This is a genomic window from Ureaplasma diversum (assembly GCF_000941095.1).
Lineage (GTDB): Bacteria > Bacillota_I > Bacilli_A > Mycoplasmatales > Mycoplasmoidaceae > Ureaplasma > Ureaplasma diversum.
The window spans coordinates 331504-389174 of the sequence record NZ_CP009770.1; the positions used below are offsets into that span (position 1 = coordinate 331504).

44 protein-coding genes and 1 pseudogene (1 of these 45 running past the window's edge) are annotated in these 57671 nt (G+C 28.4%); 20 read left to right on the plus strand and 25 right to left on the minus strand.

What is annotated here, in order from left to right; genetic code table 4:
- The 7 genes from JM47_RS01340 to JM47_RS01370 all read right to left on the minus strand — a co-directional run.
- Positions 1 to 300, minus strand: partial view of an ABC transporter substrate-binding protein gene (locus JM47_RS01340; RefSeq protein WP_208895188.1) — the 5' portion only. Its footprint begins 2664 nt before the window's first position; only the first 300 of its 2964 coding nucleotides appear in the window; its start codon is at positions 298 to 300; its stop codon lies off the left edge, out of view.
- Between the two features lie 18 nt (positions 301 to 318).
- On the minus strand, positions 319 to 6162 hold the full coding sequence (locus JM47_RS01345; RefSeq protein WP_208895189.1) for a PDxFFG protein: 5844 nt from the start codon (positions 6160 to 6162) through the stop codon (positions 319 to 321).
- Positions 6143 to 7447: an ABC transporter ATP-binding protein gene (locus JM47_RS01350; RefSeq protein ID WP_208895278.1), complete on the minus strand. Its 1305-nt coding sequence runs from the start codon at positions 7445 to 7447 to the stop codon at positions 6143 to 6145. Before JM47_RS01350 ends, JM47_RS01345 begins: the two co-directional genes overlap by 20 nt.
- A gap of 299 nt (positions 7448 to 7746) precedes the next feature.
- Positions 7747 to 8979 carry an ABC transporter ATP-binding protein gene (locus JM47_RS01355; protein WP_208895190.1) on the minus strand — a complete coding sequence of 411 codons (1233 nt, stop codon included), beginning with the start codon at positions 8977 to 8979 and terminating at the stop codon, positions 7747 to 7749.
- A 9-nt stretch (positions 8980 to 8988) separates the two neighbouring features.
- On the minus strand, positions 8989 to 9993 hold the full coding sequence (locus tag JM47_RS01360) for an ABC transporter permease (protein WP_038103262.1): 1005 nt from the start codon (positions 9991 to 9993) through the stop codon (positions 8989 to 8991).
- 2 nt (positions 9994 to 9995) lie between these two features.
- On the minus strand, positions 9996 to 11060 hold the full coding sequence (locus tag JM47_RS01365; RefSeq protein WP_038103264.1) for an ABC transporter permease: 1065 nt from the start codon (positions 11058 to 11060) through the stop codon (positions 9996 to 9998).
- 128 nt (positions 11061 to 11188) lie between these two features.
- On the minus strand, positions 11189 to 11707 hold the full coding sequence (locus JM47_RS01370) for a ferritin-like domain-containing protein (RefSeq protein WP_208895191.1): 519 nt from the start codon (positions 11705 to 11707) through the stop codon (positions 11189 to 11191).
- A gap of 325 nt (positions 11708 to 12032) precedes the next feature.
- Here JM47_RS01370 and mip point away from each other — a divergent pair, with 325 nt between their 5' ends.
- The 3 genes from mip to JM47_RS01385 all read left to right on the plus strand — a co-directional run bounded on the left by mip (position 12033) and on the right by JM47_RS01385 (position 16564).
- Positions 12033 to 14252 carry an Ig-specific serine endopeptidase MIP gene (mip, locus tag JM47_RS01375; protein WP_208895192.1) on the plus strand — a complete coding sequence of 740 codons (2220 nt, stop codon included), beginning with the start codon at positions 12033 to 12035 and terminating at the stop codon, positions 14250 to 14252.
- A gap of 138 nt (positions 14253 to 14390) precedes the next feature.
- Entirely contained in the window at positions 14391 to 15332 is a 942-nt protein-coding gene (locus JM47_RS01380) for a U32 family peptidase (protein ID WP_208895193.1), read from the plus strand.
- A 5-nt stretch (positions 15333 to 15337) separates the two neighbouring features.
- Positions 15338 to 16564: a U32 family peptidase C-terminal domain-containing protein gene (locus JM47_RS01385; protein ID WP_208895194.1), complete on the plus strand. Its 1227-nt coding sequence runs from the start codon at positions 15338 to 15340 to the stop codon at positions 16562 to 16564.
- 144 nt (positions 16565 to 16708) lie between these two features.
- Here the strand turns inward: JM47_RS01385 and JM47_RS01390 are convergent, their stop codons facing one another.
- Positions 16709 to 17908 carry a restriction endonuclease subunit S gene (locus tag JM47_RS01390; protein ID WP_208895195.1) on the minus strand — a complete coding sequence of 400 codons (1200 nt, stop codon included), beginning with the start codon at positions 17906 to 17908 and terminating at the stop codon, positions 16709 to 16711.
- 383 nt (positions 17909 to 18291) lie between these two features.
- Between JM47_RS01390 and JM47_RS01395 the strand changes: the two genes are divergently transcribed.
- From JM47_RS01395 to JM47_RS04050, 3 genes and pseudogenes are all read left to right on the plus strand, one after another.
- Positions 18292 to 18681, plus strand: coding sequence for a hypothetical protein (locus JM47_RS01395; RefSeq protein ID WP_222702335.1), 390 nt, complete (start codon positions 18292 to 18294; stop codon positions 18679 to 18681).
- A gap of 53 nt (positions 18682 to 18734) precedes the next feature.
- The gene (locus JM47_RS01400; protein WP_318023472.1) at positions 18735 to 20153 is read left to right on the plus strand and encodes an IS3 family transposase; all 1419 of its coding nucleotides are present in this window, start codon (positions 18735 to 18737) and stop codon (positions 20151 to 20153) included.
- A gap of 23 nt (positions 20154 to 20176) precedes the next feature.
- Positions 20177 to 20434 (plus strand): annotated as a pseudogene (locus JM47_RS04050) (transposase); the annotation flags it as partial.
- A 303-nt stretch (positions 20435 to 20737) separates the two neighbouring features.
- Here JM47_RS04050 and JM47_RS01405 read toward each other — a convergent pair.
- Positions 20738 to 21466 (minus strand): uL10 family ribosomal protein, encoded by a 729-nt coding sequence (locus JM47_RS01405; protein ID WP_038101745.1) that lies wholly within the window; start codon positions 21464 to 21466, stop codon positions 20738 to 20740.
- A gap of 171 nt (positions 21467 to 21637) precedes the next feature.
- Between JM47_RS01405 and lepA the strand changes: the two genes are divergently transcribed.
- The 10 genes from lepA to JM47_RS01455 all read left to right on the plus strand — a co-directional run bounded on the left by lepA (position 21638) and on the right by JM47_RS01455 (position 38540).
- A complete protein-coding gene (gene lepA / locus JM47_RS01410) occupies positions 21638 to 23437 on the plus strand; it encodes a translation elongation factor 4 (protein ID WP_038101742.1) in 1800 nt (599 codons plus the stop codon).
- A gap of 3 nt (positions 23438 to 23440) precedes the next feature.
- The gene (locus JM47_RS01415; protein ID WP_208895197.1) at positions 23441 to 24910 is read left to right on the plus strand and encodes an MFS transporter; all 1470 of its coding nucleotides are present in this window, start codon (positions 23441 to 23443) and stop codon (positions 24908 to 24910) included.
- 169 nt (positions 24911 to 25079) lie between these two features.
- Entirely contained in the window at positions 25080 to 25673 is a 594-nt protein-coding gene (locus JM47_RS01420; RefSeq protein WP_208895198.1) for a hypothetical protein, read from the plus strand.
- A 627-nt stretch (positions 25674 to 26300) separates the two neighbouring features.
- Positions 26301 to 28811 carry a DNA cytosine methyltransferase gene (locus JM47_RS01425; RefSeq protein WP_208895199.1) on the plus strand — a complete coding sequence of 837 codons (2511 nt, stop codon included), beginning with the start codon at positions 26301 to 26303 and terminating at the stop codon, positions 28809 to 28811.
- Positions 28812 to 28818: 7 nt separating this feature from the next.
- Positions 28819 to 30069, plus strand: a complete 1251-nt coding sequence (locus tag JM47_RS01430) for a restriction endonuclease (RefSeq protein ID WP_208895200.1) — start codon at positions 28819 to 28821, stop codon at positions 30067 to 30069.
- Between the two features lie 247 nt (positions 30070 to 30316).
- Complete coding sequence (locus JM47_RS01435) at positions 30317 to 33514, plus strand: MIP family Ig-specific serine endopeptidase (RefSeq protein ID WP_208895201.1); 3198 nt, start codon at positions 30317 to 30319, stop codon at positions 33512 to 33514.
- A gap of 260 nt (positions 33515 to 33774) precedes the next feature.
- Complete coding sequence (locus JM47_RS01440; RefSeq protein WP_208895202.1) at positions 33775 to 35136, plus strand: GA module-containing protein; 1362 nt, start codon at positions 33775 to 33777, stop codon at positions 35134 to 35136.
- A 284-nt stretch (positions 35137 to 35420) separates the two neighbouring features.
- The gene (locus tag JM47_RS01445) at positions 35421 to 37004 is read left to right on the plus strand and encodes a hypothetical protein (RefSeq protein WP_208895203.1); all 1584 of its coding nucleotides are present in this window, start codon (positions 35421 to 35423) and stop codon (positions 37002 to 37004) included.
- A gap of 361 nt (positions 37005 to 37365) precedes the next feature.
- A complete protein-coding gene (locus JM47_RS01450; RefSeq protein WP_208895204.1) occupies positions 37366 to 37545 on the plus strand; it encodes a hypothetical protein in 180 nt (59 codons plus the stop codon).
- Positions 37546 to 37682: 137 nt separating this feature from the next.
- On the plus strand, positions 37683 to 38540 hold the full coding sequence (locus JM47_RS01455) for a hypothetical protein (RefSeq protein WP_208895205.1): 858 nt from the start codon (positions 37683 to 37685) through the stop codon (positions 38538 to 38540).
- A gap of 532 nt (positions 38541 to 39072) precedes the next feature.
- On the opposite strand, the gene JM47_RS01460 is transcribed toward JM47_RS01455, so the two are convergent.
- The 8 genes from JM47_RS01460 to JM47_RS01495 all read right to left on the minus strand — a co-directional run bounded on the left by JM47_RS01460 (position 39073) and on the right by JM47_RS01495 (position 47468).
- Positions 39073 to 40008, minus strand: coding sequence for an ABC transporter permease (locus tag JM47_RS01460; protein ID WP_038103129.1), 936 nt, complete (start codon positions 40006 to 40008; stop codon positions 39073 to 39075).
- A 2-nt stretch (positions 40009 to 40010) separates the two neighbouring features.
- Positions 40011 to 42257 carry an ABC transporter permease subunit gene (locus JM47_RS01465; RefSeq protein ID WP_208895206.1) on the minus strand — a complete coding sequence of 749 codons (2247 nt, stop codon included), beginning with the start codon at positions 42255 to 42257 and terminating at the stop codon, positions 40011 to 40013.
- Complete coding sequence (locus JM47_RS01470; protein WP_244870388.1) at positions 42244 to 43839, minus strand: ABC transporter ATP-binding protein; 1596 nt, start codon at positions 43837 to 43839, stop codon at positions 42244 to 42246. Before JM47_RS01470 ends, JM47_RS01465 begins: the two co-directional genes overlap by 14 nt.
- A 76-nt stretch (positions 43840 to 43915) precedes the next feature.
- Complete coding sequence (locus JM47_RS01475; RefSeq protein WP_208895207.1) at positions 43916 to 45469, minus strand: BMP family ABC transporter substrate-binding protein; 1554 nt, start codon at positions 45467 to 45469, stop codon at positions 43916 to 43918.
- A gap of 187 nt (positions 45470 to 45656) precedes the next feature.
- Positions 45657 to 45872, minus strand: a complete 216-nt coding sequence (locus JM47_RS01480) for a hypothetical protein (protein ID WP_038101911.1) — start codon at positions 45870 to 45872, stop codon at positions 45657 to 45659.
- A gap of 29 nt (positions 45873 to 45901) precedes the next feature.
- On the minus strand, positions 45902 to 46273 hold the full coding sequence (locus JM47_RS01485; RefSeq protein WP_038101914.1) for a hypothetical protein: 372 nt from the start codon (positions 46271 to 46273) through the stop codon (positions 45902 to 45904).
- A gap of 2 nt (positions 46274 to 46275) precedes the next feature.
- Positions 46276 to 47085, minus strand: a complete 810-nt coding sequence (locus tag JM47_RS01490) for an NAD(+)/NADH kinase (RefSeq protein WP_208895208.1) — start codon at positions 47083 to 47085, stop codon at positions 46276 to 46278.
- Entirely contained in the window at positions 47076 to 47468 is a 393-nt protein-coding gene (locus tag JM47_RS01495) for a Spx/MgsR family RNA polymerase-binding regulatory protein (protein WP_038103134.1), read from the minus strand. Before JM47_RS01495 ends, JM47_RS01490 begins: the two co-directional genes overlap by 10 nt.
- 176 nt (positions 47469 to 47644) lie before the next feature.
- Here JM47_RS01495 and trpS point away from each other — a divergent pair, with 176 nt between their 5' ends.
- Together trpS and JM47_RS01505 are read left to right on the plus strand one after the other, a co-directional pair.
- Positions 47645 to 48646, plus strand: a complete 1002-nt coding sequence (gene trpS, locus JM47_RS01500; RefSeq protein ID WP_208895209.1) for a tryptophan--tRNA ligase — start codon at positions 47645 to 47647, stop codon at positions 48644 to 48646.
- Between the two features lie 16 nt (positions 48647 to 48662).
- The gene (locus JM47_RS01505; protein ID WP_038103139.1) at positions 48663 to 49553 is read left to right on the plus strand and encodes a Cof-type HAD-IIB family hydrolase; all 891 of its coding nucleotides are present in this window, start codon (positions 48663 to 48665) and stop codon (positions 49551 to 49553) included.
- 64 nt (positions 49554 to 49617) lie between these two features.
- Here JM47_RS01505 and JM47_RS01510 read toward each other — a convergent pair whose 3' ends face one another.
- On the minus strand, positions 49618 to 49881 hold the full coding sequence (locus JM47_RS01510) for a DUF2188 domain-containing protein (RefSeq protein ID WP_081847828.1): 264 nt from the start codon (positions 49879 to 49881) through the stop codon (positions 49618 to 49620).
- A gap of 139 nt (positions 49882 to 50020) precedes the next feature.
- On the opposite strand from JM47_RS01510, the gene JM47_RS01515 reads away from it, so the two are divergent.
- The gene (locus JM47_RS01515; protein ID WP_208895210.1) at positions 50021 to 51994 is read left to right on the plus strand and encodes a bifunctional metallophosphatase/5'-nucleotidase; all 1974 of its coding nucleotides are present in this window, start codon (positions 50021 to 50023) and stop codon (positions 51992 to 51994) included.
- A 73-nt stretch (positions 51995 to 52067) separates the two neighbouring features.
- Here JM47_RS01515 and JM47_RS01520 read toward each other — a convergent pair whose 3' ends face one another.
- Together JM47_RS01520 and JM47_RS01525 are read right to left on the minus strand one after the other, a co-directional pair.
- Entirely contained in the window at positions 52068 to 52925 is an 858-nt protein-coding gene (locus tag JM47_RS01520; protein WP_208895211.1) for a hypothetical protein, read from the minus strand.
- 140 nt (positions 52926 to 53065) lie between these two features.
- Entirely contained in the window at positions 53066 to 53473 is a 408-nt protein-coding gene (locus tag JM47_RS01525) for a restriction endonuclease subunit S (protein ID WP_208895212.1), read from the minus strand.
- A gap of 403 nt (positions 53474 to 53876) precedes the next feature.
- Between JM47_RS01525 and JM47_RS01530 the strand changes: the two genes are divergently transcribed.
- Positions 53877 to 54224 carry a hypothetical protein gene (locus JM47_RS01530; protein ID WP_208895213.1) on the plus strand — a complete coding sequence of 116 codons (348 nt, stop codon included), beginning with the start codon at positions 53877 to 53879 and terminating at the stop codon, positions 54222 to 54224.
- A 56-nt stretch (positions 54225 to 54280) separates the two neighbouring features.
- Here JM47_RS01530 and JM47_RS01535 read toward each other — a convergent pair whose 3' ends face one another.
- The 5 genes from JM47_RS01535 to JM47_RS01555 are packed head-to-tail and all read right to left on the minus strand — an operon-like array spanning position 54281 to position 57563.
- Positions 54281 to 54724: a GNAT family N-acetyltransferase gene (locus JM47_RS01535; RefSeq protein ID WP_208895214.1), complete on the minus strand. Its 444-nt coding sequence runs from the start codon at positions 54722 to 54724 to the stop codon at positions 54281 to 54283.
- Positions 54702 to 55283, minus strand: a complete 582-nt coding sequence (gene tsaB, locus JM47_RS01540) for a tRNA (adenosine(37)-N6)-threonylcarbamoyltransferase complex dimerization subunit type 1 TsaB (protein WP_208895215.1) — start codon at positions 55281 to 55283, stop codon at positions 54702 to 54704. Before tsaB ends, JM47_RS01535 begins: the two co-directional genes overlap by 23 nt.
- Entirely contained in the window at positions 55270 to 56172 is a 903-nt protein-coding gene (locus JM47_RS01545; RefSeq protein WP_208895216.1) for an RluA family pseudouridine synthase, read from the minus strand. Before JM47_RS01545 ends, tsaB begins: the two co-directional genes overlap by 14 nt.
- A 2-nt stretch (positions 56173 to 56174) precedes the next feature.
- The gene (locus JM47_RS01550; protein ID WP_208895217.1) at positions 56175 to 57014 is read right to left on the minus strand and encodes a lipoprotein signal peptidase; all 840 of its coding nucleotides are present in this window, start codon (positions 57012 to 57014) and stop codon (positions 56175 to 56177) included.
- Positions 57015 to 57017: 3 nt separating this feature from the next.
- The gene (locus JM47_RS01555; protein ID WP_208895218.1) at positions 57018 to 57563 is read right to left on the minus strand and encodes an inorganic diphosphatase; all 546 of its coding nucleotides are present in this window, start codon (positions 57561 to 57563) and stop codon (positions 57018 to 57020) included.
- Positions 57564 to 57671 lie beyond the last annotated feature (108 nt).

A 57671-nucleotide genomic window follows, 5' to 3' on the forward strand; every position in this document is an offset into this window, starting at 1 on the left:
ATTAAATGAACTAATTGATGGGTCAACAGTATAAATACCAGCTCGTGCAATTGGTAACCCTTGTAAGATTTCTTTAATATCTGGTGGAGGTGCTTGTTTGAAGACAGATTCTACAAGAGATGAAATAACTTTTTTATTATCACTATATTTAATGTAATTAAGTGATGTAAGTGGGTTTGATGATAGTACTAAATCATATAAAGCAGTACTTGTGGTTTTAGTTGAAGCTGCAGTGATAACTGGAACACAAACAAGTGGAAAAGCAATGGCAACACATAGCCATTTAAGACGTTTTTTCATAGTTTATCCTCCTTTTTATTATTGAGCATTAAATTGTGGACTAATTGAGATCACTGTTTTTTCTTGATTATCTATTTGTTGTTTAGTAATCTTAACTGGTGCTTGAGCAACAGTTTTACCATTTTCAGCTAATCCATTAATATCCCCAAGTGTTAATCCATCAACTCTATTTTTATTAGCATCAACAAAATACATTTCATAGTCATTATTAACTGATAAAAGGGTGTTTGCATACTTTGCCATAAATGCGTAATCACTCATTCAAGCTCCATATCCTTCATCAGCTAAAGTTTTTTTAGATTTAATATCTGCTTGTTTAGTTAAATAAAATAAGTTATTGTAGTTTTGTGGATTTTTAGTTGTATCTTTGTGAACCTTTAGATATTTAATTTCATTAGTTTTTAAATCTCTAAAAGCAATTTGATCGATTTTATCAAGTAAAGATAGTTTTGCATATCCTCAGAAGGTTAGTGCATCTTTTTGACGATCTCTTCAGATTCCTGTAATCGTTCTTGCTCCAATTCCTTTTGATCTTAATAAGTAAATTCAGAATGCTCTTGCTCGATCTTTAACTTTAGTTTTATTATCAAGTTCAAGAATTGAGATCTTATCATCAATTACTGATTTACCTTGATCATCATAAAGCCCTCAATTTAATTCATCCCGTAGTCAACGGTCTTTAAAGAATCCGTTATTAAAGGTATTAAGTTTACCAATGTAGTTTGAATTAAAAGCACGTCAAGATCGATAACTATCATTTCCAGCTGATAATGAAATACCAAGCTGACCAACTAAATTAGTTCGATATTCATTCTTTAATCTATTAACTAATCCTTCTAAGTTTTTATCATATGTAAACTTAAAGGCTTCGTATTCTTCTCGATCTATATTAAAGTCTTTATTTGTATTTAATTGATTAATTTGTGCTTCTATTTGTTTAATTTTAGTTTCTGAAGCACTAATTAATTGATTATATTCATCAACCTTTGGTTGATAAACACCATCTTTATAACCTGATTCTTTTTTAAGAGCTTCATATTGTTTAATTAACTCGTTATTTTTAGCAATCTCAGATTCTAAGAATACTAATCGGTTATTAATTGATCTTATTGTTCGTTCAATGTATTTAATTGATCGGTATGGTTGTGAGTCAATATAAACAATCCCTGAATCTGGATCTGATTCTAATAATTCTTTAGTTTTTTGATAGTAGTAGTCAAATAATGGACTTTTTTGAGCTTGGTTGTTTAGAATTTGTTGTTTGAAATCATTAATGAACGCTCTTGAACGATCATTTTCACGAACAATTGCACTTAACTGTTCTTTAATTGATGATAGGTTTCGTTCGTTCTCTTCATTTTCAATTTTAGCTAATAATAACCCATACATTTCTTGTTGATTAACATTACCCTTTAAAGCTCTTAAATCTTTAACTTTATCAGGTAACATATAATTCTTTTGTTCAGATCTATATTTAGCTATTTTTTCTAATTCAGCAGTTCTTTGAGCTCTTAGATCAGTTAAGGTTTTAATGTTTTGCGATCATTTAGCTTGATAATTAGTTTCAATTTCTTTGAAATTGTTAACTAATTCTAAATATTCTTGGTTATTAGCTAATACTTCTTTATCAAAGTCACGATTAATGATTCGTTCAATTCTTTCTTTAGAGAAATCATTAATGATTGCTCGTGAATGATTTAGTATATCTGCAAAATCAATTAAACCAGTTTTCCATTGTTCAGTTTTTGAACCATCTAATACATATTCAAGTCCGGTATTAGCTTCATTAACATTTGTTAAGTAGTTAACTAAATTACCAAAGTCTTTAGTGTTAGGCACATATGTGATTTGGACATAATCACGTGTTAAGTTTTCTGGGAAGTTATATACATAATCACCAAAAATATCATTAATTGATGTTTCAGCACGTGAAGAGTTGTAATCTACAACATCTTGTGTTGGTCCTGGTTTTTTATAATTAAATTTAACAATACCATTATCTTGCCCTAAACTATCAAAGTTTAGTTGATATGTATCATAGTTTAATCAACCATAATTAGCTAATAAGTAATAAAGATCTTGTAATCTTAAAGATTTAAGATCTAAATTATTATCATTATAGAACTTTTTAATAACATCATAAAGTTCAGCTGCTGTATATTCAAACTTCTTCTTGTCTGGATTCTTATTTTTGTAATTAGATAAATCAAGCTCTGCTGCTCCAATTCTCTTTTCAAAAATACTTAATAGATTAGAGAAGTTGTCTTCAATTGAAGAGTTAACGTAATAGAAATCTAATTGTTGATCTTTAAATCGAGCCATTACCATGTTAGCTACTTGTTGTTCAGTAGCTACAAGTGCTTTTAGTTCATTAGCTGCTTGCTCACTAATTTGACGACTAGATACTGCATTAAGATATCGTTGTTTAAATAAATCTAAATTAAATTTAGTTTTAACATAATCAATATCTCAGTTTCAAACTGTTTTATTATTGACTTCAGTTGGTTTAAGTTTAGTAAAATCAAGTGAATGGAATGCTAAGAAGTCTTCAACTGCATAGAAGTTTAAGACTTTGATTGTTTGATTATTATCATCAACATAATCAATTAAATATTGGTCATTAAAAGCATCAAATAAATTAGCACTAAAATCTGAACGTAAAGTGTTTGGTTTCATTGCCATTGAATAGTATTCTTTACGACGGTTTGTTTCATCGATTGGAGTAGTGAATGCTTTTTTATTCTCATCTAAGAATCAATATTTATTATTCGGATTAGGTGTGTTTCTAGTTTGAACTAATTGGTTAAATAAACGACGGTGTGGTGGTTCAAATAACATTTTCACACCCATAATATTAAAGAATGTATTTTTCCCTAAATCATCTAAGTTAGATAATGGTTGAGCTGGGTTAACAATATATTGAGTATAGTTATCAAATTCTTTCTTTTCGTTTTGAACTCTTAGTACTGTTAGATCATTTTTAAGATCATTACCAAAGGCACTAGTTGATAATAAAGCATTATTATTTCTTTTAGATTGTTGAAGAATATTAACTACTTGTGCTCTAAAGTTTGTAACTGGTGTATTCTTTTGTTCTGAAGCTAATAAGTCTGCATAATAACCAACTCTGTTTGTTTGACTATTAACATTATTAGTATTAAATTGTTTTTTATCTCTGTTTTCAATAAATTCTTTTCAAACTTTTAAGTTTTGAATAAAGTTTCCATTCGTATCAAATAAAGTTTGATCAGTATGTCGGTTTTGAGCAACAATTGATAGTTTTGGATCAATTCCAAGAGAAGTTACACTAAATCCTCTATTGTTTCATCCAGAGTTAAAATAGTTAACATCTACTAATTTTAAGATGTCGTTTTGAATTTGAATAACTCGTTTTTCTACATACTCTTTTTCTTGTTCAGTTAAATTTTTATTTAATTGAACATTAATGATTGGTTGATTAAACTTATCATGAATTAAAACTTTATTAATTCGTTTACCATCTAAACTATATTCAACAACTTTAGGTTTGTTATCATCATCAAATTGGATCGGTCTTCCCATTCCATCTTTAAAGACATTTTTAATGTTGTCTACACTTGCTGTTTTAAATTCATATGAACCATCTGGTTTAAAAACCATATATTTAGCTTTACCAATGATAAGGGGGTTTAGTGTACCACTTTCTGTATCATATGAGTTCATAATAAATAAATCAGAGATTCGTACACCCCGTTTTTCTGCTGCTTCTTTAAGAGTAGAGAAGTCTTGTACAAAACGACGTCTTTTGTTTTCAATAACCCCTTGTAAATTAGTTTTATCAACAGATCCTCAAACATCATCAAGGGTTTCATCAATTTTCTTGTTGTTTTGATCAACCCAATTAAATCGTGTATAACTACCATTTTTATTAGGTTTTTGATTAACATCAACTTTTGTAAAATCAATTGTACTTCTAGCTTTTAAATAGTTTCTTAAAACATCAGTATGGAAGTAAGATAAAATATTTGCTCCACCAAGTAAAGATAATCCCCCTACTAAACTAGGTGAAGTATCACTTGATACATTTTGAGCATTTTCAAGTGTTAAGTGGTGTCCATATTCATGTGCTCCTACATAACGCAAGAAGTCAAATGAGATCCCTTTAAAGTTAGGATCTGATAAATACATCATAGCAATAAAAGGAATCCGATCATTTGGATCAAGCCCTTTATATTTCCCATTAACAACTTGATAAGTTAACTCCCCATCATCATTGATTACTTTTTTAATATGATAACCATTGATTTCTTTAAGAACTGTTGGTCGATATCTATGAACAGCTTCTAGTAGATTTTGGTAAGCTTCATTATAGATTTCAAAGTATTCAATTGTTTTATTATTAGCATCTTTTTCTTCACTAATAAGTTTAATTGTATATGGTTTAACTACATTCTTATAACCAAGTGCTTGTTTAAAAGATTTAAAGCTTTCAAATAATTCATTTGATTCATCAAGAGCATCAAAGTTAACAACATGAATAACTTCATTTGGATCTAAGTTTTTAGGTTGGACAAAATCAATTGTCATCTTTTTATTAGCAACACTAAATGAACTGAAATTATATAGTTTTAATTTTGATGCATCAAAATTAGGAACACTATCTCTTGCTTGAATTGCTGTTTCAAAGAACTTAGGATATTTACTTTCAATATCATAAACAAAGATTTGTTTGTTTAAATATTGATTAATGTTATAGAAGTCTTTAAAGCTAACAAATGAAGCTTTAGTAACAGCTTCTAGTTGATCTAAAGCAAATAAAGTGATTGGTTTAAAATCAGTTTCATTAATTGTTGAACTAAACCCAGTATCAAAGAAGATATTGATTCCAGACGGTTCATTATTAGTTAAACTACTTCTAGTTTGAATATTTGTAATTCGTGAAGGAATTACTTTTGAGAATTCAACATTAAATCGTTCATTTTCAGGTAAAGTACTAACTAGTTTTAATAATTTGTTATATGCATCAACTTGTTTTTGTGCATGAATTGGAATTACAAAAGCACCTAATTGATAAGTAAATAGTTTCTTATCTTTTAGTAAGTGAGCAAAAGAAAGGTTTCTAAAACTTAGTTTGCTAGATTGTTCAGTATTATCATTAGCACGAATATTCATATATTTAACATTATCTAAATATCGTTGAACTTCTTGCTTTGTAATTACTTTTTTATTTAATGGATAAGTTAATGAATCATCATACTGACTTCTTCCCCCAGATGTAGAGAAAATTGGCATTGATCCAAAGAATGAGTCTGGGTAGAATTTAATTTCAGTTAATTCTTTTTGACTATTAGCGTGTGCACCTAAAGTAATTGATGAACCTGCAATTGAAACCCCACGAACAATTGAGAAAGTTTTTAAACTTAAAATATCAGCCCCTCAGGCTACATTTTTAATGAATCAATCTGCAAACCGAATAAATTCATCCATTTCAACAGCTTCAGGATATTCATTAACAAACTTAAATGAACCATATTGCACAACAAGATTAGGTAGCTTGTTTTTTTCATTAAAGATTAAATCTAAAAAAGCATGGTATTGATAATCTTTGTTCTTATAAACAATTGTGTATTTCCCATTTTTAAGTTGAACTGAAGCAAGTGCTTCATCTGGATTTAAATGGTAAAAATAGATTTGTGGGTTGTTTAAATCAATTGCATTATTTAGTTGACTAACTGGTGTCTGATTGATCGTTCCATAAATCTCTTTACTTTTTTTAGTTGCACCATATAAAGCTGCAAACACAATTCCAGTTGCAATAGCAAAAGAAGCTAAAGTAATTACAGTTTTGCGTCATAGCTTTAAACTAGTTTTTTTCTTGCTCATTACTTGCTCCTTTTTCATTTAATCATTGTTCTAATTCAGCTGGCGTTGCTAATACAAAGTGTTTGTTTTCTAACTCAATTCAGTCTGGCTGATTATCAACTGAATAATCATGCATATTTGGATCATAAACTCGTCCGATCAATGAACCTTTATTTGAATCAATTGATGGAACAGCATCTAATAAAGATTTAGTATATGGGTGAACTGGATTATTAATAATTTCACTTGTTGGTCCAATTTCAAGTAAAGTCCCTTTATTCATAACCGCAATTCGATCTGAAATATATTCAACCATACGAAGGTCGTGTGCAATAAAAACAATAGTTAAGTTAAACTTTTCTTTTAAATCATTGAAGATATTTACAACTTGAGCTTGAATAGATACATCTAATGCACTAATCGGTTCATCAGCTACTAATAGTTTTGGTCTTAATACAATTGATCGAGCAATTCCGATCCGTTGTTGTTGTCCCCCTGAGAACTCTAATGGGAATCGTTTAAGAATTGATTCATCCATCCCTACTTGTTTTAGAATACTCATAATTAATTTATGATTAATTTGATCTCTAAAGATGTTGTTAATCACATTAGCTCGATTCATCTTAAATAAATAAAGTTGATCAACTAAAGCTTGATCAGCTTGATTATTAATTAAATAAGCTAAGAAAGCATCATAATATTGTTCATTATGATAATCATTTTCTTTAATATCATTAATTAATAAATCAAAGTTAATTACTTGATTTTCTAAATTAGAACTTTTAATAAATTGGTTATAAATCTTATTGAAGACAAATTCATCGTATTGTAATAAATACAATGGTAAAACATCTTTAAGGTTGTTTAACCCTTCTTTTAGTACATCTTCAATGTTTTTGTGTGGGTTAAGTGAGTTAGTTGGGTTTTGGAAGATCATTTGCACTTTATCAATCATAAACTTACTAACAGTTTTATAATCTTTTAGTTGTTTACCAAACTTCATAAAACTGCTTTTTTGTTTTGGTAAAAGTTTATTATCGATTTTAATTTGACCAAATGAATAATCTACTAAACCAACAAGGGCTTTACCAATTGTTGATTTTCCAGATCCTGATTCACCAACTAATCCTAATACTTCTCCATCATAAACATTTAAATTAAAGTCTTTAACTGCACGAAAGGCTTTTTTACCAGATCCATAAGTTACATCTAAATTATTGATTTCAACTAATCGTTTTTTATCGTATGCATTAAGCATTTTAATGGTTTGATCTGAGATCGTTCGAATCTGTCGTTTAGGAAACATTCCATACACTAATTCTTCATCAGTGTAATAGTTATCTTCAAATACAAGTGGTTCTATTACTTCTTCTTGGATTTCTTTTGGATTAAGAATTGATCAATCATCAACTAATTTATATGTTTCTTTAAAACTTTTAAGTTTTGTCTCTAATGTAGCTAGATCATTTTCATTATAGTTAGTAACATTTCGCTCATTAATTAAATCATCAACATAATCAAATAAAAAAGTATCAAACTCAAAAGTCTTTTTATCAGTTTGTTTTACTTGCTTAATTTTCTTTAGCAAATCTTTTCATTGCATGATTAATTTCCTTTATTTTGTTGTTGATATGTTGCGTGTTTTAAAGCGATTAGTTCTGGTTTTTTGATCTCTGGAGCATTTGGATTTAGAAGTGAAGATTTAACCCGATGGGTTGGTGAGATTTGATAGAATGGTGATTCTTCTAAAAAATCAATTCCTAGTGCATAATCATTACGCGGTGCGAACGCTTCACCAACAATGTTGTTTAAATTAGATGGAATTGAACCACGAATTGAATATAATCGTTTACCTTTATTCACATCAGGCATTGATAAGATTAATCCTCAAGTGTATGGGTGTTGGGGATTGTTGATGATTTCATCTCTTGTTCCTTCTTCGACAATCTGACCAGCATACATAATTGAGATGTAGTCTGCAATACTTGCAACAACCCCTAGATCATGAGTAATAAAGATAATTGTGATTTTTAATTCTTCTTGAAGTTGACGAATAACATCTAAAACTAATGCTTGAACGGTTGGGTCAAGAGCTGTTGTTGGTTCATCCATTACAATGATCTTTGGTTGTAATGAAATAATAGCTGCAATTACAATCCGTTGAATCATTCCCCCTGACATTTCATGAGGATATAGTTTCATAACTTCATGTGGAGCATTAATCTTTGTTTTTTCTAAATAATAAATTGCTTTTTGATAAGCTTCTTTTTTAGTTTTAGCAATTCCGTTTAATAACATCCCTTCCATAATTTGTTTACCAACTTTAAGGATAGGGTTTAAGGTTGACATTGGGTTTTGGAAAACTGCAGATATTACTTTTCCTAAATAGTTTGAGTTTTCTCAATCTCGAAAAGTAAATTGTTCAACGTTGTGATTAAAAATTTTAATTTGTCCTTGATCAATAACTGCATTATTACCAGTTAATCCATAAAGTAATGAAGTAAGAACAGATTTTCCAGATCCAGATTCACCAATAATTGCATGAACCTTCCCTTCATAAAATTCAATATCTACTCCTCTTAATACTTTATTTTTTGCTTTTGGATCAGCAGGGTTAGTAAATGAAAGGTGCAAATCTTTAATCTCAGCAACAATTTTTAATTTCTCACCATAAACATCTTTATATAAAACATCTGCTTCAAACTTTTCAAAATCAAAATGTTTTTGTTTATTGTTAAATGGTAATGAGTTTATAAAATCTTCTCATTTATGAACAAAATAAGTTTTAATTCTTGATCAAATTGTGCTTTTGTTGTTTTGATTTGTTTTTGTACTCATAGCCTATACCTACCGTTGTCTACGCAATGAATCCTGTACAGATGAACCAATTAATTGCACACAAGTTGTAATCATAATCAAGAAAGTTGATGGGATAATCACATAACGTGGCTTAGCTAAAAAGATCTTAGAACCATCAGTTAACATATTACCTAAGGTTGCAGTATTAGGAATAGATAAACCAATGAAAGATAATCCTGATTCAGATAGAATTACCCCTGGAATAGTAAAGATTAATTGAGTTACTAAAATCGGAATAATAACAGGAATGTAATTTCATAAAATTTTGATCGTTTTAGTACCAAGTACACGAGAAGCTGAAACCCATTCAAAGTTTCTTGCTCTTTTAATTTGAGCACGAATCTGATTAGCCATACCAGTTCATGATGTAATTGATAAAGCAAAAGCTAATACTCAGAATGATGGGTTTAGAGCAATCGATACTAAAATTAAAATTAAGATTGATGGAACAACATTAATAACTTTAATAATTGGTTGCATCACTGCATCAAATTTCGGGAATTGACCCATTAATATTCCCATTGATAAACCAACTACAACTTCAATAAAAACAACAACAATTGATAATAAAATTGAATATCTTAACCCTCATCAAAGTAGTGCTCAAACATCCCGACCTAATGCATCAGTACCTAGCACATATCCTTCTTGATAAAAGTATAGAAAACGCTTTTCTAGATTAATGTTTGTTGGATCACTTGTTGTTAATGGAATGATCAAAGCTAAGATTACTAAAATAAGAAGTAATAAGAAACCAACAACACCAGAGAAGTTCTTAGAATATCGATAAACAAATTCTTGGAATGGTTGGTGTTTATTTTTAAGTGTATTAAATTCTGATTGTTTAAAAGCAGCTCCAATTAATTCTCATTTCTTGTATTGAAATGGTTGAAGTCATGGATTTGGAGCACTTTTTAATTCTTCATTTGACATTTCAACTTTACGAGCTTTAATTTTGTTCGCTCAGTTGTTAATAAAATCCCTAAACGCCATAATTATCGCCCTCTTCTACGTACTCGTGGGTCAATTGCTTCATATAAAATATCACGGAATGTAAATGATAAAATGGTTAATAATGAGAACATCACCACTAAGAATAAGATTACATTATAATCTTTTGATGTAATTGCTGAAATCAACGCTCCCCCTGATCCTGCAATTTGGAAAATTTGTTCAACGAACAATGATCCAATAAATGAACCAAAAATAACAGCTGGGAAGAATGTTGCAATTGGGAAAAGAGAAGGTTTTAGAGCGTGTCTTCAAACAAACACACGGCGTTTCATCCCTTTAAGTGATGCAAACTTAGCATGCATTGAATTAAGCTCACGGTTCATCTCAGTTCTAATGTATTTAATATAAACAATAATTGAACCTAATGATAAAGCAAGTCCAGGTAGAATATAGGTTGCAAAGTTTTTAATATCAAAAGTATAAGGAATGTTTAATTCCCGACCAATTAAAACTAATAATAAAGCAAAAACTAATGATGGAATAGAAGAGAAAACAGATACAACAATTGTTGATACTTGATCTAATAATCCACCTGGGTTCTTACCAACTCATACCCCAATTGGAATTCCAATAAACACAGTTAAGAAAACAGAGAAGATTCCAATTACAAATGAGATAAAGAAACGATGTCAAATAAAATCATTAATTGGCACATCGGGTTGAACTGTAAAACTGATTCCAAAATCACCCCTTAGGATGTTTTTTAGATAAAGTAAATAACGCTCACCAATTGGTAAGTTCAATCCGTACTTAGCTTCAATTGCTTTTCGTGCAGCTTCTGATGCCCCTGGGTTTGAGAAAGAAGAACCAGGAATTGAATTAATCAAGAAGAATGTAATGGTGATCACAACTCAAGCAATTGCAATGAATTCAAGCATAATCTTGATTATTTTTCAAAGTATTTTTCAATAAACAGAATCAAAAAATGCTAAGAATCAATTCTTCTTAGAAGTATTAGCTCTTGTTATAGTTTTAAAATCTACATAATTATTGAACAATTTATAATTTTTGTTCTTATAATTAACGGAGTTTGAACTTGCTTTCATTAATATCAGTCCTAATTGTTATTTATGCTAAAGCATATAATAAAAAATCGCTACAATTAGTAGCAATATTTTATATTATACATTACTTTAGTTTAATAATATTATTAAATTGTGCTAAAGGGTTATGATTAACCCCAGATTTCGTGTTCAGATTCTTCTTTTTCAACCATTTCTTTAATAGTTTCTTCAATTATTAATTTATCACTTGAACTATTAAATAATTTAACAACGTCATCAACTTCTGTTAAATCTTTTAAACCATCACGAACATATCATTGGATAAAGTAGAATGATTCATAATCATCTTCAGCTAAAGCTAATTTAGCAATTGCTTTAACATGATCTCTAACTTCATTTTCACGAGCATATACTTCTTGAATTAAAGCTTTAGCATCTGATGGAATTGATTTAACTGCAACTGATACATCAGTTTTAAGTTTCATACCATTTCGTTTAAAGTAATCAGAAATATATTCTTTGTGAACACCAAGTTTGTCTTCGCTTAAATGTTGAATGAATTTTCCTAAATAAGGCATATCAAATTCATCATCTGCAACATGAGCATAATGAGCATAAACCAATCCTAATTCAACGTTAAGTTTGTAATGTTGATTTAAAGCATCATTAATTTTATTTGATTTTTGCATAATGTTATTTCTCTCCCTATATAACATTACAAATTATAACACTTTCAAATAACTAAAATCTAGTAATTAATATAACTCTAAAATAACACTTTAATCCCGTTTTATTTGTATTAAAAATTACATCTTAATAAGTTAAAAAGGTTATTTTTAAGAGTTATTTTAACTCTTTTAAGATATAGTTTTTAGTTAATAAAATAGATGTTAAAACTAGTTATTTAATTATTAATATTAAATAGATGATTAATAAATAAATATAAAAAAGTATAATATAATAATTTATAAATATCAATATAATAAAGGCATTTGTTGCTTTAGAGGATCTATTATGAAAAAATCACTTTTTAAAAAAGAGTTAGCTATAACATTAGGATTAGCTTCTGTTGCAATTATTACTCCTATTATTGCTATTGCTTGTAATAATGAAACAAAAGGTGGTGACAAACAAAAGGATTCACCTAAAGTTAATGAGCAACCAAATACTGAAGCTACTAAAACTACTAAACAAAAAAATGAGACTAAGCTTCAGTCTGCAGTTCAACCTGTTTTCTTTAAAAGAGATAAAGACTCGCACTATGTACTATCTTTAAACATTCCTAATGTACATGGGAAATTTGTGTTAGTTAAAATTCAAGCTGAAAATGAAGATCAAGCAATTTCATCTAAACGAAATATGGTTGTATCAAATAAGGTTGATATACCTTTTGAAGGTTTAAAAGAAAAAACTAAATATAAGATTGTATCAATTGATGCATATGATACAAACACATCAACTCAAGCTACATCATTACCAGTTCCAAGCGAATATACTAATAAGTTCTTTGAAACTAAACCAATTTATGCAACTAATTTTGTGAATCAAGAAGAGTTCAGTGCTTTTGAAAATAAAACACTACAACAAAAAGGGCATGAAGCCTTCCAAAACCTTGATAAATTCAATTCAGAACAATGATACGAATTTGAGAACGACTTCTATTTAAGCATTTTATATAATCACTATTCTGTAAATGGAACTAGAAACTTTAATCCATTACAAGACTATGATAACGGACTTAAAGTAACTGATCAACAAAAACAATTCTTTGATAACAAAGCTAAAGAACTATCACAAGAAACTTATGACAAAGCTGCACTAAAAGGTTTTACTTTACCAATTTATAAAGAAAATGGTAATGAAGTCCTTGGATTATCAACTAAAGAAGGTAATCCATCTTTACAACATAGCTCACTTGCTTCAAATGTAACTAGAGCTACTGGAACACCAAGAATTCTTCCTGGACAAAAATACAAGGATATAGCATTGCAAACTATTTCTGTTAATTTCTTTAGACCGATTCAAGGACAAACTAGAACAGTTTCAGGAACTATGTGAATCTTAGATTATGTACCAACTACTAACGGAACATATCCAACAAAATGATATTTTGCAACTAATGCTCACGTAGCTAAAGAGTTATTGACAGATCTTGTTGGTATTAGTTTCACATTCTTAAAACCAGAAGCTAAATTACAAAAAACTCAAAAGTTAATTAAATTAGATGAGGATTATACAATTCTAAATATTCCAACAACAAATGAACAAAAGTTTATAAACACAGTTTATGTTGCAACTGACTTCTTAAATTCAAAACCAAGCGATTTCTTAACACCTGCTCAAGCTGATAAATACAAAGATACTGATGAATTTATTGACTTTGCTGTTTTTGAAGTTGACTTTGAAGAAATAATGAAAATAAAAGAATCATTCATTCAACAGGGCGGACAAACTGAAGATAAAAAAGAAAAAATTGAAAGTCCTGCAGAATTAGCTAAAAAAGTAACTAATGAATATGCAACTAATAAAGAAAATCACATCAAGTTCTTAAAAACATCTTATCTTCAAGATTTTAATAAAATTGACGGTCCAATTTTAGATAACACTAAATGAAAAGATTCTTTATACACTGTTGGTTATCCTGTTGCAGGTGCTCAAGAAATTGATAAAACAACTGAACGAGCAGGAAATGCTCTATGAACAAACTCATTCTACATCTTATTACAAGATCATCAAAGAAATGATCAAACTTATCAAAATTTAGGTAATCTATTATCTAAACATTTAGGTTATCGTTCATTTATTAATAAAGCTGGTATTATTGATGGATTTATTGGAATCCCTAAAGTAGATGGTTTACCACTTATATATAACAACAAACACTACTGAAATATGGCTCTTGAATATTCATTATTCAACTTTGCTGCAGGTGGTGGTTCTTCTGGTTCATCAGTTAGAAACCAAAAAAATGAAATTGTTGGTATTGTTCACTTAGGTAACACAAATGCTTTAGTTGCAGTTGCTGCTGCTCTTCGTTCTGAGGGTTATAACTACAACGGATTATATGGCAAATACAACTTACCACAATATGATTTAATCTTTGGTGGGGGTAAAGATCAAAAATCTTCTTACCGTCAAGCCCTTGTAGCTAAATACGGCGAAAACTTCAAAACTAATATCTTTAAAGAAAGTGTTAAATCAGTTCCTGAAGATTTCAAATTCAAACAATCTTAATAATATTATTAAAACTCAATCAAACTAAAGTTGCTAAATGCAACTTTTTTTATTCTCTAATTATCTAACTTAGATTGTTTTATAGTGTATTAATTGATAAAATTATAAATTAGGAACTAGAAATAGAAAGTTTGTAATATGAAATTAGTATTTACCCCAACTAGTTATCAGAATGCTTTAGATTTAATTGCTTTAAAAGTAGATTATATAGCAGTAGGTAGTAATCAATTTGCTACTAGAAATTGTTTTGATTGTGATCTAGAAACTCTTAAACAATTAATAGCTAATAAACAAGAAACCAAAATCATTGTTAATGTTAATGCTTGATTCTTTGATGCTGATTTAGATGCTTTAGAAGCTTATTTAAAAGAGTTAAATAAGCAAGATATTGAATTTGTTATTTTTAGTGATTATGCAGTAGCTGAGTTAGTTTATGAAAACAAACTTAACTTAGTTTTACACTACAACTCAGAAACAACAGTAACATCAGCTGCTCAATTTGATTGATTCACTGAAAACAACATCTTAAGTGTTTCATTAGCTAGAGAATTGTTCTTTGGTGAACTTAAAGCAATTAGTATGAATAATACAGCTAAACTAAAATTAATGATCCAAGGTCATGGATTATTGTTTATTATGCATTCAAGATGAAACTTACTTTCTAATTTTGATGCTTATTTACAACAATTTGATCAACAAGAAAAACTAATTGATCAAGAATTTATTTATATTAAAGAATCATTACGTAAATACCCTAATATTCTTAAACAAGATCATTTTGGAACTCATATGATGTCAGGATATGAGTTATGTACTATTAACATCTTAGATAAAATCTTAACTTTAAATTTAGATTACTTATATATTGATGCTTATTTACATAATGATCAATATAGTTTAACAGTAACTCAACTATATTTAGAAGCTATGGAATTAATTAATACTAATAGTTATGATCAAGCTTTTAAGGATAAAGCTTGAGAACAATTAAAAGCAATTGCACATAATGAAGTTATTACTAACAACTTCTTAGGAACAGTAAAAGATATTTTACATACGGAAAAAGAAGAGGAACAATAAAAACTATGCAGAAATCATTTCGTAGTGAACTACTAGCCCCTGCAGGGGATTTAGAAAAAGCAATGATTGCTTTAGATTATGGAGCAGATGCTGTTTTTGTTGGTGCTAAATCTTATTCACTAAGAGCAAGGGCTAGTAACTTTGAACTTGAACAAATTAAAACCTTAATTGATTATGCTCATAGCTTAAATAAAAAAGTTTATTTAGTAACTAATGTTATATGCCATACTCCTTTACTTAGAGCTTGACCTAATTTTATAGAACAAGTAGTAGTTCTTAAACCAGATGGTTTTATTTGTGCTGATCCTTTTATTATTACTTATCTTAAAAAACATTATCCGCAAGCTGAAATCCATATTAGTACCCAACAATCAATCTGTAATTCAAAAGCAGCTAAATTCTTTAAAAGAAATGGAGCTACACGAGTTGTTTTAAGTCGGGAATTAACAATGGAAGAATTAGCTTTATTTACTAAAAACAACAATAAACTAATTGAAGTTGAAATCTTTATTCATGGAGCGGTTTGTATTTCATACTCTGGACGATGCATGATGAGTAATAACTTTAGTTTAAGAGATGCTAATGTTGGTGGGTGTGCTCATGCTTGTAGATGAAAGTATGATATCTTAGATGATAAGTTTACAAATACCCCATCTAAATTTACAATGTCAGCAAAAGATATGATCCAAATAACTAATATCACTAAACTAATGGATTTAGAAATTGATTCTTTTAAAATTGAAGGAAGAATGAAATCTGTTCACTATATAGCAACAGTTGTTAATGCTTATAAAAAAGCAATGGATGCTTATTATAGAAATGAAGTTTTTGATCTAGAAGCTCTTAAGAAGGAATTACAACAAGCAATGAACAGAATGGCTGATGTTGCTTGATTAGATGGAGCACCTAATGAACAGTTAATGTTATATCATGATAAACAAGAATTAGTTTCACAACGCTTTGCGTTTATTATTGAAGAAGTATTAGAAAATAATGTTTATAAAATTACTTCTAAAAATAACTTCAAAAAGGATGAACTATTTGAAGTTATTGGACCTAAACATGAACATTTCTACAGTTCTATTAAAAGTATTTATGATCTAACTAAACAAGTTTATATTGATCAAGTAATAACACCTAATCGATTATATTTAATTGAATTTAATGATTCTTCAGTTCCACTTCAGATTAAAGATATGGCACGAATCGTTGAACAAGATGAATGCTCATAAATTTATATAAACATATAACTAAAAGAAGATCGCTTCAAAAAGTCTAAATTATAAAAGTTGATCTGCTAAGATACTAATTAGTTAATAATTAAATAACCCCTAGGATAACCTAGGGGCTTTTAATTCTTTACTTTTAAAGAGAAATTAATCTTGATTAGAGTTGAATGATAAGAGTTGTTCTCGATAGTATTCGTATTGCTTTTGGCGAAGTTCTATTTCTTTAGGAAGACCTTCGGAAAGATTGTTTGTTAGAGTTTTGAATTGATCAAGAATTGAAACGATATGGTTTTGGACTGGTAGGGGTGGGATTGGGATAGAAATATTTCCCATTAATTTTCTTGATACATTAAATCTTGTTACACCAGACGTTACTTTAATAATGTTTTTTCTCATTTCGTTTGATCTGAATAAGAATTTTGAATATTCAGGGGATAATATATTTTTATCATTCAATCTTAAGAAGAAACAAAAGCTATTTAAATAAACATCATAATTTGGTAGTTTGGTTATTACTGAAGAAACTCCTGCCTCTTCTAAATTTTCAGATGATGAGGTAAAGATTATGTCACCAATTTCTAGCTTTTTCTGCTTTTCATTTTCATTAATAAGAACATCTTCTAATGTATCTAAATCAGGAGTTAAGTTAGAAAATACATTTTTGTAGGTTACATATTTTTGATTTCCGTCAATGAAATGTTGTTTAGTCTTGCCAGTTAAACCACCAAAAAATTCACCAATTTCGCCTAACTTTTTAAACACAATTTCTGCATCTTTCCCACAAAGTTCTAGTGTCTTCTTGGTTAAGAATTCATCACTAAGAAAAAAGTTTCTGTAGTAGTTATATTGTTTATTTCTTAGTAGTAATTCGGTAACATATTTTGTGAATTTGTCAAGTGTTTTTGCAATTTTTTCTTGTACTTCTAAAGACGGAACAGGGACAAGAATATTACTAATAACTTCTTTACTTAATGCAGGTATTCCTGCACCATACTGCACAGACATTAAATAATCTTCATTTAATTTTAATCAATGATATAGAAATTTATTATCAACTATTTCATAATGTAATAAATAAAAACAATGTGCATTAGCTCAAAATCTTTCAGTTATGAAATTAACAAAACCTGCTGATGCTCCACCTTGACTAATGATGATTGTATCTGCTTCTACATTATATTTATTAGTTCTTCCTGAAAAAGTTTTACCGCCGTTATATGCTGGGTACATTTCATCATCTTTTAATAGTTTTTTATTTAATTGTTGTCCCTTCTTTATCTCGCAAACTTCCCCTAATCTCTTCCACTTAACCTTCTCATTCTTTATCAACTCTAATATATTTTCCATTGTGTATTTTTTCTTGTAAATCGCTTATTCTCGAATACATTAATTATAAATAATATAGCTTTGAATTCAAAAAATCTACAAATTTATTGAACATTTTTTAGTACATTTATTAGTACATTTTTTTAATCTTCATTAATCTAACAATATAAAATTAATATCTTTATTAGATCCTAATAGTACAATAATACAATTAATATCTAAAGGAATATAATATGAAAATAAATAGACATCTATCTATCATTAGTCTTTGTTATTTAGTTCTAGAGATAGCTTTGTTTATATTTAGTATAGCTATGGCTTCTTATAGATGATCAGTTACTACTAAATATGCCCATTTACCTTTTATAACTTATTTACTAACATCTATTATCATACTTATAATTATGAGTATAAGTAAGATAATATTCATAATTAATAATTCATTAACTACTAAACTAAAAGTAATTTTTATATTAACTTCTTTAGTGTTCTTTATATTAACTCTAAAAGCTAATAAAACTAAAGAATCATTTTCTTATAGTCATAAGAAGTTTATGATCTTTATTGGTTGTTGATTAGCTTTATTAGCTATTATTATCTTAATTAATATGTGATCAACTGGGTTCTTTATAAGTGGGGTTGCATCAAGATCAGTTGGAACTATTTCAGTTCCATATTATGCTTGATGAGCTGGAGTATTATTAGTTCACACTATTATTTATTTCATTTATAGAAGAGTTTATGTTACTAAAAGAAGTAAGCAAGATAAACAAAGCAAACACATAAATTCATAATCAACTGAAATGAACCCTAAAAGTTGGACAACCAACGAAAGGATTCATTTTTCATGAAATTAACATACAAAGATAAGTTAGAGATCTACTCTTTGTACAAAGAAAAAGATTTTTCATTTAATAAAATTGCAAAGAAATACAATTTAAACAGAACCGTTGTTTGATACATTATTCGGTTAATAGAAAGGCATGGAACTAAGATTGTTTATCGTTCTAGGAATAAAAAATATTCTAAAGAATTCAAAAAAGCAGCAATTGATCGTGTTTTGCTTAACGGTGAAACTTATGTAAGGGTATCGATAGAATTAGGATTATCTAATGTTGGTTTATTACACTCATGAATTAAATCTTTTCTTGAAAACGGGTATAATGTTGTAGAGAAAAAGAGGGGCCGTAAACCATATGAACAAAAAGCAAGAAAACAAGACGAACATCTCATTGAAGCAAGAAAATGAACTTTTACGAAAGCAGAATTTACGCCTTACCATAGAGAACGAATACTTAAAAAAATTAGATGCCTTAGTTCAGAAAAGAGAAAACCAACAAAAGAAGAAATAGCTCAAGCTATCACAGAACTAAGGCAAGAATTGTTATGTAGTTTGAGATTCATTTTAGAAGTAATTAATAGCAATCCAAATTGTCCAGGCATTTCAAGAAGTGATTATTATTACCACCTTAAAAAGGTAAGTAAGGATCTGAAAAACAAGGAAATAATGAGCCTTATCACTGAAATTTATTACCACCACAAAAAACGCTATGGATACCGTAGAATCACACTAGAATTAGCAAATAGAGGGATTTTAATTAATCATAAAAAAGTGAAACGTTTAATGAAACTAATGGGATTATTTGCTCTAACTCCTAAAGCTAAATATCGATCATACAAAGGCGATTTAAATGGGGTAGTGAAGAGTCATCTATTAATCAAGATTCAAGATCAAGTTGCTCATAAAACTTATTATCAACGAGATTTTTCAACCACTTCTTGTAATCAAAAATGAACAACTGATGTTACTGAATTTCGCATCACTAATAGCAAAGTATACTTATCACCAATTATGGATATGCACAATAGAGAAATTATTGCTTTTAATATTTCAACAAGCCCTAACTTTCAACAGACAGTTAAGATGATTGGTGAAGCTTTTCAAAAGTTTGAAGACTTAAGTGGGTTAATATTGCATTCAGATCAAGGCTGACAATATCAAATGCGCCAATACCGCCAAATGCTAGCTGAGAAAAATATTATTCAATCAATGTCGCGAAAAGGTAATTGTCTTGATAATTCGCCTATGGAAAATTTCTTCGGTAAACTAAAAAACGAAATGTTTTATGGTCATGAATCTGAATTTAAAACGGTTGAAGAATTAATCCAAGCTATAACAAACTACATTCATTACTATAATAACGAAAGAATACAAGTAAAATTAAAAGGATTGACTCCTGTACAATACAGGCATCAATCCTTATAACAATAGACAAGAATTAATTTGTCCAAAAAATCGGGTTCACTACATTAGATATCAAAATATATAAAGCTGAACCATACGCTTCATTCCAAAGAGGATCAAATGAAAACTGAAACTCTTTAATAAGAAGAGAATATAAAAAAGGGTTTGACTTTAACGAAATAAACCAAGACATTCTTGACGAAATAACTGAAAAAATAAACAACATGCCAAGAGAAATCTTGGGTTGAAAATCAGCAAACGATCTATTTAGAAATCTAAACAATCACGCTTCAATTAATTAAATATAGTTATAAAATCTTGGGTTGAAAATCAGCAAACGATCTATTTAGAAATCTAAACAATCACGCTTCAATTAATTAAATATAGTTATAAATTTGTTTCAACCAACAATACACTTCTTTTTGTAAAAGAGTATTTTTGTCTTGCCAATTTATTAATTTGTACAAAAAATAATCAAATTTATCCAAAAATGACACTTTTTCTATTCAAGTATGTAGAATAAAAGTAAGCCCAAGTGCGGTGTTGCAATTGAACTTACTTTCGAGGAACTATTGGATTTAAAACCCAATAGTTTTTGTTTTTTATTATTCTTGAGTTGCTTGATTTAAAACATCTCTAAAGTTAATATCTAAGATCTTAGGAGATTGAATTACTTTATTGTTGTGGAAGATATTAATATATAAACCAAAGATATAATCACCTTCTAAAACATCAGCTACTTGTTTAGGAAGATTGTTTTTAGCATTTTTAACTTCGTGAGCATATTTTTTAATGCTTTGTTTAATATCACTTATGACTTGTTCACTAACTTCAATTTTATTTTCTTTAGTTAATGTTACTTCATAAAGTCCTTGGTGCTTTTTAAATTCTTCAAGCATTAATCGGATTCCAATATTAGCTAATAAATTAGCCCCATTTTCAAGTTTTAGATCAAGTTGACCTAAAACCTTGTTATTTTTAGTTTCACTTAATGGGATATTAGGATCGTATTCAATCTTTTTGATATCATTGATTGTTACTTTATTATTTGTTTGTGTTCCATCATTTTTAGTAATTGTTAAACTGCCTTTTGGTCGTTGTTCAACTTTAGTGTCTTCAGGGATATGGATGTTTGTTTTATTTTCTTGGATCGATGGTATATTAAAGATTTTTTCTAAAGCTTCAACATGTTGATTAATTGGTTTATCTTCATTTTGTTGAACAGTTGGATATAGTTTATCAAGTAGTGTACAAGAACTAATTGAAGCAGATACTAGAGCAAGTCCAGTTACCGCTATAGTTGATCAAATTATTTTCTTATGCTTTAGTTTCATAGACATCCTACCATATATAATATGGATAATATTTTAGCACAAAGATATCATAAAATATAATAGACTATAAAACCAAAAAAAGATATGATAAAAAAGAGCAAATCATATAAAATTATATGATAGTTGACTAAGCTTGTAGATTAGAAGTTAAATATTGATTAAAGGACAACCATGGATAAAAAATACATTCGAAACTTTAGTATTATTGCACATATTGATCATGGAAAATCAACCCTATCCGATCGGATTATTGAATTAACTAACACAGTAACAAAACGTGAAATGGTTGATCAGATTTTAGATACTATGGATATTGAACGAGAACGGGGCATTACTATTAAATTAAATGCTGTTCAAATTCACTATAAAGCCAAAGATCAACAAGATTATTTAATTCACTTAATTGATACCCCAGGACACGTTGATTTTACTTATGAAGTATCAAGAAGCTTAGCAGCGTGCGAGGGTGCAATTTTAGTTGTTGATGCTGCTCAAGGAATTGAAGCTCAAACTTTATCAAATGTTTATTTAGCTCTTGAAAACAACTTAGAGATTATTCCAACAATTAATAAGATTGATTTACCAAGTGCAGATATTGATAAAGTAAAAAAAGAAATTGAAGATGTTATTGGTCTTGATACAAGTGATATTCCTCTTGTATCAGCTAAAACTGGTTTAAACATTGAAGATGTACTTGAAGCAATTGTTAAACATGTTCCAGCCCCTCTTGATGCTGATGATAATAAACCATTACAAGCTCTTATTTTTGATAGTTTTTATGATTCATACAAAGGGGTTGTTTGTTTAGTTCGGATCAAACAAGGTCAAGTTAAGGTTGGTGATAAGATCTTAATGATGTCTAATAATAAGGAATATATTGTCACTGAACTTGGGGTAAGAACACCAAAGATTGTTAACAAACAACAATTATTAGCTGGAGAAGTAGGTTGAATTGCTGCAGCTATTAAAACTGTCAAAGACATTAATGTTGGGGATACAATTACAAACGCAAAAGAACCAGCAGCTGCTCCTTTGCCTGGATATAAAAAAATTCTACCAATGGTCTATTGTGGACTTTATCCAGTTGATACTAGTCAATATGAACACTTAAAAGAAGCAATGGCTAAGATCGCTTTATCTGATGCTGCATTAACTTATGAATATGAAACTTCTCAAGCTCTTGGGTTTGGTATTAGATGTGGTTTTTTAGGATTATTACATATGGATGTAATTCGTGAACGAATTGCACGAGAATTTAATATTGAACTAATTTTAACAGCCCCTAGTGTAATCTATGAAATTGAATTAACTAATGATGAAATCATCAGGATTGATAGTCCTGCTAAAATGCCATTACCTAATAACATTAAAGCAGTTAAAGAACCATTTGTTAAATTAAGTTTAATTGCTCCTGAACAATACATTGGTTCAATTATGGAATTATGTCAAAAACACCGTGGTAGTTTTATGGAGTTAGATTTAATTGATGGAACACGACGAAAACTAATTTATAAAATGCCATTAGCTGAAATTATGTACAGCTTCTTTGATCGTCTTAAATCAGTTTCAAAAGGTTATGCAACAATGGATTATGAACTAATCGGTTATGAAACTGAAAAGTTAGTGAAAATTGACATTATGTTAAATGGAACAAAAGTTGATGCTTTAAGTATTATTTCACACCGTGATTTTGCTTATGATAAATCAAAAGTAATTTGTGAAAAACTAAAAGAAGTTATTCCAAAACACCAATTCGAGATTCCAATCCAAGCATCAATTGGTTCAAAAATCATTGCACGTGAAACAATTAAAGCAATGCGAAAAAATGTTATTGCAAAATGTTATGGTGGGGATGTTTCAAGAAAGAAAAAACTTCTTGAACAACAAAAAGAAGGTAAGAAACGACTTAAAGCAATTGGTAATGTTGAAGTACCACAAGACGCATTTGTTAAGATCTTAGGAGAGAAGTAGCTAATGATTGATTTTTTAACATTTAATCAAAAAGTTAGTGTTGCTGTTAATAGTTCAATCTTCTTATTAATCTTAATTGCAAGTATCATCTTCTTAATGAAAGTTAAGTTTGAAGAAAAAGGATATAAATTAGCATATATCTTTTATATCATCTTCTGAATCCCAACAGCATTAGTTCGAAACTTAAATGCTCCAATGCAAAATGCATTAGGAGATGTTAATTTATTATGATTAGTTTTAGGTGCTTATGGTTTTGTTGGTATTTTTATTAGAGCATTTGCAGACTATATGCACTATTTAATAAGATATCGTAAAGCATTCTTATTATTATCAATTATTGTAATGACAATTACATATATCCCTATTTTGATTCAACCAAATACAACAACTAATATTATTCAAACAATAGGAGTTGGAATTGGAGCAAGTTGTATTGGTACTTACCAATTACTTTTTAAAGAACAGTATTTAAAACAAAAATATTTCTTAGCTGTTAGTTTACTATCAATTCCCCCATTATTAGCTAACTTTTTAACAAGTCCAATTCGTTCAATGATGAACGCACTTGCATTAAGAGAATCAACAACAAAACAATTAGATCCAGAAATATTAAAATACACTTGGATCATTGGTATTGTTTTCTTAATAGTTGCTTTTGTGATGTGATTCTTTATTAAAGAAAAACGTCATATTGCTTGGAATTTAACTCCACTAAATCAAACTAAAAATGAAACATATCAAATCATTTCATTTATTTTATACGCCTTAGCTGGTCTTTTAATTTTATTTATTCGATTTAGTAACTCTGGTTCTGTTGCTTCATTACATATCCAAATTTTAAATAAATACATTGATCAAAAAGCTTATTTTTATGAATCTTATTTAACAATTGTTCATAATCTATTCCAATTATGTGCAGGAGTTTTAATGGGAACTGTATTAATTAAGCGTTTAAGTACATGACAAATTATGATGATTGGTTGTGCATTCTTTATGATTTATCATACTGCTGCTATTTTTGCAGTAACACCAATTTCATTTATTACTATCCATGCTCTTAATGGGTTTGCTTATGGTTTAGTTTATAATGTGATTTTAACAATTGTTGTAATCATTAACTTAAGAACAAATAAAGTAAGTGCAATGGGTATTTATCAAAGTGTGTTAGCAATTGGAATTACTTTAAGTGGACCATTTGTTAACTTTGTTAAGGTTGGATTTAGTTTATATAATAAAAATAGTACACTTGCAGCACAAGAGTACTATAGACACAATCAAACCTATAACTTAATTTTATTAGGTGGAGTTATAGTTGCAGCAATCTTAATTACAGCAGCTTATTGGATTAATAAAAAGGGTGATCAAAATAAGAATAATAAGTTAATTACTTCTAACTTATTAATTGATAATAAATATCGTTTTGATTGACAAAAACCAATCAAAACAGATCAATTTAGTAAAATTAACTACTAATTTAATAACACTACAATCATTTATACAAATTAATAATTGGAACAAAGGCACTTTTTAGAAGTGCTTTTTTTGTTTTCTTGCTTCCGAAAAATTCTTCAAAGAAACAATTAAAAACGAAAAAGTTATCCCGATTGATTTCCAATTCGATTATGCAAGTATTTGAGGTCCAGTGGGGACATTACATTTTGTTGAATCTTTTGCAAAACATTTAGGTGTAACACAAGAAGATCTAGATTCAATTAAAGACAAAAAACCAAAAATCCCACAAACTCAAGAATATCTTCGAGCTCCTGATCAACCTGATAAAAAATTAGCGGTGATGAAATATAACTTGTGAGATCATATGATTATGTTAGGAATTCAACCTGACTATTCAGATAAAAATTCTCAAGAAGGACCTTATCAAAAGGTTGCAGGCGTATTTGAAAGCTACATTAAAGATATTAATAAAACAGATTTTGAAACACTAAATAGATACGATTTATCAGAAGAAGCAATTCTTAATGCTAATTTATATGCTTATGCAACTAATGAAAGTCATTGACGGTGATTAATTAGTCGTCTAGTTAATAACCCTAGAAATCCTGATAAATCAAAACCAAAGGTTAAAAGTATTCTTACTGGACGTGGGGATAATGATTTAACTAGATCGCCATTTGAATTTCATTTTTATGACTATAAAAATCACACTTTACATAAAGTTGTTGGGAAACCATCTGATAAAGGTAAAAAGTTTATTGAATTCGGTGATCAATCATCGTAAAACTAAATTTAAATTATTCTAGAAAACACTCAATAATATAAACTAAACATAGACACAATTATGAGACACATAGTTGTGTCTTTTATATCAGGAGCTATTTATAGAGAACATTCACCACAAGTTTTTATAAAATATGAACAAATCAAAATCCTTGAAGACAAAATTAACTTTATAATATTTGTGTTCAAAAAAAGAGATAGAAAGTTTGATCATTCTTCTGTTTTTCATATACTTATTAATGTAAAATTAAATAGACTACAACACAGAAAGAAATAATATTGTAGCAACAGATGTAGCATATATCCAAGCCTGATCAAATATAAAAGGAATTATGCATTAATACATATCAGAAGTTAATGATATAAAACTAGTTATTGAACTTATTTCAAAGGTTAAACATTTTGAAAATTCAATTATGCATTCAAACCATAAATATCAAATCCAGTTCAAAAAAGATGTGAAGAATTTCAATGAAAAAGTAGGTAATTCTCTAAATAACAGAGAATTTGAATAATTCTTTTCTAACATGTAATTTAAGTGTTTATACTTAAACTAACTTAATAAATATTAGTTTTTTAGCTCTATCTAACATATTAAAAATAAGAACATTGAAAGTGAGTATTAAAAATGATTAACAACAAACCAACTTATATTTCATTGTTTTCATCAGCTGGAGTTGGATGCTATGGCTTTAAAATAGAAGGTTTTGAATGTATAGCTACAAATGAAATAATTTCACGAAGACTTAATATTCAAAAGATCAATCAAAAGTGTAAATTTGATAGTGGTTATATAGCGGGTAATATTAAAGAACAAGCAACCAAAGAACAAATTTATAACGAGATCAAAAAATGAGAGAAGTTAGGTAATGATCGAGTTGATGTGCTAATAGCAACTCCACCTTGTCAAGGAATGAGTGTTGCAAACCATAAAAAGAGCAATAATGATATTGATCGAAATAGTTTAATCAAAGAAAGTGTGGATTTTATTAAAACAATTAATCCTAGATTTTTTGTTTTTGAAAATGTTGCAGCTTTTTGAAAAACAGGTTGTGTTAATAAAAATAAAGAAATAGTTGAAATTGGATCAATGATAACTGATGAACTAAAGGATCAATATTTAATTCATCACCAAGTTATTAACTTTAAGAACTATGGATCAAATTCATCAAGAACAAGAACATTAGTGATTGGTGTTGATCGATCATATTCTGATCAAGTTGTTCCATTTGAACTTATGCCTGATTATACAAAAGAGAAAACACTTTATGATGTAGTTGGGCATATGAAAAGCTTAGATTGAAATCAATATGATCTAAATGATTTCTATCATAGCTTTAGAACTTATCCAAAGCATATGCTAGCTTGAATTAAAGATTTAAAACAAGGAGAAAGTGCTTTTGATAATAAAGATGATAATCTTAAACCACATAAGATTGTAGATGGAAAACTAGTTATTAATAAATCTAAAAATGCAGATAAATACACTAGACAAATATATTCTAAAGTAGCTCCTTGTGTTCATACAAGAAATGATCAAATGGCAAGTCAAAACACTATTCACCCAATTGATAATCGTGTTTTTTCAATTCGAGAACTAATGCAGATGATGACTATTCCTAATTCATTTAAATGATTAGATCATGACTTAGCTTATTTAAATCAATTAAGTCAAGAAGAGAAAATCAAGATCTCTAAAAAAGAAGAAATGAATATTAGACAGTGTATTGGTGAAGCTGTACCAACCTCTATTTTTAAACAAATTGCATCAAAAATCAAAAAGGTGCTATCTTTTAGTCAACTTACACATAAACAAATCAAAGAGTTGATTGAGTCACACAAACTTGAAAATACTAATAATCTAAAACAGTTTTTGTATGCAAACAAAAACCAATATAGTTTATCAACCTTATCAATGATTATTGAATATGCTAATTCAAAACGAACAAAGAACTCAGCTTATTTTACAGATAAATGTATTATCCAAACTATTTTTAATAACTTAGTAGATATTGATAAAGAAGAAATTAGTATTATTGAACCATCAGTTGGTTCAGGTAATTTTCTACCATTTCTTTTTAAAAAATATGCAAACAAAAAACAAGTTAATCTAACCATTATTGATATTGATCAAGATGTTTTAGAAATGCTTAAGATTTTATATGATGATAACAATATTCCAAACAACTTTAAAATCAATTTTGTTTGTGATGATTATATGAACTTTAAGCACACTAAAGTTGATTTAATAATTGGTAATCCACCTTTTAGTAAAATCAATGGCTCTTATAGAGCAAACTTACTTAAAACTAATTACAACAAAAAAGCAACTAATCTAGCTGAATTCTTTTTAGAAAAAGCAATAACTAATGCAAGATATGTTTCTTTGATTATGCCTAAAACAGTTCTAAATACAGCTGAATTTAAAGCAACTAGAGAACTATTAGCTACTAAAAAAGTTGATAGTATTATTGATTTTAATGAATCTGGATTCAAAGGGGTTTTAGTTGAAACAGTTAACTTAATAATTGATTGTGGTCAAAAACCATCATCTACAAAAGTAATATCAACTAGTTTAGATCTTAGTATTAATCAGAAAAGTAAATACATCTTTGATGATACTTTACCTTATTGAATAATTTATCGAAATGATTTTTTTGATAATATCCTTAAAAAGATGGTTTTTGATGTATTTAATGTATTTAGAGATCGTCAAATCACAAACACTAATTCATCACTAATTAAAACTGATAAATACAATATTAGGGTTCTAAAGTCTAGAAATATTTTAGATAATGGTGAGATTTTAAAAATTGATGGATATGATGCGTATTTAGATAATGAAACCTTATCACAACTAATTGTTAGTAAATATATTGATAATGATAGTGTTTATTTAACTCCAAACATGACCTATAAACCAAGAATTATTAAAAAACAAAAAGGTTATGTAGTTAATGGATCAGTTGCTATCTTAATCCCTAAAGATAGTGGTTTAAAAATATCTAAGAATCAGCTTGAATATATTTCAAGCCAAGAGTTTAGAGATTTTTATAAGATTGCAAGAAATTATCAAACTCGATCATTAAACATTGATGAAACAAGTTGCTACTGGTTTGGACTTAAAAAGGAGATTTAGAATTAGTATGTATAATGAATTTCTAAGTCAATATGATTATGATGTTAGAAAGCTTAAAGATGCACGATGAATTGATCAAAAGTGTACTTATGATGTTGTATCTATAATCGCGGATTGTATAAATGAATATGTAGAAAATTCTAATAATAAAGAGTTTACTGTATCTGATATTTGACACAGTGATTATGCAAGAGAAAATGTTATTTCAATTTTTTCTAAACCTGATCCTGAATTAAAAGCAAGTAATGAATATGATAAATATTTTGGTCAACCTATAAAACTTTTAGGATATAGTCATGTACTTAATGTACGAAAGGACAAAAATAGATATTTTTATTCTATTAATAACCAAGAAATCTTGAGCAAAATAGCACTAAGACCAATGAATGCTCTAAATTTCTTGTATGAATACATTACTAAAGTTTTATCGGATAGTGGATTAATTGAATCTTTTAATGATTTTTTTAATATTCAAACTAATGAAGCTTATAAGAATGTAAGAGACAAATTCATAAATTTTACAATTAGTAATACAAAAATAAGAAATCAAACCGAGTGTGGAAGAATTTTCACTAAGGTAATAAATCCATTAGCTTTTAAACTAAAGAAATTTGGAACTGAAAAGGGAAGAATATCAAGGTTTGCCATAACATTAAATGATTTGCAATACAATCGTTCTAATTGAAGAGATGAGTTAAGTGGTAAAGATAAGTCTATACCAAGATCAGAATATGAAATCATCTTATCTAAATTACAAGAAAGAGCTTTTAGAACTTACACAGTCAACAAAGCTAAAAAAGCAGTTCGTAAATTTAATGATATATTCAACAATGGGCAACCAGAAGTAATTCAAAGTACTGAACATGTCAAAGCAACCCAAGCCCACCATATTTTTCCGCAATCTAATTATCCTGATATAGCTGATTTCATTGAAAATCTAATTATGCTTACTCCTAATCAACATTATTCAATGGCTCATCCAAATAATAATACACAATATATTGATAAAGACTTCCAATACCTTTGTTTAATAGCGAAAACAACTAGAATTCATAATGATCTAACATCTAATAATACTAATAAATTCTACGACTTTAATGATTATAAATATGTTTTAAATATTGGATTAGAAACTGATGAATTTTCTTCAATAGAACATTTAGATTTTGCAACCATTTTAGATAAAATAGATTTTTTCTATTCTGATCAATTAATAGACAACAAATATGCTCATCTTATAAAAGATAATCGTTTATAACTTATTAAGTAAATATAGCAACTAAAAATATAATAGAAACAAAATTAGCCATTTATTGATGAGTATTAACAAGATTAGTGTTTGATGATCTCTTAATCATTAATGTATTAAACCATCATTTAATCAATTAAAAATTAATTTATTTTTATATAATAAAACACTAAATTATTAACCATCTTCTTATTGGATGATTAATAATAAGTATTATTATTTAATTTTTAATGTTAAGCACAAGAAATTGGTTATTATGAAAAAATGATGAAATAAGTTTAAAAAGTTATTAATTCCAACAACACTTAGTTTAGGTGTTGTTGCTTTAGTTTCAGCATCTTGTTTTAATCCAAATCCAAAACAGAACAACCAAGCTTCATTTCAATTTAATATTAATAAATTATCTAACAATAAAGCAAACATTATTGTTAATGCTAAAGATTTAAATTTATCTAATTCTAATAATGTAATTAAAGCATTAGTTACTAACACAGTATCTAATGCATCTAAACAAATAGAAATAAAACAAACTAATAATCAATCATTTAGTTTAGATTTAAACAATTTAGAAGCTAATACATCTTATCAAATTAATCAAATCAAAATCAATGATCAAGTATTTAGTACTTCATTTAGTTTTAAAACATTAAATCATTTAAATTTATTAAAAAGTATTAGCCATAATTATGAAAACAAACAAATTAATACTACTGTTGAATTAATTAATGATTCATATAAAACTAAATATGATACTTTAGTAGTTAGATATACTACTAATGATCAATTAGAACAGACTTATCATCAATTAGTTGATCTAAATAATGTAAACAACAAAATAAAGATTAGTTTTAAACCATTTATTACAAATCGTAACTTTAAACTAACTACTTTAGCACTAACTAATCAATCTGATCTTAAAGATGAATCTAAATGATCATTAATTAATCTTGATCAATTTAAACTTAATTCAGTTAAAGTAGATCCATCTATTACATCAGTTAAAAATTATAGATATGATTTTAGTAATGACCAATTATCTATTAATTTAAAAAGTGATGATCTAGGTTTTACAAACAATCAAGAAGTTGTTTTAGTATTAGATAATAACCAAACATTATCATCAACTCTTAAAGTAGATAATAATGGATTAGTAGCTTTTAATGTTAGTCTTAAAGATCTTAAGAATCAAATTAATTTTAAAGTCTTAAAGATTAATTTAAAAACTAAACCAGCTAATTTAATCCAAAACATTAACAATAGTTCAGATAATACTATTTATGATTCTTCAAAATCAGATTTTGAAATTAAAGGTAGTAGAACTAATCCATCAAGTTATCTTAAAGATCTTAATTTAGAAAGTATTAATTCTAATAAAGATTTAGTGTTTAGAACTAGTTTATCAAATCTAGTTAATAATTCAGATGAAACTTCAGTTGTTTTAGAATTTGAAACTGAAAACAAAACTAGATTATTTACTAACCCAACAATAATTAAACCAACTTATAAAGATGAGCTAGTTGAAGCTAAATTCACTCTTAGTTTAAATAATACTAAAGCAAGTTCACTTACTTTTAAAAAAGCTTGAAAGCTTAGCTCAAACAATCAAAGAGTAGCTTTTAGTACTAAACCTAATTCTAAATTAACTGATAAGGTATTTAGTTTAGATGATCTTATTAAAAACGTTAATTTAAGTCTAGATCAATTAGAATTTTATGAACCACAAAACACAAGTATTAATTTTAAAGTTCCTTTAAATATTTCTAATTTATTAAATATTGATGCTTATTTAGCATCTATTAAATTAGTTAATGAAAATAATCAAGTTATTAGTTTTAATAATATTAATTTAAGTACTATTAACAACCAAACATTCATTAAAACAACATTAACTAATTTAGTTAAAAATAGTGTTTATAAACTACAATCAATTGATTTAATTAGTAAACTAAATCAATCATCTACTAATTTATATAATAAAGATCAAACTAATAATTTAAATGATAAACAAACTAGTTTTACAACATTAAGTTTAGATAATGATCAAAAAATAGAGTACAACAAAGCTTATTTAACTAAAGCAGTAGAACATGATACAAGAGTAGATAATCCAAATTATCATGTATATCCTAAAAATGAAAATCAATTAAATCAGTATTATCGATACTTTATTCCTAAAAATGAAGTTTATCAACAAGCATATGATATGACTGTTGGATTAAATTATCAAGCGGTTGGAGATAATGGACAAACAAGTGCTACACAAGGAACAGGTTGAATTTTAGATTATATTCAACCAAATGATAAAGATAGTTATCCAACTACATTCTTTATTGCAACTAATATGCACGTTGCTGCACGATTTAACTATTTAGAAAATGAAGTGTTAGAAGGAGCAACAATACCAGATTCTTCATATATTAGTAGAAGAACTCACCCTAAAACTGGCTTATATTTAGTTTATAATCCTTATTTAGATAAGGGGCAAAAGAATGATAATGCACCTTATGATCAAAATCTAAACAGAAGCTTAATAGCTACTAAAATTAAAGAATTTGCAATAGTTTATACAGCAACAAATTTCTTAGACAAAAACTTCTTAGCTAATTATCGTTATACTAGTACAAAACCAACTAATCCATCTAATTTACCAGATCATGCTAAAGACTTTGTTGTTCTAAAAGTTGTATTTAATGATGAAAGAGCTGCAAGAATAATTACAAGAGACTTTTATTATAAATACAAAAACAAACGTCATAAATTTGCTAAATATAGCTTATTAACTAATAGCATCGATCAATTAGTTAATCGTTCAGATTTTTATATTTTTGGTTATGCTGGTGGAATTCCAACAATTAATAAACCAACAACTACTAAAGATTTTAGTACTGGAGCTAAATTATTAATTAATCAAGCTTTTGGTAATTATTTCTTAAATAAATATAATCAAATTATTCCTGGAATTGTTAATGGATCAATTACAAATAACTTCTTAAACTTTAGAAACCAAACAGGGTTTGTAGATGATTATCAATACTTTAATATTATGTACTCATTTAAAGATAGTGCATTAACATCAGGTTCTTCTGGATCTGTAGTATTAAATGGTAATAAAGAGATTATTGGAATTCATTTTGCAATGGTTAGACCACTTGATGGTTCTTTAGCTGAACCTTTAATTTTTGAAGGATTTAGAATTAATGATCAGCTAATTTTACCAGCTTATGACTTAATTAATGGGGGAGCACCTCATCAAGTCTATTCATACAAACAAGCTTTTAGAAAACACTTTAAGGATGCTAAATCTTGATTATTTGATGAAGATCCAGAATGGATTAATCAAGTTGAAACGAAAAAACCAATTAATATAAATGAAATAAACAGTCGTGAACCAAAATCAGCTTTTATTGTTGACAAGCTAGTATATGCAAACAGAAGTCCTGTTGCAAATCGATAAGTTCAAACATCAATCAAACAAGAATTTCTTTAAAATTTAACAATTTGTTAAGTTTTCATATATTCATAAAACCAAGAAATTATTCTTATTTAAAAAAAGTACTTAAAAGAGCGGAAACCGGAACATCCGCCTACAAAGTCCTTTTTTTTTTTTTTTTGCAGCACGAAAAATTGAATTTAGAATTGCTCTATATTTCACAATCCAAACTTTTAAAAAGGAATTTTCAACATAATTTTAACTATCAAAGGATTTATTAATATATGAGTAAATTCAAAAATAAAAAAGCATTAACTCTTGCGGTTGGTGCGATTATGGCAGGGGTTAGTGTTATTGGAGTAGTTGCAGCTTGTGCACCAACAAAGGCAAAACCAGCTAAACCCACTGAAAAGAAAGTAGAACAACCACAAACTAGTGGAACTGAATCTACAAAGCAAGGTAGTGGAAGTACTACAAATGGTACTAAACAAGATTCAGAAAACAATACTCCATCAACGCCAACTGACCAAGGTTCAAACAATGGTTCAACTAATCCATCAGGTGGTTCATCAAATACTTCACCAGAAAATCCACAAGTAACTAATCCTAGTTCACCAGAAAAACAAAAAGATGAAAAGATGAAAGACAATCAACCAGGAACAAATGGTGGCACTACAGAAAAACCTAAAGATAATGTAGGTTCTGAAACACCTAATAAAGATATGAAAAAAGACGGTGAAAAACCAAATGTAGGTTCTAATTCGTCTGATGGTTCTATTGCTAATGGCAAGGGTGAAAACGATGGTTCTGAGGCCGGTGGAAAAACTGAACAAGATGGTTCTGCTAAAAAAGAACAAGAAGATGCTGAAAAGCTAAAAGCCCAAAAAGAAGCAGAATTAGCTGCTAAAAAGACTGAAACTAAACAAAAGATTTCTGAATTAACTAATTTATCTGAAGATGATAGAAAGACATTTAACGAAGAAGTTGAAGCGTTCAATGATAATTCTAAACTTAGTGACTTAGATGAAATATTTAATAGAGCTGAACAAAAAGATAAAGAAGAAAAAACTAAAAAAGAAGCTTTAGAAGCATTGAATACTAAAAAGACGAAAGCAAAAGAAGAGATTAAACAACTTGCTCATTTATCAAAAGAAGAAAAAGATGAATTCACTAAAAAAATAGACGAAATAGTAGATTCATCAATGATTTCTAATGTTGATAAAGTTGTTGAAGATGCTAAAGCTATGAATGCTAAAAACTTAGAGATAAAACAAAATAAAGCAAAAGAAATAGCTAAAGCGGGAGTACTTACAAAACTCGAAGTAAGAAGAGATTCAGATCCTAGATATGAAAACTTCTTTATATTTAGATTGACAACTGATAAAGCAACATATGAAAAAATTAAAAATAGTTACCTAGCTTATGAAATTAATAAAGAGGGTAGTTCTGCTTATCAAACAGATCTAACAAACGGATGACCGCAAAGACCAATAGAATTTGTGTCTGCTGATGGTGATATGGTGACTTTTGACACATCACCATCATTCCCACAACCTAAAGGACCTACTTATGTTATTAGCAAAATTTGATTACCTGATGACCCTAACAAAACAAACTTATTAGATAAATCAGCAAAATTTAAATAACATTTTAGAACATATTAAAAATATAATGAAAACCGACAGAAAATGTTGGTTTTTTGTTTCTATACAATTACATTCTAATGAAACACTAAAACCAAATTATTCAGAACAAAACAAAATTATTAATCTATTAAAACACCTATAACCGGAACATTTACCTAGAAAGTCCTTTTTTTTTTTTTTTGCAGCATGAAAAATTGAATTTAGAATTGCTCTATATTTCACAATCCAAACTTTTAAAAAGGAATTTTCAACATAATTTTAACTATCAAAGGATTTATTAATATATGAGTAAATTCAAAAATAAAAAAGCACTAGCTTTATCAGTTGGTGCGATTATGGCAGGGGTTAGTGTTATTGGAGTAGTTGCAGCTTGTGCACCAACAAAGGCGAAACCAGCTAAACCCACTGAAAAGAAAGTAGAACAACCACAAACTAGTGGAACTGAATCTAAAAATCAAGGAAACGGAAGCACTACAACTGGTACTAAACAAGGTTCTGAAACTGGCGGAACAACAAATTCATCAAATGGTTCAAACAATACTACTACAGGAACAACTCAAAAAGATCCTATAGTGACTAATCCAAATTTAGGAGCTAAGCCTGAAGATAAGAAGATGCAAGGTAGTGATCCTAATACAGGAAATGGATCAGAATCAAGTAAACAAGGTTCTCCAGAAGTAGGTGGAGGTGCTAGTAAAGAAGGAAAGACTGGAACCGATGGAGAAAGTAATGGTTCTCAAAACAAGGGAACAACCCATGAACAACCAAATAAACAAAACTCTCCAGGAACTAATGCAGAAAATGGTGGAACGCAAAGTGGCGGATCAACCACAGAACAATCAGGGAACGCAACAACTCCTGGCTCTAGTTCTCAAGACAATAAAGAAAATATGAATGGCGGATCTGAAAATAAAGATGATACAGCTAAACCAGTTTCAGTTAGTCTAGATACCGATGCTAATTTAACTAAAAAAGAGAATAAATACGAATTAGTTTTAAATGTTACAAACGCTAATGATAAATTTTTAGAAATTGAATTAACTGAAGTTGTACCTGAAGGAGAAAAGGCTTCTAAACCAACTGCAGAAGCAAAGATTACTTCTAACAAAGCAACTTTTACTTTTCAAAACCTAAAAGAAGGAACTAAATACAAAGTATCATCACTTATGCTTTATGATACAGAAGATTCAACATCACCAACTAATCTTAAAGTAAGTGATGAGTTATCTTCTAAAGAATTAAAAACTAATGATATAGCAAAATCAATGAATGAAAACAGTGATCAAGCTGGAAAAACTGAAATAACATTAGCTTCTAAAAAGACTGAAATTAAAGATAAAATTAAGAAACTTGCAAATTTATCAAAAGATGAAAAAGAAACATTTAATAAAAAAATAGATGATCTTCCTGATAATTCTGATTTATCTGAAGTAGATAAAGTTTTTGAAGAAGCTAATGCTAAAAATGAAGTAAACCTAAAAGCAAAACAAGAAGAAGCTAAAGAAATTGCAACAACTGCTCAACTAACAGATCTTAAAGTAACAAGAGATACTAAAGAAGGATATCAAAGTTACTTTACATTCCAATTAACAACAGATACTGAAACATATGAAAAAATCAAAGATAAATTTTTGGGATTTAGATTGGATGTTTTAGGGACAAATCTATTTTATGAAGATATCACAAATGGAGCTGGAAACACAAAAACATATAAAGTTTCTGAAAAAGGAGGTAAAGTAACTTTTGTTGTTTGACCTAACCAACCACAAGAGAAAAAGGACGGAACAACCTATAGAATTGCCTCTATTTGGATTGATGGAGATCCAAATAAGAAAAATCTATTAGACAAACACGCTGATTTCCAATAATATAAAAATAACAATCACTACTTTAAAGGTGGTGATTTTTTATTTATTTAATAAATATTTAAAATAAAGCACATTTTCTAAAAATTAACTAAACCGGAACATTTACCTAGAAAGTCCTTTTTTTTTTTTTTTTTGAAGCACGAAAAATTGAATTTAGAATTGCTCTATATTTCGCAAACCAAACTTTTAAAAAGGAATTTTCAACATAATTTTAACTATCAAAGGATTTAATCCTTTGATAGTTAAAATTATGTTGAAAATTCCTTTTTAAAAGTTTGGTTTGCGAAATATAGAGCAATTCTAAATTCAATTTTTCGTGCTTCAAAAAAAAAAAAAAAGGGGYTTTTTGGGGTTTTAGGAGATGATCCAAACGCTGGGCAAAATGGTGGGAAAGAAGCTGGTAAAACTGGTGGAACTGGTATTGCAACACCTAAGAAAAAGAAGAATAGAAAAACTAGAAAAGGTGCATTCAACCCTAAAGAACACCTTTATCCTCTTACTAAAACTGACAGTGATAGAGCATTTATTTACAACGACTTAAAAATTAGATTAACAGGAAAAGTTGGCGAAACAAAATATAGCTGATTTGAAAAATGGGATTTTGATCCAAAAGAACCTTTTAGCCCATATAAGTGAGAAAAACCAGAAACTGATGAAGAAGCAGTTGCATTAGCTTGAATGTCAGCTCTTTATGCATTAGAGGCTAGCTATAAAGATAAACTTGGCGAAAAAGAATATTACGATATTGTTGAACCTTTATACAAATATTTCTGAAAAGATAAAACTAAAAAAGAGAAAAAAGATGTTAAAGGTCCTTATTGAAATTTAGATAGAGCTGAAAAAAGAATACAAAAAGTTAATGATGAGCTAGAAGATGCGTTAAAGAAGAAAAAAGGTACTGCAGGTTCATCAGGAGATAGTTCATCTAACACTGGTTCTTCAGATACTAGAAGTGATGAAAGTTCTTCTTCTTCTTCTTCTTCTTCTTCTTCTTCTTCTTCTTCTTCTTCTTCTAGTGGTGGTACTAATGGTTCTAGTTCATCTACTGAAACACACACACACACACCGAGTAATCCTCCGTTAGGAAACCCACCAAGAAGAGGCGGACACACTCACGGAAGAGGTCTAGGCGAAGATTCTAGCGACGATGAAGAAGTTGCACCTAAAATTCAAGCAAGCTTATCTTTTGCTAATGGAAAAAATGAAACAACGGTTGAAAAAAAGGGAACTAAATACATTTTTAAAGTTAAGTTTGAACCTGAAGCGATTGGTTATACTGCTTATGTTACACTAACTGAAAAAAATCCAAAAGATGGAAAGGGAAAAGTTGCAATTGCTACTAATGATGTTGTTGTAAAAGACACTGAACCAGTAGATTTAGAATTTGACGAATCTGAATTAAAAGGGCAAAAATTTGAAAACCTTTGATTAAGTAGTGTTACATATGACAAAGATGGTTTAGATTCATTAGCTGATGTTGATTTAAAATCAAAATCGCTTATTATTAATTTATCTAAAACTACAGAAAGTGAATAAAATAATTAATTCGTATACATTAAACCAAATTTAAGTATTAAGAAACATACTTAAATTTACTCCCATTAATAAACTCAAGTGCAATATCATTAAAGTAAAATTTATTGATAGCACTTGAGTTTTTTTATATCTACAAATAAAAGATTTTAAATATAGATTACAAAAATGCTTTAGATTCAAATGCAGAATTACTATCTATAATTACTTAAATATTACACCTTAAACAATAAAGTATCTTTATTAAACTAGGATTCATCAATAATCAGTAATAAATTTAAAAAGATATTTTGTATAAACTTTCTTAACATAAAAGTTGTTTATATTCTTCCTAGCAACTCTAATGTCAAAACCCTTGTTTAGAAACTATCCTTAGTTAAATTTAAATAACAAAATGAATAATCTCTAAAAACTGCTTTGAGAATAAGATATAAAATAGATTAATCTTAATCAAATAAACCAATTATTCTTGATGTAATAATATAATAAGCAAACAAAAACCACTCTGATTAGCAGAGTAGTTCTATTTTTTATATTATCGTTTCGATTTATCAAAGCCCATACCCAGGTTCTTAGGAGCAATCGAGTACTTACTAAATGCAACCATGGCAACTAAAGTAATTAGATATGGTAATAATTTACCAACTTCTTGTGGAATGATATTAGCATTGACTTGGCTAACTGTTTTAGTAATAATAGCAAAGCAAATAGAAACAGAAATTAATAAAGGAATTCTTCAAGTTCCTGCAATTAAGATCGCAAGTGCTAAGAATCCAGCTCCATTTACACTTCCTCTAAACCCAGCTTGGGTTGAATAAACAAAGATCCCCCCAGCAAGTCCAGCTAAAAACCCACTAAAGCTTAAAGCAATTCATTGGTATTTATAAACATTAATCCCTTGGGCATCTGCTGCATTAGGGTTTTCACCAATAGCAGTTAGTCTTAATCCAAATGGTGTTTTCTTCATCATTACATATAAACCAGAAGCAATAATGATAACAGCAGCTAGAATTAGTAAACTACCAATATAAATAGCAGTAGTTCCATCACCAATCCTTAATAAACCACTATATTCTGATGTTAGTGTTGTTTTATTATCAATTTGTTGTCCAACAGTGTTTGTTAAAAAAGTAAACACTCCTGTTGAAAGTAAATTAATAGCAGTTCCTGCAATTGTTTGATTGGTTTTTAACTTAATTGTTAAAAACCCAAATAGCATCGTAATTGGAATTGTACACACTCCAGCTAATAGTAGTGGACCAATAAAGGTTTTTTCAGTATCATAGGTTGTTCCCATGTATTTATAAATGATAGTGGCAAATAAAGCAAAGAAGAATCCACCACAAATCATCTGACCATCGATCCCGATGTTTACAATTCCTACTCGTTCACTAAAATAACCTGCTAGTGAACCTAGAATTAATACCGCAGCAAATAAAGCGGATTCATTAACTAATGATAACGTTGGCATTGTTAATTAAACTCCTTACTTACTGGATTTAGTTTATTGAGTTGGTTTGTTTTAGCAGCTAATAATCATTCGTTTATTAAGTTCTTTTCATTTTCATTTAGTTTTAGTTTATTAGCTCTAATTGTTGCTTTTTTATAGAATGCTTCTATTTTGTTTAAGCTTGGTTGTTTTTGATATTTCTTTAATAAACTATCAACATTATTAGTTTCGTTTGCAAATTTATCTAATTCATTAATATATGCACTTCTACATTTGTTTCTCTTATTAAGAATTTGGTTATAAACTCTATCTTTTTTAGCAAAGTATTGTTCAATAGTATTAGTGAATTCAGGATTATGATCTTTTTTGTTAATCTTATTTAAACTAATAATTTCTTCTACTTCTTGATCTAAGATTTTATTAACATATTGATTTAATTGATTATTTGTTGCAATTAAAGCAATTTCATCATTTGTTTCTAATGCATCAATATGATCAATAATTAATCGATTATCTTTATCTTTAAGTGTAGCCAAGAATGCTTTAGTATTATTTAGATCTCAAACTGGTTTTTGATCAAATTCAGCTTTAAATTGTTTAAAAGCTTCATAGTTAACATCTAAGTTCATTACATATTGACTTAAGTGTTGATCTTGTAGTTTTTGTAATAATGCTTGTTCAGCATAAATTTTATCTTTATATTTTGATAAGTGTAAAGCACTCTTGTTTTCAATTCGTTTTAAATGAGCGTTAAACTTTCGTTGTGCTTCGATTTCAGGGTAGTAAACTAGTTTTGCTTCTTCAATTAAGATATGCTTTTTAAATTGAGCAAGCTGATAAGTAGTTTTATTTAAATATTCTTCATAGTATTTAGCTAATTGGTCTTTATAGAACTGATTAACAGCAACTAAAGCTTTTTGATAAGTTTGTTCAGCTAAATGATAGTTTATATGATTTGGATGTTGTTTAAGTTGTTGATATAGTTTTTTAAGTTTTTGGTGGTATAAATTTAAATTCTTTTTATTTTCATTATATAAAGCTTTATATTCAGCTAAAGTAGCTGCAGAAACATTTTCATATTCCTTATATAAATCTTTTGCTTTGTAAGAAGAGAATAGTTGGTATGCTCAATAAACTGGTGAGATTCTTTCAAAGAGCACAAACATTGCAGCTCCTAACATTACAAATGAAATAATGATTCCTGAAATATCTTGTGGGAAACTTCCCCCTAAGTTTTCAGTTGATTGTTGTAATAATCCCATTAAGAATGAAACTGGGATTGTAGCTAATGGATGAGTTTGAGCAATTAATCCAATTGCGATCCCATCAAACCCTTGTAATGGTAAGATATCATTTGATTGAGAAATAGTAATAGCATTACTTGATGTAGCTGTATAGTTAACCATCGCTAATGCTCCAGCTAAAGCACCAGAAATAGCAAATGTTGATAAAGAAATTAGTTTTGTTTTATAACCTGCATACTGAGCAGCTGAGAATGATTTACCAACAGATAAGATCTTATGTCCAAAAACAGTATATTTAAGAATAATAAACACAATAACTGATAATGAAATAAAGATTAATAGAGCAAAGATAAATCCATAAGTAAATGTAGTTGATTCTCCACCTACACCTACTCCTTCAAATGATCCTAATTTTGTTAATGAATAATTATCAGAAAATTGAATTGAACTTTGTCCAATTTGATTAGGGTTTGGATTATATATTTTGTTTTGAGCTGTAAACACAACATATCGTGTTACAAAGAAAATAATCCAGTTTAATAAAATAGCACTTAGTACTTCATTAATTTTTAAGAAAACTTTCAATAAACCAATTAATAAAGCAAACATTGCTCCAGATACTAAAGCAATTACTAAAAGAAATAGCTGACCAGCTCAGTTAGGCATATTGATTTGTGCTAAGTCCATGTTCTTAACAACAACTAGCATAATCATTCCAGCCCCTAACATCTGTCCACTAATCCCGATGTTAAAGATACCAGCTTTAAAAGCAAATATAAACGAAAGTGCAGCAATACCAATGACAGCTACTTTAGTTAAATAAATTTCAAGTGAAAGTTTTCATTGAGTAAACAAACGATATAAGAAATCGTTTGTATCATAATTTAAGATTCCAACTAGAATAGTTGAAGCGATAATGGCTACAAAAATTGCAAAAATCGTAGACAATACTTTTTTTGTGATGCTTTTACGTTGTGTACTTTTGGTTATACTATCAAGCATCAATTTAGATTTAAACGATAGCATCATTCTTCTCCCCTGCCATAAGTTCACCAATTCTTTGTCTTGTCATAACATCTTTACTACCAACATCAATGAACTTACCATCTTGCATTACAGCAATTGTATCAGCTAATGCTAAGATTTCATCTAATTCATATGAAATCAATAAAACAGAGTTATTTTTATTTTTCTCATTAAGGATTTGGTTATGGATAAATTCAATTGCCCCTAAATCAAGTCCTCGGGTTGGTTGTACCATCATAATTAATTTGTGTTCTCGTTCGATTTCTCGACCAATAATTAACTTTTGTTGGTTTCCCCCTGATAAACCACGAGCATTATTATTTCCTCGTGTTGTCCCTCTAACATCATACTTCTTAATGATTTCTATTGCATATTTACTAATTTCATTTTGTTTTAAAAAACCTAATGAACTAAATTTCTTATCATCAACTTCTTGTAATACTGAGTTCATAGCAATTGTATCATCAAGGATTAAGCCGTGCTTGTGTCTATCTTCAGGAACATGTGATAAACCTGCTTGATATCGTGCATTAATACTTTTTTTAGTTACATCTTGATCATTAAGGATGATTCTAGCTCCACTGTTAAGACTCATTAAACCAGAGATCATTTGAGCTAATTCACTTTGTCCATTACCTTCAACCCCTGCAATTGCAAACACTTCACCAGCATTAATTTTAAAGTTGATTTTGTGTTCACTATTGTGTGAGCTTGTTTTTGATTTAGTGCTAACTCGTTTTAGAATTGATGTGATATCTAAGTTATTAACTTCTAAAATTGGTTTGTTTTCTATTGGTGTATTTGTATTGTTTTTGATTTCAACTAATTTTCGTCCAACCATTAATTCTGCCATTTCAGATATTGTTTTATCTTTAACATCAAAATCAGCAATATATTCACCACGTCTGATTACTGTAGCTCTATCAGCTACTTCTTTAATTTCATTAAGCTTGTGAGAAATAATAATGATTGTTTTTCCAGCTGCTTTAAAGTCTTTTAACATTTCAAGAAATGATTTAATTTCATCATCACTTAAAACAGCAGTTGGTTCATCAAAGATTAAGATATCAATGTTTCGATACAATAATTTTAAAATTTCTGTTTTTTGTTGTTGACCAACAGTAATTCTTGAAACCTTAGCTTTTAAATCAATCTTTAAGTTGTAATCATTAATAATTTGCTTTAATTCTTTAGCAATTTTATTTCTTTTAATGAATTTTAAAGAATCAACCCCTTCAGATCCTAAGATTACATTATCTAGTACTGAGAAAGTGTCAATTAATTTAAAGTGTTGGTGAACCATTCCAATTCCACTTTTTGATGCATCTTTAGCAGATGAGAAGTTAACTAAATCTCCGTTGATTTTAATTGTTCCTGAATCTTGTTTATAGATTCCAAATAAAATCGACATTAAAGTAGATTTACCAGCTCCATTTTCACCAATAATGGCATGAATTTCGTTCTTTTTAACCATTAAATTTACATCTTTATTAGCGATTACAGTTCCGTTAAGAAAGGTTTTGGTAATTTGATGCATTTCAATCGCATATTCATGTTCTTGGTTGTTTTTATTATCTTGCATATTTTTACCGCTTTTATTTATAAATAAAAAAATGTGTTTATAGTATCTATTAAATATTATAAACACAAATTTAAAACTATTTAATTTCAGGTATGTCTATACCGTTTTCTTTGTAGAATTGATATAATGCGTTGTATCCAGTTTGTTGGAATGACTTATCATTAATTCTACCAGCTGGTTCGATTGCCATTTTAATTAGTTTAACTCGGTCTTCTGGTTTAGCTGCATCTCATGCTTCTTTGAACTTAGTAGAAGATGTAGCAGTATCAGCTGTCTTATCTCCTAAATATGAAGATTTGTTGTTACGGTATGGATAAACAGTTCCATCTTTATCCACATAAACATCTCCACCTAAAAGTTTTTGAAGTTCGATAACTGATTTGTTTTTGTGTTCATCTTTAACTTTTGTATATTTTTTAGCACCATTTTCCATTGTGTGGTCAAGTAAACTGTCTAAATCTGCTTCAGATTTTTCAATATCTAAAATCTTAAAGATTTCATCTTGGCTAACTTTAGCAACAACACTGTTGTAATCTGTAACACTTGGATCAACTAATTTATAAGCTTCAATAAGTGTCCCTCTACCAGCTTCAGATAATTGAACTAAAGCATTACCTTTAACAAATGTAGATTCATCAAAACTAGCTAGTGTATGTGTACCTAACTTGTAAGCATCTTTCTTAAGGTCTTTTTCGATTTGTTTACCTTCTTTAGCTGAATTCATTACAGCATATCCAGCCATATCAACACGCTTAACAATTGAGAAAAGAACTGGTTTACCATTATTAAGATCAGTATTAGTTAAACGAGCCTTGTTGAATGAATTGTCTTTTTCTTGAGCAGTATCAACACCAACTAAAGACATTGGGTGTGAAGCATTGATAATTTTGTTAATTGCAATATTACCTTGTCCACCAGCAGCCATTAACACCAAGCTAGCCTTCTTACTAATTAATTGATCCATTATTTGTCCAGCTTTTGGTTCATCAGCATTAAATGAACCTGAAGCATATAAATCAGCAAATACTTGTTTAACTTCTTTTCATTTTTTAGGAGTAGTGTCATCTTTTTGAGCAATGTCTTTGTCCTTTAATTTTTCATTAGCTCAAGCAACACCTAATTTGAAACCTTGAATGAATGTTGAAGTAGATGAGAATGGAAGACCAACAATTCCAGCTCATGTTAATTCAGTAACACCAGATCTTAAGTAAGTTTTTTGGTTGCTATTTAAATGATAAGCACCAGCAATTCCAGCTAAGAAAGCAGCGTGGTCAACTCTAAATTGAACTGAAGCAACACGGTCAACATTTTCTTTTCCAGAGAACTTGTCATCAACATAAACAGCTACAGTGTTGTTTCTTAAACCATTTCCTTCCATCCCTTTAGCAAGGTGGTTGCCATGGTAGAAACCATAAAGAGCTAAGAAACGAGCGCCATCATTAATTAAAGCGTTGTAAGCTGATAAATATTCTGGAGTAGTTTCTCCTCTTGGAGCAGCATAAAAGTTTTTAACTTCTAATTTCTTGCTATCATTACAAGCAACAGCAACTGCACTCACACTACCAAGAGCTAAAACACTTGCAGCAACTGATCACAATACCTTCGTTTTAAATTTTTTTTGTTTTTGCATATCTCACCAAAATAATCAAAAATCTATTGATTAATAAAAATATAAAAAATATTAAATTTACCCCAAATACGATTTGGTTATTATATTTTACAATAAATTAAATCTGTATGTACAAGAAAAAATGGCTTATTATAGTATAAAAAGAAAATTCACCACTTTTTGTGATGAATTCTTTATCTTTTTTGCTCTATTCTTCGTAAATTTCAAAGACTGAACATGTTTTATTGTAATCTAATAAGTTAATTAACATCCCAAGCTCAGGAATGATACCTTGTGTATCAAATTCATAAGTTTGAATCTCTTTACGATCACCAATATCATTCTCTAAAATTACTAGATCAGCTTCAATCGCTTTAATCTCATATATTTTTTCGTTCTTTTTGTTATTGGGTTGTATCAGCATAAACTATGTCTTTCTAATGCTTCTTAAAATTAATTATTTTGATTAGCTAAATCTTGATTAATCACATCTTTAAGAGTAGTAGCAAAATCTCCAAAGACGATTGAAAAAGTGCTATTGTTTTTCATTACACCTTTTGCCCCTAAACCAATTACTTGGTCTTGGTTAAAAAGTGATGGATCATTAAGCGTTATTTTAAGAGTGTTAAGTGTTGATGTTGTTTCTTTAATATTAAAGATTGAACCAACAGCAGCATAAAAATTATCAACACTAAATGGTAATTTCTTAGAAACAATTAAATTATCATTTTTGATTTGAGCTTGTTGTTTAGCTTTTTTTCGCATTACTCAATAAGCAATTGAGAATGTAACAATATATAATAAAATTATTTTTCAATTCTTCATTTCTAGCTCCCATTCTTAGTAAATGCACTCTTAATTTTAGCTATGTTCTTTTTAAAATCATCAAACTGATGAATTAATAAATTAGCTTTTATTAATTCGATATCAATTGATTCTATGAAAAGAAGATCATTAATAGAGCGATTATCAATCGCTATTAATAATTTTTTAGCATTTATAATTTTATCAATTTTTAATCTTTTATTATTATCTAAAAGAAGGGGAGCTTTGATTGAGTTGTAATAATAATGATTAACAGGACCTATTTCAACTAAACTATAAATGTTTTTTAAACTATTAAAGATTGGTCCACTAAAAGCTAAGTTCTTTCCAGTTGATCCACTACTTGTACTTACTAATATTCCAGACCCTTTAAAGGTCTGTAAACAAAACTGATCCACACTAAGATCAAATGCTATTGTTTCATTAGCAACAATACTACACTCATTTAATGCATAAAACACTTGATCATTATTAATTGTTATTTTAAGAACATAAGGACTACTAAAGTTGTTATCATTTAAAATAGAAACTAAATCTAATTGATTAATTGATGAATAAGAACTATAAAAGCCTAAAGTACCAAAGTTGATCCCAACTACTTTTTGATCATTAAAAAAGTGAGCATTAAGACTTTTAATAAAAGTCCCATCTCCCCCTAATACAAATATATAATCAGCTAATTTAGCTTCTAGTACTTTATTAAACTTAATATGATCAATCTTATTTAGTTCTTGATCTAAATAAGAAAGATGTTGATCTGTTACCTTTTTATTAACATAAACATAATAAGTAAGGGTTTTGGTTATTTTCAATGTTCTTTACCCCTTAAGAAGATGGTTATCTCTTCTGGATCATATCCTGTCTGGATCCGGTATGGATTACCAGCTTTATCTGTTTGATATATCAAAGGTCGTTTTAAAAAGTTAAGGTCGTTTTCAATCATTCCCATTACTTCTTTTGAAGTTAAATTTAAGTAGTTCTCACGATTTAAATTCATTCGTTTCGAACTATCAGTTTTAAAAGATAGGATGTTTTCAAATCCATTTTCACAAATTGATAAAATTTCTACTAACATCTTGTGTTCAATGAAATCAACACCAATTTGAATTTTTTGAATAGGAATTTGGTTGTCACGGAAAAACTTAATTACTTTTTTACAAGCATTACAGTTGGGCGTATAAAAAACATGGATCATAACTTTACGCTGTTGTTTCCTTTATTACCTTTGAAAATAAACCCAAGATATTATTTTATAATTATAAAGTATATTTACTAAATCTTGTTTATTATAAACACCTATTTAGTATTTAATAATTAATCTATTAATGTCTTAAATCAAAATAAAAACCATATCTTATAAGGAGTTGTAGTATGAAACGATTAGTATCAGGGATTCAACCTACTAATAATCTTACATTAGGAAATTATTTAGGAGCTATTGTTAATTTTGTTAAATTGCAAGAAGAGTATGAAGTCTTTTTGTTGGTAGCTGATTTACACTCATTAACACCTAATACATTTGATAATAAAGATTTTGTAGCTAATAAAAGAGCAATTGTTGCTACTTATTTAGCAGCAGGACTTGACCCTAATAAAGCTTGCTTGTTTTATCAGTCTTCTATTAAATCAATTCCTTTATTAAGTCATATCTTATTGTGTCAAACAGCACTTGGTGAATTAGAACGAATGACTCAGTTTAAAGATAAAGCTACTAAAGCTGTCAAGATGGCTAATAATACTCAGTTGATACCAACAGGACTTCTTACTTATCCAACCTTAATGGCTGCAGATATTTTAATCTTTAATTCAAACATTGTCCCTGTTGGTCAAGATCAAAAACAACACTTAGAATTAACAAGAGTATTAGCTGAACGATTTAACAAAAGGTATGGAGAAACATTTACTGTTCCAGAAGTTTATATTCCACCTATTGGAGCAAAGATCATGGACCTGTTAGACCCATCAATTAAAATGTCTAAATCTAATCCAAACCCTAAGGGAACAATTTTTTTAAGTGATGAACCAGCTACTATTATTAAAAAAATTAAAGGAGCTGTAACTGATAGTTTAAATAAGGTTCATTATGATCAAGAAAACCAACCAGGAATCAGTAACTTAATGACTATTTATGCTTGTTTAACTAACATGAGCTATGAAGCTATTGAACAAAAGTATGATGGAATGAATTATGGAGTCTTTAAAACTGATTTAGCTAATCTAGTAAGTGAATATATATCTAAGATCCAATCCAAAATAAATGATTGACTTAAATCAGATGATTTAGATATAATAATAGACAATAGTTCTAAGAAAGCTAATCAAGTTGCTGAGCAAACAATTGATTTAGCTTTAAAGAATATGAAATTTATTTAAATAGGTGAGTAGTTGAATGAAAAGAAGTAAAGCAAATCGGTTTTTAATAGCATGTGATTTAGATGGAACACTATTAAATAGTAGTGGACAATTAGACCCTAAAACAATTGAAGGAGTAAAACGAATCATTGATCAAGGACATATTTTCTGTATTGTAACTGGTCGACCAATTCGTGGTGCTATTGATATTTATAACCAATTAAATTTAGATACTGTAATGGCTAATTATAATGGGGCATACATATCTAATCCAAGCGATTCTTCTTTTCAACCAATTAATATGACCTTTAGTAAAGATATTGCCAAAGCAATATTAAAAGATCCATTTATTTCTAAAAATATTACTAATGCTGTAGTTGAAGCTAATAATTCAGCTAGATTATTAAACAATAATTTAGATCCAGCAATTTGAAACACATTTATGAATATTTTCCATGTTCAGATTCCTGATAATGATGAATGTGTTGTTACAATGTGTAATGATTTAAAGAAATTAGAATCTGATGTTAATGCACTATTGTTAAATGTAAATTCAAAATCATTGTTTGATCCAATGGTTTATCACATTAAAAGAATTGCACCAACTTTAGCTGTACGTAGTTGATCAGTTAAACCATCTGATAATGTTGAAATCATTGAAATCAATTCAGCATTTGCTGATAAATCAATGGCAATGCGTTATTTATCTTCTTACTATGGGATTCCATTAGATCGTTGTATGTCTTTTGGAGATGGAGAAAATGATTTAACAATGTTATATAATGCTGGTTATGGGTTTGCTATGAAAAATGGAACTCGAACAGCTAAATTAATGGCTCGACACATCACAAAGCACACTAATGATGAAAATGGTGTTGTGTGAGAATTAGAATATATGTTTAAAGAATTAGCTAAGCATAACGCTTAATTAAAAAGACAATAAAAAGCACCCGTGATCAAATTGGGTGCTTTTCTAATGCCCTTGAATTACTTTATTCATCACGGTAGTTTTTAACATCTTGGAAACTACCATCTTTTCGTTGGATAAAAATCACAGCTTCTTGGTTTTTACAAAGTGTTTTTGAATATTCTAAAGCTTCTTTTTTAGTTTTGAAAACTTTAGTTACTCTAACTCCTCCACGCTTCATAATTTTCCACCCTTTGTCGCCATAAGGTGATAAATAATAAGTTGGTTTTGGAGCGGCTTTTTCAGTTGATTGCGTTTTTGTAGTACTTTTTTTAGCTACTGTTGCCATTATAAACTCCTGTTTGAAAATAAAGATTTTTATATCTCTTATATTAAATAATACAATAATTTAATTTTTAAAATACTTTTTATATATGCTAGACTATATACCAATAAATATTTGTATAGACAGGTTTTAAATTTTAAGTATGAAAAAAATTAAAAAGAAACATAGAATTTTAATGGCTGGACTTGGTGTTTTAGCTGCTTTTTCAACTATTGGTGCAGTTGCTGTTGCATGTAATAATCAAACTAAAAATAGACAATTATACAGCAATGGTTCAACTACTTTAGACCCTAAACAAGTAGCAAGAACAGTAGCACTTGTTAATGTTAATGATTTACATGGTGCTATCTTAGAAAATGTTGTAGACAACAAAATCAAAAAAGATGGTTATGGAATGATTCGTGTTTTAAACGATATCAACATTATTCGTCAACGTTATGGTAAAGATAATGTTTCTGTTGTTTTAGGTGGAGATAACTACCAAGGTGGACTAGCTTCTGATTTAACTCATGGATTAATGGCTGGTAAAGCTCTTGCTTTACTTAACCCAGTTGAATCAGTAGTTGGTAACCATGAGTTTGACTGAGGACTTGAATACTTAGATCCTAAACATCCAAGAACTGCAAGTAATATGGCTTTAGCTAAACAATATATGAGTTTAGTTGAAGGACCAAACGATCAAGGTTTCCAAACATTTGCTCAAACATTATGACCAAACCAACCAAAGAAGAAATTCTTAGCTGCTAACATCTTTAAAAAAGGAACTAATGAATTGGTAGATTGAGTTGATCCAACATCTGTTATTGATTTTAATGGATTTAAAGTTGGTATTGTTGGTTTAGCAACTGAAGATACTGTAAGAACTACTTTATTTGCAAACATTAAAGATTTAGATTTTGGTGGTAAACCAGAAAATCTAGCTAAAATTGTTGACCACTATGCTGAAAAATTAATTAAAGAACAAAAAGTAGATACTGTAGTTGTTCTATCTCACTCGTTTGCTAATGAATATGAATTAACTCGTAAAAGAGGAGATAAAACAGAAGTTTGACGTGATGGAAAAGTAGCTCTTAAGGGAACTGAAGGAGAAGCTGTTGAAATCATTAAGAACATGACAAGCAATAATGTTACAGCTATTCTTGCTGCTCACTCTCACAAATTAGTTAATGATAAAATCCGAAACAAAAATGGACACCAAATTATTGTTGCTCAAGGACACTCTAAAGCAAATACAATTTCAGAATTAAGATTTAATTTAAACCACGAAAACAAATTATTATGATCAGAAATGATAGTTAATCCAAGACTATCAACAGCTGGAGAAATCGATGGAACTCATTTTGTTCCTGAAGCTGATTTATTAGACCCAGCTAAAAACAAACACTATGATCAAAACTTATTAGCTATGAAGAAAGTATTAGATCAAGCTAAAGCAATTGAAGATAAACTAGATCAAGATGTGTTAGTTCAAAACAACCCAACAGAATTAAAACGTGAATACTTTGGTCAAGGAGCTGTTGGTTCATTTGTAGCGGATTTATCTGCTGATAATTTAAAATACAAACATCCAACTACTGGTATAGAAAAACCAGTTGATGCAGTTCTTTGAAATGCTGGTGGATTAAGAGCAGATATTCCTGCTGGACCAATTACTAAGAAAGATATTTTAACTGTTGCACCATTTGATAACTTCTTCATTATGGGTGAAATTAGTGTAGCTGATTTAAAGAAAGAATTCTCTAATGAAACTAAAGGGAAAGCTCCATTTGGTGGTAAGTTAAGAATTACTAAGACAGATAAAGGTATTACTAAGATCGAAAAGAAACAAGCTGATGGTTCATTTAAAGAGCTAAATAATGATGAAAAAGTTATCATCGCAGTTAATAACTTTATGTGAACTGATGGAGATGGTTATACATTCAGCAAAACACTTAAGAACGTTGACAAACGATATGACCAAGACTTTGAAAACGCTATCAAATATTTACTAATTAGATGATTAGAACAAACACCAGCTGATAAAAAAGCAACATTAATGGATAAATACCAAAACTTTGATGCAAAAGATCGTTACATTGACGAAACTACTAAAACAGCAGCAACTCCTACAAAATAATTACACCTAATCAAAACAACCCTAAACCCACAACAAAAGCACCCATTCCAGGTGCTTTTGTCTATCTAAATAATTAACTTTTACTGCTTTTAGAAAGCTCTAATTCAGCAGCTATTAAACCTTTAAGAAATAAAGTATTAATAGTTTTAAGGTCATTTATTGACCTAGTATTATTAGTATTATTTATATTCTTAGTAAGAATAGAACTAATTTGATTTAAAGCATTAGATAATTGTTCTTGCTTATGTGAAGAATAAGTTTCTAAAAACTTAGTTGATATGGTATTTGTAATTAATGCAAACATCTTATGTTGTTCTTTGATTTTAGTTAGTTCTGATTCAGGTTGAGTTGATGCATTAGCATTAATTTGAGCTACTACTCAATTAAACCTTTTTTCTTGTTCACTTAATTGGTTATATGAATCATAAAACCATTTAGCTACAGTTGCATTAGCTGGAATCTGTTGATCTAATTTTATAAGGTCTAAGTCTCAATTAATTATTAATGGATGATTAATTATTGATGAATCTAAATTAATAGGTTTTGATTCATTATTGTTTTCTAAAATAGATACATTACTTAAATAATATGAAGAGTTGATAGCTAAATTAGAAAACACCAATTTAGCTACATTATCTTTAACTATAACTTTATTAACAGTACTAAAGGTTTGTTTATCATCCTTTTTAGTTAGTTTAGCTACTAATGTTTTATTATTAGCATTAGTAACATTAACAACTAATTCATATTGGTTATTATTAATTGGGTTTAATACTGGGTTGGTATTAAAAGATAAACTAACTACTTGATTAGTAGGTTTATTTGATTCTGTTGGTTTAGATTCTTCTTGTTTACAACTAATTGCAACAGTAGTTATAGTTGTAAATGTTATTGGGATTAATAAACTTAAAATTAAATGTTTTCTCTTCATAATAATAGATTCTAATAAATAAAAGAATTCTTAAAGTAATGAACATATTTATTGATTGTTAGGATTATATAAGAAATTTAAACAAACATCTTATTTAAACATCCGTTTTTAATATCTTTTAGCTTTTGGACTTTTTTAGATTAAAGTGAGATTAAATTGTCTAGTTGACTGAAGAAATTGGCGATTTTTTGTTGTTCAGGAAGGTTAGGGATTAATACTTGAAATTTAGATAAAGCATCAATTGTGATGGTTTTAATTATTCCACCAGGTGCTTTCGTTGCTTCTGTTTGAAACTTTAATTTAATTATATAGGCTCAAAATCTAGGATCTATGTTGATTTTATACTTTTCAAATATCAATATAGTTCTATCAACATAAGCATCATATTGTGTTATTGCGGCTCGTCCAATTGTACCTTGCAAAGTAACTAAAATAGAACCTGCTTTTGTAAAGACACTCATCGGTTGTGCTATTGAACTAATTTTTTGATTAGAATCATCGACTAAATTCATTGAACTAGAAACATCAACGACTTGAATGAATGGCATAGAACCTTCTCCATCATATCAATCCTTGTTTCCATAAGGTTGTGGAAAAGATCCACGTCTATAGCATGATGCTTCTTTAATTGATGTTTTTATCCACTCTCCATCAAACCCCTTAAACCTTAACTCCGGTCTCTCTCTCTCTCTCTCTTAAAACAACTTTCTTATTCATAACCCCACCCTAAAAAACCAACATATATAATTCTTATATTTTACCAATTAATAATTAATGATAGTTAATCTACTATATTAATAAATTTATTAATAGATTAGATAATATAGTTATTTTAAAATACTAATATTACTTCTTATTATTCATTATTAAAACAATATTAATAATTATTTTTAAATTAATTTAATGATAAGGTTTTGTATTACAATTTATTAATAAATATGGAGGCAAATTATGAATAAAAAAGATAAAGGTGTTTGCCTTAATGAATCATGTGATGAATTCATTAAAACTAAAGATCAAGAAGAAGATAATAGTTTTTGTATAAGTTGTGGAATAGAAAATCTAAATGGTTTTTTATGTGAACATTGTTTAGAACTAGAATCCTTAGAATCATCAGAAGACTTCTTTGATCAAGATTGATGTGTTAATGCTTTAATTGAACGAGACAACCAAATTAGTTCACTTAAAAAACAAGTTAATGAACTTGCTGCTCGTTTAAGTAAATATGAAAAAGTAGAATTAGAAGATACAAATAAACCAACATTTGTATTCTCAACAATTAAGAAAAAAGTTAACTAAAACTAGACAACAAAACCCACTAGCTCAATTAGTGGGTTTTTATATTCTTTTCTTTGTTAGTTTTTATAAGATAGTAAGAGTGCATCAACATCATTAGCATAATAATGTTTGCGAACACTATCTTTAATAAAACCATTTTTTAAATAGAAGTTAATAGCAATTGTATTATTAGCAGCTACTTCTAATAAAATGGTTTTATTTTCTTGTTTGAGTTGATCTAATAAAACTGTTCCTAAGCTGTTACGACGATATTGTTCTTTTACAGCTATTTTCATAATCTCATTATGATCTAATGTTTTTAAATAGATTAAGTAAGCAGCTACATCTTGATCTACTAAAACAATAATAAATCCATATTGTTCTTGATCTAGATACATTGATCTTAGATTAGATTCACTATAAGCTTCATATTGATTAAAAATTGATTGTTCTAAATGAGCAATTTGTTTAATTCATTGCTCATTTAAAGAACTATTATTAACTAAGATATAACTTAACATAATTAGCTTTTAAATCTTCAAGTTTAGTATTAGTAAAGTTATCAAATACTAAACTATTAACTAATTGATTAAAATCAATATTATTAGCATCAATAATAACTTTGTTTTGGTTATTAACAATGATCTGTTCTAATTGATCATTGTTAATGATTTGATAATCAGATTTTGTTTTATTATCTAAGACTAATAAATAGCTTTTAGATCCTTTAGCATCTAAGTGTAATAAAACATTAGAGTGATCTAAAGCGTAAATGCTTAAAGCATCATTGGTGAAGATTTCTGTATTAAAGTAAACTGCTTTTAGAGTTCTTGCTATGATTATTCCAACTCTAACTCCTGTAAAACTACCAGGACCTGTGTTTAAATATAGTTGATCTAAGTCTTTTTGGTTTAGTTGGTGTTTATTTAATAGTTCATTGATTAATTCAACTACTAAATCGGTTAAGTTGTTATTAGTTTTAGTAATTGAATAATCAACTAGTTGTTGGTTTTTATAAAGAGCTATAACGCAATGTTTTGTTGTTACATCTAAATAAAGTTGGTTTTTAATATCGTTCATGTTTTAGTTTATTAATCATTTCTAAGAATTCATTAGGAAGTTCATCTTTAAATTCTAGAATTTGATTAGTAGTAGGATGAATAAATTTTAAATAATAAGCATGTAAGAATTGTTCATAATCAGTTACATGTTTTCTTGAACCATATAATGGATCATTAATTACTGGATGATTGATGTGTCGCATATGAACACGAATCTGATGCGTTCTTCCTGTAATAATTTGAACAGAAACTAAAGCTGTATTTATATACTGTTCTAATACTTTAACAATTGTTTTAGCTTCTTTTGGATTTTTACTATTACTAGTTCTCATTCTTAATTTATCTTGATAACTATGACCAATTGGTTCGTCAATCATAAAGTGTAAATGAGCATCATCAAATCTGTTCTCAACTAAAGCATAATAAGCTTTATCAACAGAACAGTTCATAAACTGAGATTGGATCTTTTCTAATGCTTCTGGATTCTTAGCTACAATTAACATTCCAGAAGTAAACTTATCTAAGCGATGAGCAATATAAAAATATTGATCTTTAAAATAGAATTTCAAAGCATTAACTAAAGTATCTTGTTCATTATAAACAGATGGATGAACTAACATTCCTGATGGTTTATAAACTACTAATAAATCATTATCTTCATAGATGATTTTTAGATCATATTCATAAGCTAAGGTGTTAGTATTAATTTCTTTGATTTCTGTTTCAAGAACTTTAATTTGATCATTTAATACAACTAAATGTTTAGGTTTAGTTATTAGTTGATCATTTAAATAAACTACATTTTGTTCAATTAGTTTAGCAGCATGAGTTCTTGATATATTTAAATAACTACTTAAGACTTTATCGATTCGTTCATTATTTGATTCTAAATACTTAAAAGTTTGCATCACTATTCTTCATCATCTTCATTTGATGGTTTAGGTTGTTTCTCTTTATTTTTATCATCTCAACCAAATGGTTTATTATCAACACTTACAATCTCAGTATCTGTAGATGAAGCTGCTTTACTAATTCATTCTGGTGTATCTTCATCTTTTTCTTTATTTTCTTTTTTCTTTTCTTCATTTCACTTAATAACAATATTAAGGATTAAGAAGAAGATTAGTACACAGATCCCAGTTACTATATAAACATCAAAGATGTTAATAACACTATTAGCAAATCGTCAATAGTCAACTACACCATGGAAAATAACATTTCCACCCCGTTGGTTTGGATCATCACTAAAGCCTTTAATACCAACTAATTCATACTCAGGAATTGATCGGTCAATAATATTTCCCATTCCCCCAAATAATAAGAATAATAAAGGAATATAGAAATAAGAATCTTTAACAAATAAGAAAGCTAAACTACCAATGACAATTGGTAGGGTTTGTAAAAAATAAACTAATCCTACATCAGCATTTCCTAATGAACCAAGGGCTACACCATTATTAATCGTAAAACTAAAAATACTACCATGGTCTTTTTGATTAGTACTTACTACTAAATCAATAGCAAACTGACGTACTAAAAAACCAGATACCATTACTAAGATGGCAATTCAAGTTAAATTGATTAGTTTTCAAAAAATAACTTTAAGTGAACAAATACTTAAGAAGTAATTTCGAACAGCTAACTTTTTAATTTTATTAATAGCTTTTTTAAATAAGATGTGTTGATCTAATTTATTGTTAAATGCTGTTATTTTTTGTCCTAAAGAAGAGTTTTTAATTTTTGTAATCATATTTTACTTTGTATATTTTTCAGGATATTTAGTTTTCATTAATTTAACAAATTCAGCTTTATCCAATGAACCGTATTCTTTCATTAATTGTTGACAGAAAGCTAATTCTTCAACAGCTCATACATCATTCTTAAATCCTAGAATTTCTACTTTTTTGTTTTGTAAGTTTTTGTAGTTTTCAAAGAAATCTTTGATTTCAAATAATAAGTGAGTTGGAATATCAGCAAACTTGTTGATTTGACTATATCTTGGGTCACAATCAATTACTCCTAATAACTTAGTATCAGTTTCCCCGCCATCAATCATTTCCATTGCTCCAACAATTCTAACAGGAACACTAATACCAGGTGCAATTGCTTGATCAGCTATAACTAAAATATCTAATTCATCTCCATCAAAATCAAGAGCATCTGCAATGAACCCATAGTTTTGTGGATACACCATTGATCCATAAAGGATTCTGTCAACTACAATTTGTTTTGTCTTTCGATCATATTCATATTTAATATTTGAATGTTTTGGAATTTCAATTGTTACATTTAATTTCATTTCTATTGATCCTTACTTCTCTAAAATTGAAAAATTAATTAAATTATACCAATAACAATAATATAAAAAGGATAGGTTTATTTTTATGTTAAAAATTAACCAATAAAT